51 protein-coding genes and 4 tRNA genes (2 of these 55 cut by a window edge) are annotated in these 57,671 nt (G+C 38.3%); 25 read left to right on the top strand and 30 right to left on the bottom strand.

Annotated elements, in window-relative coordinates:
* Positions 1–704, bottom strand: the 5' portion of a protein-coding gene (locus tag AC1M9A_RS00540) for an isochorismate synthase (protein ID WP_481589718.1). 526 nt of this gene lie to the left of the window's left edge; only the first 704 of its 1,230 coding nucleotides appear in the window; its start codon is at positions 702–704; the stop codon falls past the left edge of the window.
* A gap of 160 nt (positions 705–864) precedes the next feature.
* Here AC1M9A_RS00540 and AC1M9A_RS00535 point away from each other — a divergent pair, with 160 nt between their 5' ends.
* A complete protein-coding gene (locus tag AC1M9A_RS00535; protein ID WP_481589717.1) occupies positions 865–1,635 on the top strand; it encodes an SDR family oxidoreductase in 771 nt (256 codons plus the stop codon).
* Positions 1,636–1,672: 37 nt separating this feature from the next.
* Here the strand turns inward: AC1M9A_RS00535 and AC1M9A_RS00530 are convergent, their stop codons facing one another.
* Entirely contained in the window at positions 1,673–2,995 is a 1,323-nt protein-coding gene (locus tag AC1M9A_RS00530) for a condensation domain-containing protein (RefSeq protein ID WP_481609391.1), read from the bottom strand.
* Between the two features lie 232 nt (positions 2,996–3,227).
* Here AC1M9A_RS00530 and AC1M9A_RS00525 point away from each other — a divergent pair, with 232 nt between their 5' ends.
* The 5 genes from AC1M9A_RS00525 to AC1M9A_RS00505 are packed head-to-tail and all read left to right on the top strand — an operon-like array spanning position 3,228 to position 7,867.
* Positions 3,228–4,037: a siderophore-interacting protein gene (locus AC1M9A_RS00525; protein ID WP_481609390.1), complete on the top strand. Its 810-nt coding sequence runs from the start codon at positions 3,228–3,230 to the stop codon at positions 4,035–4,037.
* 37 nt (positions 4,038–4,074) lie between these two features.
* A complete protein-coding gene (locus tag AC1M9A_RS00520) occupies positions 4,075–5,025 on the top strand; it encodes an ABC transporter substrate-binding protein (protein ID WP_481609389.1) in 951 nt (316 codons plus the stop codon).
* Position 5,026: 1 nt separating this feature from the next.
* The gene (locus AC1M9A_RS00515; RefSeq protein ID WP_481609388.1) at positions 5,027–6,064 is read left to right on the top strand and encodes a FecCD family ABC transporter permease; all 1,038 of its coding nucleotides are present in this window, start codon (positions 5,027–5,029) and stop codon (positions 6,062–6,064) included.
* Between the two features lies 1 nt (position 6,065).
* Positions 6,066–7,082, top strand: a complete 1,017-nt coding sequence (locus tag AC1M9A_RS00510; protein ID WP_481609387.1) for a FecCD family ABC transporter permease — start codon at positions 6,066–6,068, stop codon at positions 7,080–7,082.
* Positions 7,079–7,867 carry an ABC transporter ATP-binding protein gene (locus AC1M9A_RS00505; RefSeq protein ID WP_481609386.1) on the top strand — a complete coding sequence of 263 codons (789 nt, stop codon included), beginning with the start codon at positions 7,079–7,081 and terminating at the stop codon, positions 7,865–7,867. The genes AC1M9A_RS00510 and AC1M9A_RS00505 overlap by 4 nt, the downstream gene beginning before the upstream one ends.
* 89 nt (positions 7,868–7,956) lie before the next feature.
* Here AC1M9A_RS00505 and AC1M9A_RS00500 read toward each other — a convergent pair whose 3' ends face one another.
* The 7 genes from AC1M9A_RS00500 to AC1M9A_RS00470 form a co-directional block, all read right to left on the bottom strand.
* Complete coding sequence (locus AC1M9A_RS00500; RefSeq protein WP_481607099.1) at positions 7,957–8,229, bottom strand: hypothetical protein; 273 nt, start codon at positions 8,227–8,229, stop codon at positions 7,957–7,959.
* Positions 8,230–8,331: 102 nt separating this feature from the next.
* On the bottom strand, positions 8,332–9,339 hold the full coding sequence (locus AC1M9A_RS00495; RefSeq protein WP_481609385.1) for a fimbrial protein: 1,008 nt from the start codon (positions 9,337–9,339) through the stop codon (positions 8,332–8,334).
* On the bottom strand, positions 9,336–11,849 hold the full coding sequence (locus AC1M9A_RS00490; RefSeq protein ID WP_481609672.1) for a fimbria/pilus outer membrane usher protein: 2,514 nt from the start codon (positions 11,847–11,849) through the stop codon (positions 9,336–9,338). Before AC1M9A_RS00490 ends, AC1M9A_RS00495 begins: the two co-directional genes overlap by 4 nt.
* A 98-nt stretch (positions 11,850–11,947) precedes the next feature.
* Positions 11,948–12,658 (bottom strand): fimbrial biogenesis chaperone, encoded by a 711-nt coding sequence (locus AC1M9A_RS00485; RefSeq protein ID WP_481609671.1) that lies wholly within the window; start codon positions 12,656–12,658, stop codon positions 11,948–11,950.
* Between the two features lie 100 nt (positions 12,659–12,758).
* Positions 12,759–13,292, bottom strand: a complete 534-nt coding sequence (locus AC1M9A_RS00480) for a fimbrial protein (RefSeq protein ID WP_035266450.1) — start codon at positions 13,290–13,292, stop codon at positions 12,759–12,761.
* 420 nt (positions 13,293–13,712) lie between these two features.
* A tRNA-Ser gene (locus tag AC1M9A_RS00475) sits at positions 13,713–13,802 on the bottom strand.
* Positions 13,803–13,899: 97 nt separating this feature from the next.
* Positions 13,900–15,933 (bottom strand): oxidoreductase, encoded by a 2,034-nt coding sequence (locus AC1M9A_RS00470; protein ID WP_481609384.1) that lies wholly within the window; start codon positions 15,931–15,933, stop codon positions 13,900–13,902.
* A 427-nt stretch (positions 15,934–16,360) separates the two neighbouring features.
* On the opposite strand from AC1M9A_RS00470, the gene argG reads away from it, so the two are divergent.
* From argG to AC1M9A_RS00440, 6 genes are all read left to right on the top strand, one after another.
* Positions 16,361–17,701: an argininosuccinate synthase gene (argG, locus tag AC1M9A_RS00465; RefSeq protein ID WP_092765981.1), complete on the top strand. Its 1,341-nt coding sequence runs from the start codon at positions 16,361–16,363 to the stop codon at positions 17,699–17,701.
* Between the two features lie 226 nt (positions 17,702–17,927).
* Positions 17,928–18,962 (top strand): dihydroorotase, encoded by a 1,035-nt coding sequence (gene pyrC / locus AC1M9A_RS00460; RefSeq protein ID WP_092766254.1) that lies wholly within the window; start codon positions 17,928–17,930, stop codon positions 18,960–18,962.
* Positions 18,947–19,603 (top strand): ribonuclease T, encoded by a 657-nt coding sequence (gene rnt / locus AC1M9A_RS00455; RefSeq protein WP_035266446.1) that lies wholly within the window; start codon positions 18,947–18,949, stop codon positions 19,601–19,603. Before pyrC ends, rnt begins: the two co-directional genes overlap by 16 nt.
* A 215-nt stretch (positions 19,604–19,818) precedes the next feature.
* Positions 19,819–22,326: a TonB-dependent receptor plug domain-containing protein gene (locus tag AC1M9A_RS00450; RefSeq protein ID WP_481609383.1), complete on the top strand. Its 2,508-nt coding sequence runs from the start codon at positions 19,819–19,821 to the stop codon at positions 22,324–22,326.
* A 152-nt stretch (positions 22,327–22,478) separates the two neighbouring features.
* The gene (locus AC1M9A_RS00445; protein WP_035266435.1) at positions 22,479–23,420 is read left to right on the top strand and encodes a hypothetical protein; all 942 of its coding nucleotides are present in this window, start codon (positions 22,479–22,481) and stop codon (positions 23,418–23,420) included.
* 33 nt (positions 23,421–23,453) lie between these two features.
* The gene (locus AC1M9A_RS00440; RefSeq protein ID WP_481609382.1) at positions 23,454–23,603 is read left to right on the top strand and encodes a hypothetical protein; all 150 of its coding nucleotides are present in this window, start codon (positions 23,454–23,456) and stop codon (positions 23,601–23,603) included.
* Between the two features lie 83 nt (positions 23,604–23,686).
* Here the strand turns inward: AC1M9A_RS00440 and serC are convergent, their stop codons facing one another.
* The 6 genes from serC to AC1M9A_RS00410 form a co-directional block, all read right to left on the bottom strand.
* A complete protein-coding gene (gene serC / locus AC1M9A_RS00435) occupies positions 23,687–24,769 on the bottom strand; it encodes a 3-phosphoserine/phosphohydroxythreonine transaminase (RefSeq protein ID WP_035266433.1) in 1,083 nt (360 codons plus the stop codon).
* 525 nt (positions 24,770–25,294) lie between these two features.
* Complete coding sequence (gene gyrA / locus AC1M9A_RS00430) at positions 25,295–28,270, bottom strand: DNA gyrase subunit A (protein WP_481609381.1); 2,976 nt, start codon at positions 28,268–28,270, stop codon at positions 25,295–25,297.
* A 317-nt stretch (positions 28,271–28,587) separates the two neighbouring features.
* Positions 28,588–29,247, bottom strand: a complete 660-nt coding sequence (locus AC1M9A_RS00425; protein ID WP_481609380.1) for a hypothetical protein — start codon at positions 29,245–29,247, stop codon at positions 28,588–28,590.
* Between the two features lie 178 nt (positions 29,248–29,425).
* Positions 29,426–30,358 carry an FAD-binding protein gene (locus AC1M9A_RS00420; RefSeq protein WP_481609379.1) on the bottom strand — a complete coding sequence of 311 codons (933 nt, stop codon included), beginning with the start codon at positions 30,356–30,358 and terminating at the stop codon, positions 29,426–29,428.
* 18 nt (positions 30,359–30,376) lie between these two features.
* Positions 30,377–31,129 (bottom strand): electron transfer flavoprotein subunit beta/FixA family protein, encoded by a 753-nt coding sequence (locus AC1M9A_RS00415; protein ID WP_035266425.1) that lies wholly within the window; start codon positions 31,127–31,129, stop codon positions 30,377–30,379.
* A gap of 452 nt (positions 31,130–31,581) precedes the next feature.
* Positions 31,582–32,190, bottom strand: coding sequence for a LysE family translocator (locus AC1M9A_RS00410; protein ID WP_035266421.1), 609 nt, complete (start codon positions 32,188–32,190; stop codon positions 31,582–31,584).
* Positions 32,191–32,302: 112 nt separating this feature from the next.
* Here AC1M9A_RS00410 and AC1M9A_RS00405 point away from each other — a divergent pair, with 112 nt between their 5' ends.
* On the top strand, positions 32,303–32,797 hold the full coding sequence (locus AC1M9A_RS00405) for an Lrp/AsnC family transcriptional regulator (RefSeq protein WP_092765973.1): 495 nt from the start codon (positions 32,303–32,305) through the stop codon (positions 32,795–32,797).
* A gap of 86 nt (positions 32,798–32,883) precedes the next feature.
* Here AC1M9A_RS00405 and mtlD read toward each other — a convergent pair whose 3' ends face one another.
* The gene (mtlD, locus tag AC1M9A_RS00400; protein ID WP_481607103.1) at positions 32,884–35,031 is read right to left on the bottom strand and encodes a bifunctional mannitol-1-phosphate dehydrogenase/phosphatase; all 2,148 of its coding nucleotides are present in this window, start codon (positions 35,029–35,031) and stop codon (positions 32,884–32,886) included.
* Between the two features lie 210 nt (positions 35,032–35,241).
* Positions 35,242–35,616 (bottom strand): hypothetical protein, encoded by a 375-nt coding sequence (locus AC1M9A_RS00395; RefSeq protein ID WP_481588525.1) that lies wholly within the window; start codon positions 35,614–35,616, stop codon positions 35,242–35,244.
* A gap of 336 nt (positions 35,617–35,952) precedes the next feature.
* Here AC1M9A_RS00395 and AC1M9A_RS00390 point away from each other — a divergent pair, with 336 nt between their 5' ends.
* Positions 35,953–37,623 carry an amidase gene (locus tag AC1M9A_RS00390; RefSeq protein WP_481596773.1) on the top strand — a complete coding sequence of 557 codons (1,671 nt, stop codon included), beginning with the start codon at positions 35,953–35,955 and terminating at the stop codon, positions 37,621–37,623.
* 60 nt (positions 37,624–37,683) lie between these two features.
* On the opposite strand, the gene AC1M9A_RS00385 is transcribed toward AC1M9A_RS00390, so the two are convergent.
* From AC1M9A_RS00385 to AC1M9A_RS00365, 5 genes are all read right to left on the bottom strand, one after another.
* Positions 37,684–38,601 carry a tyrosine recombinase XerC gene (locus tag AC1M9A_RS00385; protein WP_481609378.1) on the bottom strand — a complete coding sequence of 306 codons (918 nt, stop codon included), beginning with the start codon at positions 38,599–38,601 and terminating at the stop codon, positions 37,684–37,686.
* Positions 38,602–38,713: 112 nt separating this feature from the next.
* Positions 38,714–39,556 (bottom strand): diaminopimelate epimerase, encoded by an 843-nt coding sequence (dapF, locus tag AC1M9A_RS00380; protein ID WP_035267038.1) that lies wholly within the window; start codon positions 39,554–39,556, stop codon positions 38,714–38,716.
* An 11-nt stretch (positions 39,557–39,567) separates the two neighbouring features.
* Positions 39,568–40,812 carry a diaminopimelate decarboxylase gene (gene lysA, locus AC1M9A_RS00375; RefSeq protein WP_481591278.1) on the bottom strand — a complete coding sequence of 415 codons (1,245 nt, stop codon included), beginning with the start codon at positions 40,810–40,812 and terminating at the stop codon, positions 39,568–39,570.
* A gap of 47 nt (positions 40,813–40,859) precedes the next feature.
* Positions 40,860–41,054, bottom strand: coding sequence for an LPS translocon maturation chaperone LptM (gene lptM, locus AC1M9A_RS00370; RefSeq protein ID WP_092765967.1), 195 nt, complete (start codon positions 41,052–41,054; stop codon positions 40,860–40,862).
* A 150-nt stretch (positions 41,055–41,204) separates the two neighbouring features.
* Positions 41,205–42,602, bottom strand: a complete 1,398-nt coding sequence (locus tag AC1M9A_RS00365) for an amino acid permease (RefSeq protein WP_481609377.1) — start codon at positions 42,600–42,602, stop codon at positions 41,205–41,207.
* Positions 42,603–42,925: 323 nt separating this feature from the next.
* On the opposite strand from AC1M9A_RS00365, the gene AC1M9A_RS00360 reads away from it, so the two are divergent.
* Entirely contained in the window at positions 42,926–44,284 is a 1,359-nt protein-coding gene (locus AC1M9A_RS00360) for an alanine/glycine:cation symporter family protein (protein WP_481609376.1), read from the top strand.
* Positions 44,285–44,342: 58 nt separating this feature from the next.
* Here the strand turns inward: AC1M9A_RS00360 and AC1M9A_RS00355 are convergent, their stop codons facing one another.
* Positions 44,343–44,741: a hypothetical protein gene (locus AC1M9A_RS00355; RefSeq protein WP_481589700.1), complete on the bottom strand. Its 399-nt coding sequence runs from the start codon at positions 44,739–44,741 to the stop codon at positions 44,343–44,345.
* Between the two features lie 187 nt (positions 44,742–44,928).
* Between AC1M9A_RS00355 and radA the strand changes: the two genes are divergently transcribed.
* Together radA and AC1M9A_RS00345 are read left to right on the top strand one after the other, a co-directional pair.
* Positions 44,929–46,317: a DNA repair protein RadA gene (gene radA, locus AC1M9A_RS00350; RefSeq protein ID WP_035267023.1), complete on the top strand. Its 1,389-nt coding sequence runs from the start codon at positions 44,929–44,931 to the stop codon at positions 46,315–46,317.
* A 131-nt stretch (positions 46,318–46,448) separates the two neighbouring features.
* Entirely contained in the window at positions 46,449–47,453 is a 1,005-nt protein-coding gene (locus tag AC1M9A_RS00345; RefSeq protein ID WP_481609375.1) for a Tim44 domain-containing protein, read from the top strand.
* 234 nt (positions 47,454–47,687) lie between these two features.
* Here the strand turns inward: AC1M9A_RS00345 and AC1M9A_RS00340 are convergent, their stop codons facing one another.
* Positions 47,688–48,875, bottom strand: a complete 1,188-nt coding sequence (locus AC1M9A_RS00340) for a trypsin-like peptidase domain-containing protein (protein WP_180028696.1) — start codon at positions 48,873–48,875, stop codon at positions 47,688–47,690.
* 170 nt (positions 48,876–49,045) lie between these two features.
* Between AC1M9A_RS00340 and AC1M9A_RS00335 the strand changes: the two genes are divergently transcribed.
* The 7 genes from AC1M9A_RS00335 to AC1M9A_RS00305 all read left to right on the top strand — a co-directional run bounded on the left by AC1M9A_RS00335 (position 49,046) and on the right by AC1M9A_RS00305 (position 52,005).
* A complete protein-coding gene (locus AC1M9A_RS00335) occupies positions 49,046–49,804 on the top strand; it encodes a Nif3-like dinuclear metal center hexameric protein (RefSeq protein ID WP_481609374.1) in 759 nt (252 codons plus the stop codon).
* Between the two features lie 161 nt (positions 49,805–49,965).
* Positions 49,966–50,592, top strand: coding sequence for a superoxide dismutase (locus AC1M9A_RS00330; RefSeq protein ID WP_481609373.1), 627 nt, complete (start codon positions 49,966–49,968; stop codon positions 50,590–50,592).
* Positions 50,593–50,745: 153 nt separating this feature from the next.
* Positions 50,746–50,821 (top strand) — tRNA-Asn (locus AC1M9A_RS00325).
* A gap of 6 nt (positions 50,822–50,827) precedes the next feature.
* Positions 50,828–50,903 (top strand) — tRNA-Asn (locus AC1M9A_RS00320).
* A 96-nt stretch (positions 50,904–50,999) separates the two neighbouring features.
* Complete coding sequence (locus AC1M9A_RS00315) at positions 51,000–51,302, top strand: hypothetical protein (protein ID WP_481609372.1); 303 nt, start codon at positions 51,000–51,002, stop codon at positions 51,300–51,302.
* A 106-nt stretch (positions 51,303–51,408) separates the two neighbouring features.
* Positions 51,409–51,484: transfer RNA gene (locus AC1M9A_RS00310), tRNA-Asn, on the top strand.
* A gap of 41 nt (positions 51,485–51,525) precedes the next feature.
* A complete protein-coding gene (locus AC1M9A_RS00305) occupies positions 51,526–52,005 on the top strand; it encodes a DUF2726 domain-containing protein (RefSeq protein ID WP_092765958.1) in 480 nt (159 codons plus the stop codon).
* On the opposite strand, the gene AC1M9A_RS00300 is transcribed toward AC1M9A_RS00305, so the two are convergent.
* The 4 genes from AC1M9A_RS00300 to AC1M9A_RS00285 all read right to left on the bottom strand — a co-directional run bounded on the left by AC1M9A_RS00300 (position 52,002) and on the right by AC1M9A_RS00285 (position 55,057).
* On the bottom strand, positions 52,002–52,232 hold the full coding sequence (locus AC1M9A_RS00300; RefSeq protein WP_051586562.1) for a hypothetical protein: 231 nt from the start codon (positions 52,230–52,232) through the stop codon (positions 52,002–52,004). The two genes, AC1M9A_RS00305 and AC1M9A_RS00300, sit on opposite strands and share 4 nt — an antisense overlap.
* A gap of 112 nt (positions 52,233–52,344) precedes the next feature.
* Complete coding sequence (locus AC1M9A_RS00295; RefSeq protein ID WP_481589694.1) at positions 52,345–53,568, bottom strand: alpha/beta hydrolase family protein; 1,224 nt, start codon at positions 53,566–53,568, stop codon at positions 52,345–52,347.
* A 108-nt stretch (positions 53,569–53,676) separates the two neighbouring features.
* Positions 53,677–54,555 (bottom strand): 4-hydroxybenzoate octaprenyltransferase, encoded by an 879-nt coding sequence (ubiA, locus tag AC1M9A_RS00290; protein WP_481609371.1) that lies wholly within the window; start codon positions 54,553–54,555, stop codon positions 53,677–53,679.
* Positions 54,556–54,565: 10 nt separating this feature from the next.
* Positions 54,566–55,057: a chorismate--pyruvate lyase family protein gene (locus AC1M9A_RS00285; protein ID WP_035267005.1), complete on the bottom strand. Its 492-nt coding sequence runs from the start codon at positions 55,055–55,057 to the stop codon at positions 54,566–54,568.
* Positions 55,058–55,217: 160 nt separating this feature from the next.
* On the opposite strand from AC1M9A_RS00285, the gene AC1M9A_RS00280 reads away from it, so the two are divergent.
* Complete coding sequence (locus AC1M9A_RS00280) at positions 55,218–56,132, top strand: polysaccharide deacetylase family protein (protein WP_481609370.1); 915 nt, start codon at positions 55,218–55,220, stop codon at positions 56,130–56,132.
* Between the two features lie 29 nt (positions 56,133–56,161).
* On the opposite strand, the gene AC1M9A_RS00275 is transcribed toward AC1M9A_RS00280, so the two are convergent.
* Both AC1M9A_RS00275 and glnA read right to left on the bottom strand, forming a co-directional pair.
* Complete coding sequence (locus AC1M9A_RS00275; RefSeq protein WP_035267000.1) at positions 56,162–56,440, bottom strand: hypothetical protein; 279 nt, start codon at positions 56,438–56,440, stop codon at positions 56,162–56,164.
* A gap of 96 nt (positions 56,441–56,536) precedes the next feature.
* On the bottom strand, positions 56,537–57,671 hold the 3' portion of the coding sequence (glnA, locus tag AC1M9A_RS00270) for a type I glutamate--ammonia ligase (RefSeq protein ID WP_171076768.1). 281 nt of this gene lie beyond the right edge of the window; the window shows 1,135 of its 1,416 coding nt (coding positions 282–1,416); its start codon lies beyond the right edge, outside the window — the gene reads right to left on this strand; its stop codon occupies positions 56,537–56,539.

Here is a 57,671-nt window from a genome sequence, read left to right as displayed (position 1 = left end):
TGATCCAGTGTTGGATCTGAATGACGTGCTAATGTTCCTGCAACTGGATGGCTAAACAAATATTCATTTTGCTTCGCAACGAGAAGTTCTGGACTTGCCCCCATAAACCAACCAGATTGTTTTGGGTTTTGGGCCAATGCAAATGTGTAGCCATCAGGATTAGAGGCCAACAACTGGTAAAATAAATCAATAATATTAATTTTGTGTTGGGTTTTAAGATCAATTGCCCGAGCCAACACTGCTTTTTCTAGCGGTGATGACCTCATCAATTCAACCAATTTGACGACTCCAGCAATGTATTCCTCTTGTGCTGGGATGAGAGTCGCTTGCACTTGATCATCAAGAAAAGACTGAGCCGAATGATCAATGCGCTCATTTACAAATGTGTTTTTTGCTTCCGCAATCGAGATTTCTGGTAAATCTCGATGATCAAAAGGCAAGCTCCCGACCAAAATAAGATCTTTATTCGCTGTTAATTCGATTTTTTTTTGTAGTGTAGATTTTGCTTGTTCGAGCCACTGTGCTTGCTGCTGATTAAAATTTAAATGAGAAGCTCGATCAAATTCGATATGTTCAATTAACTTTTTACTTGAAATGGTCCCCGTTGGCGTTGCGAACACGAAGCCAGGTTGATCTTCCTCAATTAACTCTTCCTTTTTTATGCCTATCATATTTTGAAAAACTGACGGTTCTATTGGCAACATATTTGTTCTCACGATTATCTGTTCGCACTGCGTGCATCAAACTTTCAATATTCACAAAAGGACAACCTCTAGGAGTTGAACGCAACCAATATAATAATTATTATTCCCAATTGAAAATGATTATCGTTTCAATTTGTTAATAAAATTAAAGGATACTTAAATGGGTTTATATATCGTGACGGGTGCAGCCAGAGGAATTGGCGCTGAAATTTGTCGTCAACTATTGCAGAAGGATCATCAAGTCATTGCAATTGATCGGATCGATGACATCAATCAATGGGAACTTTTTAAATTAATTCCTGAAGCATCACTCAACCATCTAGACCACATCAGCTGTGACATTCGTAAGACCAATGAGATTATTCAGCACATTGAAAATTCTATACTTTTTAAAGGCACGATCACGGGTTTAGTGAATGCTGTAGGAGTCTTAGAAATGGGATCTTTATTAAATACATCTGTTGAACAATGGCATGAAAATTTGTCGATAAATTTCATTGGCCCTGCCGAACTTAGTCGTTGGGTCGCTCACCAAATGATTCCGCAAAGAGAAGGTGCGATTGTGAGCATCAGTTCAAATGCAGCCCTCATTCCAAGAATGAATATGGGTTTGTATGCAACGACCAAAGCTACAGTGAGTCACTATTTTAAAAATCTTGCGTTGGAACTCGCGCCTCACAATATTCGCTGCAACTTAGTTTTACCTGGCTCAACCCTTACACAAATGCAAAAACAACTATGGACTGAGGATCGCCCTCCAGCAGGCATTGTCAACGGAAATCTAGAACAATTCCGAAATGGTATTCCATTGCAAAAGATTGCTGAGGCTGAAGATATTGCCAATGCCGTGATGTTTTTACTTTCAGAGCAAGCAGGCCAAATCACAATGCACGAATTAGTGGTTGATGGTGGAGCAACTCTAGGCGTGTAACAGCCCTATTGCCTCATTCAAAGGATAAACTGCCAGACTATTCTGGCAGTGGTTTGTGAATTTGAAGTTGTTCAAAAACAAGTTCTGGTTGAGCTAACCAAGTTTTCATCATCTCCATAAAATCATACCAATAAGCTTTGAGACTCGGCACATCATAAAGTTCTTTGTGTCCGTCAACAGCGAGATACAAACGCTCAATACCATTAACAAACTTATTGGTAATCGCGGTATCAAAGTCTTCAATTGGGCCAGCGGATATGGTTGTTTTTGTTAACTTACACCCTTCGAAATGTTCAGGTAAAGGATAAGGAATCCAATTCACAATAGGTCCAAATAAGATATTTTCATAGGGATCAAAATCTTCTAATACAAATCGCATTTGCTCAAAATAGCTTTGCTGATGCGGTCGAATTTCGGCAAACCTTTTCGTTAATAATAAAATGATTTCTTTTAAGTTTTCTTGTCCAGTAATGCCCAACCTCAATGGCAGGATATTCATGACTAAGCACGGAATACGCATAGATGAAGTACCCAACCGAGACATAAAAGGTACCCCAAAGCATTGTTGAGGATCTTTAGACTGTTTTATTAAATAACTCATCATCACTGCCATGACGATAAGAGCACTGGGCAATTTTAATTCAGTTGCTAATGCATTTAATTGTAGCTGTGTAGGCCAATCAATTACCTCTTCATAACGTGGCCCTTGTGAAAATGGTTCTTTTAATTTTCGTTTAAGTCGTTTCTTAGGGGCTTTCTCATATGAAAAATTAGCCTTCCAAAAGTCTAAATCTTTTTCAGCTTTTTCAGAGTGAAGGTAGCGCTGTTCTTCTGCAATAAACTTTTCATAATGATCGAATCCTTTAATTTTTAATTCAGTACCATTTTTGAGAGATTGATAATAATCAATAAATCGACTAATCATCAGTCCGTAAGCGTAGCCATCTAATGCAACGTGATGCGCTTTAAAAAATAATCCATACTTTTGCTCACCTAAGTGTGCAAACACATAGTCATATAAATGACCCGATTCTAAATTAAATGCTGGTTCTACTTCTTTTTCAGCCCACGCTAAAATTTCCTCCTCATCAAGCTGAGATAAATCAACGAAGCTAGGTTTCCGTATCGTCACATCATCTACTCGATAGACGTATTCGCTCTGAACTAAAGCTCGCCAATGAAGCGATTTAGCTTCCTTTAATGTGAGATAAACTGCTTTTTGAAAAAGCTCTCGATCTAATGGTCCCTCAATAACCAACCACTCCGCCGTATGAAAAGGATAACTGCCATGATAATGATGTCCTTTCCACATACTGTGTTGTGCACGAGTTAATAGATCATGGGATTCATTGATTTGCATAAGACAACCGCATACATTTAATTTTCATTATAAAATCAAAGCTTTACAAAATATCCTAACCTTCATATTTTGTGATTACACTTTGGCACAAAAAGATTATTAAATATAATGATTATCATTTGCAAATTTAATTTGTTTGATTTAGATTAATAACCATTCAAATCTGTCGACTGACGCATGTATTACTGTATCGACGATCTTCACTCCATTGATAAGTACAGAAGATTAAATAATGACGACACAATCTCCTCCTCTAGCTCGACATATTTCTGTCCATTCAACAGAACAAATTTCCACTCATTTACAGCGTATTAGGTTTAAAAGTGAAGATTTCACAGGTTATGCAAAATGTGATGGTGGTGCGCACATCAAATTGTTTTTTCCTAACCCTGATCAACAAGCTCCTGACCTCCCGTTTCGAAATTCTTTAGGCAAAATTACGTGGCCAAATGGAAAGAAACCAATTACGCGGACATATACTGTTCGAGATTTCGATGAAGAACAGCAACTTTTAGTCATCGATTTTGTAAGACATGAAGATTTTGGTATAGCGGCTGATTGGGCAAAGCATGCGAGTCCAGGTGATCTGTTAGGTCTAGCCGGTCCAGGAGGACCAGCACGTTTTAAAATCGATGCAGAATATTGGATTTTTGTTGGAGATCTTTCAGCAATCCCGATGATCGCTGCCTCGCTTGAACAATTACCAAAAGACGCTCATGGTGAAGTTTGGATCGAAATCGAAGATGATTCAGACCAAATACATCTGAATAAACCTGAACACATTAAGCTTCATTGGTGCAAAGGCCCTCATGAATTGAATAATAACATCCGTCATTCTTTGCAAAACTTAGACTGGAAAAATAAAGATATTTCAGTATCACTGGCGGGTGAAAATTCAACGGTGGTTGAACTTCGTAAAATACTGAGACAAAACTTTCAGCTACCCAAAAGCAATTTATATGCTGTGCCTTATTGGAAGCAAGGTCACAACGAAGAGGCTTATCATGAGGAACGCCATCAAGTGATGGATGCCGTTGAATAAGTGAATAGAATTATTTTAATGAAATATGTAGAAAGATATGAAATATAAAACTGCAATTATATTGAGTGCTATCACTCTCTTCACAGCATGTTCTCAGTCGAATGAACCTTCTTCACGAGACAGTAAAGCGACGGTTGAATCTCAAATAAATACGACACGACAAATTGAAGATGCTTTAGGTCGTCAAGTTACGATTCCTGTTCAGCCACAACGTGTTGTGGTTTTAAGTGAACTTGATTTGGATAGTGCTATTGCGCTTGAAATAAAACCTATAGGCAGTAGTTATGTTCGAGGTCAAAGTAATTTTCCAGATTACCTCAAAAATGAAACACAACAGATCGCCTCCGTCGGTAACTTTGGACAACCGAGCATGGAACAAATTCTCACGTTACAACCTGACTTAATTATTGCTGGAAGCATGATTGATACACAAATGATTAATCAATTGCAGCAGATTGCACCCACTGCAGTCAGTTTTGCACGCGGAGAGCCATGGAAAGACAGTTTCAAAAAGGTAGCTCATTTATTAAACAAAGAACAACAAGCCCAAAAAGCTCTAGAAGCGTACGATCAATATGCGCAAGAAGCTCAACAGAAATTACATGCTCAACAAGGTCAATCAGTCAGTGTCATTCGTTGGACAGCCAATGGACCTGTGTATATGTTAAATGATTCATTTGCGAGCCAAGTTTTAAAAGATATTGGCTTAACACGACCTCAACATCAGCAACAACCAGGTGCAAGCCATACGCCCCCAATCAGTCGTGAACGTTTTGATCAAATTGATGCAGACTGGCTCATCATTGGCAGCCATCTAAACACAGATAAGCAGCTGGACGAACTAGAAAAATTACCAGAATTCCAACGTCTTAATGCTGTAAAAAACAAACATTATTTCGTGGTGGATGCATCTATGTGGACTGGCATAGGTGGACCACATGCTGCTCGACATGCCATTGATGATGTATTGAAGCATTTCCATAATTAACATGCTGAAGAATGCTACAACTGTACTTGATCGATTCCCGCTGATGGGAATCGTGCTTAGCTTAATTATTTTTTGTTGCGCTGTTTTGTCGATCGCGTACGGCGCTGGTCAGCCCTACTTTACAGACAGTTTGCAACTTATTCTTCAGGCACTAAGTCAATGGTCGTTAGAACCAATCACTCCCCTATTGGAAATTAGAATTCCACGCACTATTGCGGCGGTGAGTGTCGGATTAGCTTTAGCGATCTCAGGCGTCATCCTTCAGAACTTGCTTAAAAACCCTTTGGCTGATAGTGGATTAATCGGAATTAATAGTGGTGCATCTATTGCCATTGTTTTGGCCATTGTTCTTCAAATGGATACCTTCGGACTATTTTTTTGGGCGGTGATTGGGGCTTTAGTGAGTGCATTATTGGTCTTTGCCATCACCCCTCGTCAAATGACAGGTCAAAGCTCACTTACACGTTTAGTCTTAGCTGGACTGGCAATCACCAGTACATTCCAAGGTTTTATGGCTGCCATTCTTCTGAGTTTCCAAAATGGCTTAGACGACTATCGTTTTTGGGTTTTAGGTTCGCTCAATCGCGTTGATATTCAATATCTCAGTCTTGCACTGATTTTAATGGCGATCGGACTCATCATCGCTATATTGGTAATACGCCCTCTAGGTCTTAGCTTAGTTGGTGATCAACTGGCGAATAGCTTAGGCTTAAATACGAAACTACTTGATGCATTCTGCATTTTAGCTGTGGTTTTATTAACTGGAAGTGCCGTTGCATTAACAGGACCAATTGCCTTTTTAGGCTTGATTGCACCTTACTTTGCACGAGCTATTGGTGCTCAGAGTATTCAGAAACAGCTCATCTATAGTGGACTATTTGGCATGTTGTTGTTGCTGATGGCGGATATCATTGCACGTGCAGTCGTGCAACCTTTCGAAGCCCCTGTCAGTATTCTTTTAGCCTTATTAGGTGCACCTATTTTGATATGGATGGTGCGTCAAAATAACTTACAAAATATCATTCAGGCGGAGAAATAATATGTCTTCTCTGTTGAGTCGTTTAAAACAAAAATCAATGATAAAGGCTTGGATAATCATTCCGATTCTACTGATATCACTTAGTTTATTTAGCCTGATGTACGGTGAAATCACATTAAATTTGAATACGCTATGGAATGTATTTACAGGCAATGCGTCAGCTGCACATCAACTTCTCGTTGAAAAGATTAGATTACCACGACTTTTGGCAGCCTTATTGATTGGCGCTGCACTCGCCTTATCTGGTCTCATTCTTCAAATTATCACCAAAAATCCTCTTGCGAGCCCAGATGTTTTTGGTATCAGTGACAGTGCAGTGCTTGCTTTGGCATTCACCATTCTCCTCTCAAGTTCTAGTATGTTAGGTCAATGGTGGCAAGCATTAATGGGTGCGATCTTCTGTGTTTTTTTTATTTTAATTGCTTCAGGCGGTGTGGGAACACAAGGGTATCGTATTTTGGTCATCGGGGTCGGAATTGCAACACTCATGAAAGCCAGTTTTGACCTTATCCTTGCGACACTGCCAGTAATGCACACCAGTAATGTTTTAATTTTTAGTAGTGGTAGTTTGATTGGTCGAAGCTACAGCATCTTGCTACCAACTTCGATTTTTATCATGCTGCTTATCAGTATTATTGTGCTGTGGCGGCGACTATTTAGTGCAATGGTTCTCCCTGATTCTGTCATTGATAGTCTAGGAGAACCCTTATCTAAAATTAGACTGATGCTCATTATTATTGCTGCGTTTCTCGCTGGGACCGCTGTCAGTATTGCGGGCCCCATTGGATTCGTGGCTATTGCCGCACCAATCATCGCATTTAAATCATTTCCTCATCATTTATTTCCGATTTTCCCAACCATGTGTATTGGTGCATTAATGGTTTTAAGTGCCGATTTACTTGGAAAAAATTTGCTTGCCCCTGTCGAAATTCCCGCAGGCATTATTAGCGGCATGGTTGGTGGTCCACTGTTGTTGTGGTTGTTATATCGTCATTCTAGAAGTATGAGTCGTACATGAGTTTAATCATCAATCAATTAAGTGCTGGATATAATCACCATCAAGTTTTGAAGGGTATCAATGCTGAATTTCAGCAGGGTCAAGTCATCGTCCTCATTGGTCCAAATGGCTGTGGAAAATCGACCTTGTTAAAATGTATTGCTCAAATTCATCCATATGATCAAGGCCAAGTCATTTGGGAAAAAAATCAACTGAATTTACTCAGTAAAAAGTTGCTCGCTAAGCAACTCGCATTACTTCCACAGCATGTAACTGCACCCAACGGCATGACAGTTGAGCAGTTAGTAAGCTTCGGTCGTTTTCCACATCAAGGTTGGTTTAAACGACTCAACATCGAGGACCAAAAAGCGATTGATGACGCTTTGTCTGCGACCCATTTAAGCGAATTAAAAAATCAAAATTTAAGTAATCTATCAGGAGGTCAACGTCAACGTGCATGGATCGCAATGGTACTCGCACAACAAACTCCTTTAATTCTTTTAGATGAACCAATCAGTATGCTCGATATCGGTCATCAAGCCGATATTTTAAATTTAGTCCGCTCTCTAGCCTCACAAGGTAAAACCATAGTGATGGTTCTACATGAATTAGCCACTGCTGCACGCTGTGCCGATTTTCTAGTTGCCATGAAAGATGGTCAAATCATTGCACAAGGAAAATCAGAAGATGTTCTAACAAAGCAATTAGTCCATCAACTCTATAACTTAGATGCTGAAGTCAGACTGGTTGAAGATGATCAACTCAAAAAAAGGTTACTGGTCATCCCAAATAAGTTTGGTGATTAATCTTCAATACCAATTCAATCCATCTCCATGAATGACAACGTAGATTTCTTATGGAAGAGCATTATTCCATTGCAAGCTTTTGAGATTAATTAGTGGTAATAAACTGAAATCATTTTCTTATCTTGCCCATTTACATTGCTTACTTGAACCACATAATGATCTAAACTTAAACGATCATCTTGAGTCACTTGATGATCTTTTAACTGCTGAATGAGTTCATGTAATTCAATACAATATTTTTCTAAAGAACTTTCAGAACAGCTATAATTTTCAATGACTGAACCTTGAAATTCAATATTTTGAGCATGCACGACGTGCACCGAAATGACCATATTTAGAATAAGTATAAATAATGATCGCATTGCCTTTCCCCAATAAAGCATACGATCTTTAAATTTACATAAAAATAAAGTTAAAACAATATTATAAATTAAATATTTTTTATCAATGTGAACTACATATCACTATTGATATTGGATTGTGACCGTTGCCTGACCTCTCACACGACCAGGTTCTACTTGGTTTTCAACTTGGATATAGCGTGCTTTCAATGGCAAGTTATATTGAACCGTTTGATTCGAGCTCACGGTGCCAAGTTGTATTTGCTCACCTTGAGTAATAACTTTATTTTGATTTTGATAATTGGAAATTAATTGTGTATTTACACCTTTGGCTCTGACATTTGACGCTGCATCATTTACGATTGAATTATTTCCATTTGAAGTGTAATCAAAGCTTAGGCTAATTCGGTTTGTTTCTGTCACACTCGTCGGATTATCTCCACCATTACATATGATATTCATATCAAATGCCTGCTCACCCGCTGTAGATCCAACACCTTTAAAATCAGATTTATTTACTGTAGGTAAATTCACCGTTTTATTGATATTTCCTTGGATCTCACATGAACTTGAAGCAATCGTAATCGCATTACCATATACTGTGCTGGTTAAAAAAGCTTGCTGAGGATAGCCCTCTACATAATAAGTACTATAACGTCCCGGTGCTATTACACCTGAACCCGTATTCACTGCAGTTTTGATAATTTCGACAACAAAAAAACCATTATCTAAGTTATAAGTTGTATTAGCCGTTAACCTACGAGTGTATGGATAATAACCTGAAAAATTTTGATTATTTGCGGCTTCACGATAAAGCCTAATCCCAATACCTGGAATATTGGTTTCATAAACTGAATCCCCAGCGGGACTCAACTGACCATTTTGAATCAGTCTTGCATTAATATTTACAGGATTTCGATCACACCGAATACTTGAACCATTCGGTGAAATTGGAAACGTTTTTTTGGTTAAAACTCGGCCTACTGGATCAGATGGTCTGACTACGACTCTGCCAACAGCCATGCTAATATCAACTGTTCTAAAGTTAGCTTGAGGTGTACAAGCTGCTTGAACAGAAGTTATGGCAAAACCTGAGAGTACAACAGCACCTATTAAAATATTTGTTTTCATTGACATAGAGCCTCTGTCGTAATCATATTTTCAGACTGATGCGCAGTGACATCATATTGGATTTGGCAACGATCATCTGGCTCATCACCCCAAACGATGTTTAAAGTATCTTTGAGTGCTGCAGTTCTGACATAAACCAAACCACCTTGAGCAACTAAACCAATGCTTTCTTGATTAGAATTGAATACTTCTGCTGCAAATGGTAAAGACTGTCCATCTTTTAGCGCACTTTTGATATAAATTGCCTTCCCTGATTTAGTCGCAAAATTCACTTTCGTTATCGCGCCTGAATAAGGTGCAATTCTTTGACTTGTTTCCATTAACTCTACATCTGTCGACATCTCTTCAGGGTTCAAGCTAATGTCATTCAGACGATATGGTGTGACATAAGGAATAATCGCATAACCAGATTTATTAATTTCTAAACCTGTCGAATTATTTACTTTTGCACCTGAGGCTTCAGGGGCATACACCAAGACCATCGTTTGCCCCTGATCTGGTCCAAAATGTACGCCATCACGGTGTACAACTACATTGCCTCGGGCTGTGACTAACATTTGTTGATATTGATCCGCCAAACTATAAGACGCGCCAAGAGTTGAATAATTTGTTCGATATTGTACATTAGTGTTAAAACTTGGATTATTGCCATAATCAGCGGAAGTCGAAAATCCGTAATTGAATTTTTCGCCCACTGTACCACTCGCACCTACATTAATACGATCTTGCGTGGTAATTGAACTTAGATTTAAAGCGCTCTTTTTAAATGTTAGTGGCAAAGAAAGCGTCAGCATATACTCAGTATCGCTGCTACGCATATTCGTATTGTTATTTTCTAATTCTCGTTTAATGGCAGATAAACCATACGTCAGCAAATTATAAGTATTACTGTAGCCAACTTGATATTGTTTAGACTTTTGGTTGGTGTTCCAATAATCACTCCAAGAACCTGTAGCATAGAAATTGCCTAAATTATCTGGTAATCCTTGGTTTAACGTGATGGTAAACTCACTTCTCTGCTTACCTACATGACCTGAGCTTACACCCTTTTCATCCAAATCTTGGATTAAAAAGGCATCGCGTAGTTTCAAAAAGTTTTCAGTTGAATAACGATAAGCAGCCAAAGTTAAATTCGTATTCGTCGGGCTAATTAATTTGCTGTAACTCAAACGATAACTTTGTCCAGTTTGATCTTTTCTTCGATCAAACTTAGCATCAGATTGCGTGATATCAATTGCAATCGCACCAATTGGTGTCGCAAAAGCTGTACCGACTAAATATGCCTGATAATTTTCAGAAAATTGTAGCCCTGTATAGGCTGTAATATAGTTATTGATCCCATGTTGATATTTTGCCTGACCAACCCATGGATCTAAATCAATATCCTTATCTCTAAACTCACCTATCGTAAATGAATAACGATTCATACCAGGTCTTAGCATTTGTACAACTGATGCATAAGGTACAGAAAAGCGCTGAATTTGACCGTCAGATTCAATGACTGAAACTTCTAATTCACCACCAAAGCCAGTGGGATAAAGATCATTAATTTCAAAACTACCCGGTGCAACTGTAGTTTGATAAATAATTTGACCTTGTTGTTTAATTTCGATTTTAGCATTCGTACGAGCATTACCACGAATTCGGGGCGCATAACCCGTCATGCTATTGGGTAACATCCGTTCATCACTTGTGAAATCTAGACCGCGATAACCTACAGAATCAAATAATTCACCATTGGTAAAATAATCACCGAGTGTCAACATACCTCGATATTGGGGAAAGGCACGTAGTACATAAGTCGTGACTGCATCGTAACTACTTTTATTACGCCCCTGATCTTCGTGATCAGACCATTTCCATTGACCATTATGACGGAGTTGCCACCCACCTAAATTTGCACCAGTTGCCAAAGACATGAAGGCATTGTTAATCTCAGGATTGGTTTCAGAGTTATTTTTTGTTTTATATGCTGAGGCACTGTATGAAATAAATCCAGCATTAATCCCTCGATCCCAAGCACTTGGGTCGATATAGCCCTGAGCATTTTGTTGCATCGCAATTTGAGGGATAGAAATATCTAGTCTTAAACGAGCAGAATCAAACTCATAAAATGCATTTTTCACCCAATTTTCAATACGCTGACAAGATGTCGAAGTAGAATTAGACGGCTCAAAGTTTAAAATCTCTTTTTTGACACCAAACTGCATTAATGTTTTTGCATCAAAACACGTATAAGCATTTGTTGATTTATTATTTAATTCATTCTTGAATACAACTCGATGCTTACGATACCAGTTACCATTTACGTAAACATCAACATTATATTCACCTGGCAAAATAGGATTTCCAAACTTAAACCTATCTGTATTAATTGATTGTGCGTTTTCACCAATCAAAAAAGATGAGTCAAATTCCACACCATCCGCTGATGATTCGTTTGAAATCTCTTCACCATGTGCTGGCGTTAAATAAGTAAATCCGAACGTTATAGCCCCCAAAACAATCATAATTGTAGGAAGTTTTTTTTCATCATCTTGTTTTTGGTTACGGATCAGCATTTTTTTGCCTACCTATTAATATTTAATAGGAATATTGATTCATTAATTTAGGGATTTAATTTCAAATCTGTCTGAATACGCCCACCAAAATCATTAATCGTTGTAAAACTCAACTTACTATGAGTGATAGCTGACTTTAGATTTATATTTTCACTTGATTTGGGGCTCACCATGATCCCTTCTTTCATCAAATCCACCAATTTTCCATTAGTTTGTTGACTTAATATCGATGTGATTGTGACGTGATAAGCCGTTGGATTAATCACCTGGAGTTGATTACCCACTTGCTTCCATTGTAATTTTGCTGGAGCTTCTGCAACCTTATCTTTCAAATTTGTTGGTCGATAAAATAATTTAATTCTTGAGCGTATTGCCAATTGTAAGAAGTTATCTGGTTCCGTGCTTTGAGCATTGGCTTTAGGTTTAGGCGGAATATCTAAAACATTCAACCAAAACACAGTTTCTTGCTCACCACTTAATGATTTTGCATTTGGCAAAGCCGTGATTCGAAGCGATTGACTCTTGGTGGGATCAACACGCGAGATTGGCGGTGTAATAATGAAGGGAGCTTTAGATTGTTCAGGCTTACTCTTTGGATCACCCTCATCAATCCATGCTTGTACCAATGATGGTTTATCACCATTGTTACTGACCTGTAGTGTGATTTCTCTTGCATTTGCTGGGTATATTGCTCTTGTTCCATGAATAATGATTTCAGCATGAGCAAAACTTGTCGAAGCCAATAGCCCCAACGTCATTGTTATATTTTTAAATGAACCTAGCATGCAATTGATCTCTACTTAATACATTTGATTAGAGTCAAGTTAATCAACAACTTAACTCTATTTTAAAAACAAATTATTGATAAATAATCGTGTATTGAACTGAAGTAGTTACAGGACCTGCTGTAGAAGCACCAGTCGCATAGTATTCTGCATAGTAGTCAAGTGCAGCAGTTCCACCATCGACAACATCAACCCACTGAGAGTTAGTTTGCGCACCGTTCGCACCAGCCTGCTGAACTAAAATAGGTTGGTTGTTGCTTCCTAACAATTGAACTTGTACGTTTTTAGCACCATTAGCATCTTGGTTATTTAAACGACCAGTGTTGAAATCGACCGTTGCACCAGGTTCGAAATAAGTTGCGACTTTACCTTCTGAACAATCACTTAGATTGATCGTGAACGGTGTACGACCAGCGACTTCACCAGCTGTAGCGAGCGTTTGTTTTGAAACTGTAGGTAGAGTCACAGTAAAGTTTTTGCCTTGTGGCGTTACAATGTCACAAGTCTTATCTGTAACTAAACCGTTGATTGTAATTGTTCCATCAGCTGCATTTGCTTGTGCAATCGTAGCTAATAAAACTGCTGAAAATAATGCGATTTTTTTCATTAGTCTTACTCTAATTCGGGGAATGGTGGGATGTTTAAAAATGTCGATTGATATGCAAAAAATTGCAAAAGCATGGTATTACATTACAAAATAAGTGTAAATAAAGTCACATTTTGCCATTTTCATTAAAACCATTTCACATTTGTAAATTTATCTTTAACTCTTTATTTATTATTAATTAATTATTCATGTATTTTTTTGTAACTATGAATTTTAAAAAATTTAGTTTAATTACTCTATAAAATTAATAATTTTTAAAATATTTATATATATTAAAGCGATATTATGAAATTTTTGATTTAGACAAATTCTGTCATGATCCCGTCATAATTCTAAATATTTAATATGATGCAATGATGCAATGATGCACGATTATTTCGCTCATAAAAAAACCCTGACATTAGTCAGGGTTTTTGTATTTGGCGGAAGCGGTGAGATTCGAACTCACGGAGGACTCACACCCTCGTCGGTTTTCAAGACCGGTGCATTAAACCGCTCTGCCACGCTTCCATGTGCGCCATAATACGAAGCTTTTCATATCATGACAAGTAAAAATTACAATCAAACCATTCAAGTGAATATAGTTTCACCAAATGATTCAAATTTATTAAATTTTGGCTGCAATTTCAGCACCTTCACGAATCGCACGCTTAGCGTCAAGCTCAGCAGCAAGCTTTGCACCACCAATAATATGATATTTCGCTAAAGTTGTTTCAGCCTCTGATGGCATAATCTCTTTAACAGATTCTTGCCCTGCACAAACAATGATAGTATCGACTCGTAATAATTGATCATGCCCACCAACTTCGATCCACAGACCTTCATCACTCACTGATTTATATTGAACGCCACGCAACATTTTCACATGATGTTTTTTTAATTGGGCACGATGAACCCAACCAGAGGTTTTACCTAATCCTATACCCAAAGGCGTTGTCTTACGTTGCAATAAATATATTTCGCGAACTGGATGATCCACTTCAGCAGGTTGTAAACCACCTTCAGAAACATACTGAACATGTGGATCAACTCCCCACTCACGTTTCCATTCTGCCAAAGGTTGTGGCTGTGGCTGATGTTCAGGTTTTAATAAAAACTCTGACACATCAAATCCAATACCACCAGCACCAATTACTGCTACCTTTTGACCCACAGGCGCACCTCTTAATACTTCTGCATAAGATAAAACTTGTGGTGCATCACTTCCTTCGATCTTCAATGCACGTGGTACAACGCCTGTCGCAACAATCACTTCATCAAAGCCTTCACGCTCAAGCTGTTCACGATTAACTTTAGTATTTAAACGAAGTTCAACCCCAGTACGCTCAATTTGGACTTTAAAATAGCGAATGGTTTCATGAAATTCTTCTTTCCCAGGAACAACTTTCGCTAAGTTGAATTGTCCCCCTACATCATTAGTGGCTTCAAATAAAGTAACTAGATGACCACGACTGGCAGCAACAGTCGCTGCCGACATTCCAGCTACACCACCACCCACAACAGCTACTTTTTTTGGCTTCTTGGTTTTTAAATAAACCAGTTCAGTTTCATAGGCTGCACGTGGATTCACTAAACATGTGGCACGTTTATTTTTGAAAGTATGATCCAAACAAGCCTGATTACACGCAATACACGTATTGATTTCATCAACACGATTAGTTGCCGTTTTATTCACCCAGAAAGCATCCGCCAATAATGGACGAGCCATTTGAATCATGTCGGCTTTACCTTCAGCCAAAATAGCTTCGGCAGTTTCAGGCATATTGATTCGGTTGGATGCAATCACAGGCACAGACACATGTTTTTTCACCTCTGCGGTATAATCTACAAATGCCGCACGAGGAACAGAGGTTACAATTGTTGGAACACGAGCTTCATGCCAACCAATACCTGTATTCAATAATGTGATACCCGCTTCTTCTAGCGCTTTAGCAACCGTGATCACTTCATTCATTGTATTACCGTCATGAACTAAATCGAGCATAGATAAACGGAAACAAATGATAAATTTTTCGCCAACTTTCGCGCGAATTGCCTTAACAATTTCAACTGCAAAGCGCATACGGTTTTCTATTTCCCCGCCCCATTGGTCTGTACGCTGATTGACATGACGACTCATAAATTGGTTCAGCAAATAGCCTTCTGATCCCATGATTTCGACACCATCATAGCCAGCTTTTTTTGCGATACTTGCTGTAGCCGCATAATCTTGAATCGTATCCAGAATTTGTTTTTCTGACATCTGACGTGGTTTAAATGGTGAGATCGGCGATTTTATTGGGCTTGCAGAAACCACAAATGGTTGATAACCATAACGCCCTGAATGCAAAATTTGCATTAAAATTTTTGCACCATGTTTATGAACTGCATGTGTCACTAATCGGTGTGGGGCGACATCACCTAAGGTATTCATTGTGCCACCAGCTGGAAGCAGCCAGCCCTGACGGTTAGGGGAAATACCACCTGTAATGATGAGACCTACGCCCCCTTTAGCACGCTCACCAAAATATGCTGCTAATTTAGGATAATTATAAAAACGATCTTCTAGACCGGTATGCATCGATCCCATCACGACACGATTTTTTAGGGTAGTGAAACCAAGATCAAGAGGTTTTAATATATTTGCATAGCGAGTTGTCATGGCAATTCCTTATTTTATGGGCTTTGCAACTTGTTGCATAAAACTATACTTCTTTTTTCATAACTGTTTATGGCAATTTTTTTTCTTTTTCTATAATAAATTACCAACTATTGAATTAGATATTAATATTCAATCACTTACAAAAAATATTTTTCATTAAGTTCGCATTGAAAAATTGCAATAAAATAAATTGATGCATAAAAATCTTTACAAATACGCTGTGTTATTTTCAAGAGGAATCATGAATTAGATTAAGACTTGCTTATTACTTTTGAGTTTTGACGAAATATTGCTATTTATTCAAATATTTTTGCACCACGTATCTTTTTTTAAAAAAAATTACCAACGAAAAGTGCTATAATTGAAGAAATATATTTTTCAGGTTACCAATTTTCTAGGTGCCTATATTCTATCGTTAGGATGAACAATGTCTGATAATGCAACTATCTTACAGAATGTACCTGTAGGCAAAAAAGTTGGTATTGCCTTCTCTGGTGGTCTTGATACTTCTGCTGCTTTATTGTGGATGAAGCAAAAAGGTGCTGAACCTTATGCGTATACAGCAAACTTAGGTCAGCCAGATGAAGATGATTACGATGCTATTCCAAAGAAAGCTGAAGCTTATGGCGCTGTTAAAGCACGCTTAGTGGATTGCCGTTTACAACTTGCATTAGAAGGTATTGCAGCAATTCAATGTGGTGCATTCCATATTTCTACAGGTGGTGTACCTTACTTCAATACAACGCCACTTGGTCGTGCAGTCACAGGTACAATGCTTGTTACTGCGATGAAAGAAGATGACGTCAACATTTGGGGTGACGGATCTACTTATAAAGGTAACGACATTGAGCGTTTCTACCGTTATGGTCTATTAACGAACCCAGCACTTAAAATTTACAAACCTTGGTTAGACCAAACATTTATCGATGAGCTTGGTGGCCGTGCAGAAATGTCACAGTTCCTCATCGACAACGGTTTTGACTATAAAATGTCAAAAGAAAAAGCATACTCAACAGACTCAAACATGCTTGGTGCAACTCACGAAGCGAAAGATCTTGAGTATCTTGATGCTGGTATCAAAATCGTTGAACCGATTATGGGTGTTGCATTCTGGAAAGAAGACGTTGAAATTGCACCTGAAGAAGTTTCAATCACATTTGAAGAAGGCTTCCCTGTTGCTCTTAACGGTCAACGTATTGAAGATCCAGTTGAGTTAATTCTTGAAGCGAACCGTATCGGTGGTCGTCATGGTCTAGGTATGTCTGACCAAATCGAAAACCGTATCATCGAAGCGAAATCTCGTGGTATTTATGAAGCTCCAGGTATGGCACTTCTACACATTGCTTACGAACGTCTTGTGACTGGTATTCATAACGAAGATACCATTGAACAGTACCGCATCAACGGTTTACGTTTAGGTCGTTTACTTTACCAAGGTCGTTGGTTCGACTCACAAGCGCTTATGCTTCGTGAAACTGCGCAACGTTGGGTTGCTAAAGCAATCACAGGTACTGTGACTTTAGAACTTCGTCGTGGTAACGATTACACCATTATGAACACTGAATCTGAGAACCTTACATACGAAGCTGAACGCTTAACTATGGAAAAAGGTGATTCTGTATTCACGCCAATGGATCGTATTGGTCAATTAACCATGCGTAACCTAGACATTACAGATACACGCGCTAAGTTAGGAATCTATACTGGTGCAGGTTTACTTGCTGTCGGTACAGGTTCTGCTGTTCCACAACTTAAAGACAAAAACTAAGATTTAGTTTAGTCCCAAAAAACCGCGCTTTGAGCGCGGTTTTTTATTTGGACGTGAAAATCTATTATTGTTCCCTAGATGGATAATGACTCATTCATCTAACGTATGCCTCATTTCCATATTAATCAGCACAAATAGATGTAAAACCCCTTTTATCGGCTTTTGTCGTTATCAATTTCAAGCAATATCGATTATCATCTATGTTATTTTTTCAGTAAGACTTGCCTTGAATACGATCACTTTAATCCAGCCAGATGATTGGCACGCTCATTTAAGAGATGGTTTAGCACTTCAACGTACTGTTCCTGATTTGGCGAAGCAATTTCATCGCGCAATCTGTATGCCAAATACAGTTCCACCTGTAAAAACTGTGGAAGAGGCACATGCCTATCGTGAAAGAATCATGGCGCATGTTCCTGAAAATGTAAAATTCGATCCTCGTATGGTGCTTTACTTTACGGATCATACTTCTCCTGAAGAAGTACAAAAAATTAAAAAATCTCCATATGTAAATGCAATTAAGCTTTACCCTGCTGGAGCAACCACGAATTCTGATAATGGCGTTAGTGATATACGTAAAGTGTATAGCGTCATTGAGCAACTTGAAGAACATCAGGTTCCTCTCTTACTCCACGGCGAAGTAACACATCATCATGTTGATATTTTCGATCGTGAAAAACGTTTCTTAGATGAAGTTTTAGCACCGCTGCTTAAACAATTTCCAAAATTGAAATTAGTTTTAGAACATATCACCACAAGCGAAGCTGCACATTTTGTACTTGAGCAAGATCGCAACGTGGCAGCGACGATTACACCACAACATTTGTTATTCAATCGCAATGACATGTTGGTTGGTGGTGTTAAACCGCATTTCTATTGTTTGCCAATTTTAAAACGCCAGACACATCAGCAAACTTTGTTAGAAGTCGCAACAAGTGGCAACCCTAAATTTTTCTTAGGTACTGACAGCGCTCCGCATTCTAAAAATGCGAAAGAAAATGCCTGTGGATGTGCGGGATGCTATAGCGCTCCAACTGCAATTGAATTGTATGCTCAAGCATTCGATCAGGTCGGTAAAATTGAACGTCTTGAAGGTTTCGCTTCATTCTTTGGTGCGGATTTCTATGGTTTACCTCGTAATACTGAAACCATTACATTGATCAAAGAAGATCAAGTGATTCCTGAAAGCCTTGAATATTTAGATGGCGAACAGATCATTCCTCTTTATGCAGGTAAAACAATTCAATGGAGAAAAGTGTGACCACTGAAACATTACCTGTCATCGGTCAACGCTTCCGCGGGTTCCTACCCGTGGTTGTTGACGTGGAAACAGCTGGTTTTAATGCAGATACTGATGCATTGCTCGAAATAGCATGTATTCCAATCATTTACGACGAGTCTGGAAAGTTTGTACCTGGTCAAGCGCATCATGCACACATCAATCCATTTGAAGGTGCAAATTTAGATCGTCGCTCACTCGACTTCATTGGCATTGATCCTTTTAATCCAATGCGTGTAGCGATGGCAGAAGATGAAAAGTCTGCACTTAAACGTATGTTTAAAGCAATTAATGAGGTACGCAAACAACAACAATGCACACATGCTGTGCTAGTTGGACACAATGCTCATTTTGATCTTGGTTTTTTAAAAGCGGCAATTGCACGTACTGGAACTAAGAATCAAAATCCATTTCATAGTTTCTCGGTTTTTGATACGGTGACTTTGAGTGCTGTGATGTTCGGACAAACTGTTTTGGCTAAATCATGTATTCAAGCTGGCATCGAGTTTGATGGTAAAGAAGCCCACTCTGCTTTGTATGACACACAGAAAACAGCTGAATTATTCTGCTATATTTTAAATAAATTAGCGCCCCATTTACTTGAAACACTCGTTTCAGAGTAAAAATCTTTAAATACCCCAATATTTTAGAAATCTTGATCATCCTGTGGATTGATCTTAATTGAAAAGTATTGGGGCTTTTTGTTCCAATTTTTAACTATCGCTTTTTTATATTATGTTAATCGTAATATAGTATTGATAATTATTCTCATTAATATTGTGAAATAAGTATTATTAAATGATAATCGCTATCGTTTTTATTCTCTCAATGTTAAATCATGTCATTTGTACGCTCAAAATTAAATTTAGCCATTCTTACGATTCTCTCAACTACAGTTTGTGCAAATGAAACAGAAATAAATTCTACAGCTAATGATGATTCAATCAAACTCAATACAATTGTAACGAATGCAACTGAGCAACAAGAAGTTGGAAAAACCCTTTATACGAAGGATGACTTAGACAAGACACCCAATAGTTCTAAGAACATTACTGATTTTTTAAAAGTAAATCCTAATGTGCAATTTGGTAATAATTTTAAAAGTGGCTTACAACAAGGTGAACTTAGCCCAGCCGAAATTAGCATCAATGGCGGTTTACCCTATGAAAATAAATTTCTAATCAATGGGATGAGCATCAACAATAATATTAACCCTGTGGGTGCAACAACATCGAACTCAAATAATGAACTACTCGGCTCTAGTCAAGCTGTTGCAGTCAATGCAGACCTGATTTGTAATATTAAACTGCTTGATAGCAATGTGAGCGCTGAATATGGTGAATTTACTGGCGGTGTAGTGAGTGCAGAAACCTGCGCACCAAAAACTGAGATAGGCAAAATTCACGGTAATATTACCTATGATTATACATCTGATTCTTGGTCTAAAATCAACTTTCCTAATCCAGAAAGCCAACAGGAATTTGAAACCTCCAACAGTGAAAAAAATCAACCTTTCTTTACTAAACAAGGAGTCAGTGCAACACTGTATGGTAATCTCACAGACCAATTAGGTTTCAATGCTTTTGGCTCTTTTCGACATTCCTTAATTCCATTAAAAACGAATTTTATTGAGCCAGCAGAATTAGACCAAACACGTGCTGCGAGCAATTATGGTGTCGAACTCTTCTATACACCTTCAGATAAAACCTCATTAAAAATAGGAACTCAGCTATTTGAAAATAAAGGTGAGTACTTCAATGCTACATTTTTAAACTCAGAAAACACGCAAATATCTGATAGTCAAAGTATTTATATCAATTTAAAAAATAAATTAAATGCTGTTCGGTTAGAACAACAACTTAATTATCAAACACAAAAAAACTCGCGAAAGGCAGAGCAGGATGCGTATGTGTGGGCTCGATCTTCAACAAAGAATTGGAATCCTAATTTAAGTACGCAATCTTATGGAAACTATGGTTCATTATCACAAGAAGAAAAAAAACTCGAATACTCAATCAAAGCCCTATTTGAACCAATAAACTTTGCGAACTCATCACACCAATTCAAAATGGGTGCAGGTTATGGTCATTATGAAGCGTATTGGGAAAGACCTGAAGTTTCTAATAATTATTACACAACTACTATCTCTTCCAAAAATATTGAAAACTTAAACTGTTACGCTTCTGATGGTCGTCGTTATGATGCTTGTGACGAAGGCAATTCAATTGACGGGCAATATTTAACACAACGATTTAAATATGATGCAGGACAAATCAATGTACGCCAAGATCGTTGGCATGCATATCTCGAAGATTCAATTTATGTTAATCCATTTATTCAATCTAGTTTAGGCTTACGAGCTGATTATGATTCACTGACTCAAAACACCAATATTGCACCTCGTAGTTCATTTGTTTTGAAGCCATTTGGCAATGATCAATTATTTATCACGGCTGGTTGGAATCGCTATTATGGTTTAAACGCATTCGCCAACGAATTACAAGCTCAACGAGGTCGATTACAGACAAAATTTAAGAGAAATAGTCTTTCTGAAGATTGGGAACTCGACCCGACGTTTATGCCATCCTTCAAATCAAGGTCAGAGCTGGATACGCCGTTTTCAGATGAATCTGTATTTGCTTTTAACACCAATATTTGGAACATCAATACTGGTTTAAAATATGTTCAGCGAGAGAACAAAGACCAATTACGCCAGCAGCAAGGTAATAAGTCTTATAACAACTCAGGAAAATCTGAAGCTGAAATATTAACTTTCTCTTTAAAAAATATTAAACCACTTGTATTTAAAAATTCTGTGCATTATTTAAGCCTAAATGCCGATATGACAGATACAAATCGTAATTTTGATAGCTATGAAAGCAACTACTACACAGGTACATCACAAATTTATTATGATGGCAAACTGATTAATGCTGAAGATAAACCCACTGATAATTTCAATACTCCATGGACAGTTAGACTAGATTGGAATATTGGTTTTAATAATATTCCTTTAAATATTAATCATTATCTTAGCTATCGTGCAGGGACACCAGGTATGAAAAAAACCCTGAGTACCAGTAAAACTGAATTTGTCTATGAGCTCGATGGTATGAAATATGACACTTACACTGCATATAAAACGAAAAATGCTTTGAATTGGGATATGCGTACTACCTACACAATACCGAGTTCAAAGAATACGCAAACTATTTTTGGTTTAACCATTAATAATGTACTTAACCGTAAAAATGAGTATTTTTCTTCCAATACATCCTCAGTGACACCAACACCAAGTCCTGAAATCGGTCGTCAATTCATTGCAGATGTTACATTTAAGTTCTAACTCATGATTCCCATAGAGCACTTAGGTGCTCTTTTTCATTTATGCCACGTTAAACTTTTGGATTGCATAAAGAAAAAACAATTCAAGACTTGAAAAATATCAATTATCCTCGATATTACATAAAGTAATTCACTCAATCTTAGAATGAGCATATGAACAATCAAAACAAACCTGAAATTATTACGATAGAAGATCAAAGCTTTGGTAGCCATGTAGAACATTGGGCGCTGTTAACTGATGATCCGACTGTTCAGGTTCCTAAATGGTTGAGTGAAGCACTAAATGCACCTGTCATGCCGATGGGGATTTGTGCTGAAGAACAAGATATGGATCCGAATGTTTGGCTAATTCAAGGACCTAAACAACAACCTATCCAATTGGTTCAAGTTATTGCTGTAGAAGATAATAAACCTAAAGCAGTCAAAACAGCCTTCCCTACTTTTGATAGTCCTTATACGTTGAACGCGACGATTGAACGCATCATTACATGTAAGTCCAACACGCAAGCAGTGTTACAATTAAAAGTTAGTGATAATAGTGTGGTTTATGCTTTTGATAGCTTATACAGTGTTAACCAAATTCAATACCAAAAAAATCAATCTTATAAAGTCCAATTAAATGCGTGGGCTTATGAGCTAGAAAAAGTTGCTGATCAAGAACAAATTGTTGTGGATGATCCAGCTTCAATTAAACACCATCGTGCTTTAAATGAAATTTTGAGTGAACACAATGGTGTAGCGCCAGATAATTTACAGCAGCTGATTGATGCTTGGGAACCTAAATCAGATGCCGATAAAGAACCTGTAACGGTCGATTTTTCGAAAATGGTGGCTTACTTGTACGGTGAAACCATGGGTCAGGAAGATGAGGCCTGGTTCCAAGGAAAAGTGGTTGGCAAGACCCAAATGCAGTTCAACGATCAATTTTATCAACTTTATGATGTAACACTTATTTTAGAAGAAAACCAACCTGCTACACTTATTCGTATCGCGACTAAGGATGAGAATTATAAAAATTTCGAAATTGGTCAATATATTCGTGGAAATATATGGATTCAGGCGAATATTTATGCTAAAAATACATCAAATAAATAGGATTTAACTATAAAGTAATATTTAGGCTCCTAGATGAAAATTATACCGGAACAATCAACAGGCTTAATGGAACAAGCACCCCCTCGTATTCGTGTAGACAAGGGTGCTTACTGTTTCTTTTTCTTAGGTGTTTTCCTCGCTGCTTTTATTTTCCACTTTACCAATCTTATTCCAGCATTTTAATAAAGTAGCATTGATTACTTTCATCTGCGTTTTAGTGCATAAAAAAAGCCTGTCATATGACAGGCTTTTTTTACAGACTGATTTTAAGCGTTACGCTTCGCAAAATCATCCATAAATTTCACAAGAGCTTGTACACCTTCAAGTGGCACTGCATTGTAAATACTCGCACGCATACCACCTACTGAACGATGTCCTGCAAGATTTAATAAATTATTTTCCTCTGCTTCTTTCAGGAATTGCTTTTCAAGTTCAGGCTTCGCCAATGTAAATGGCACATTCATAATTGAACGATATTCTTTCGCAATTGGATTTGCATAGAAGTCACTTGAATCAATATAACCATACAATAATTCAGCTTTTTGCTGGTTCACTTGATGAATTGCCTCTACACCACCCTGTTCAAGCAACCATTCAAATACTAAGCCTGATAAATACCAAGCATAAGTAGAAGGTGTATTCACCATAGAATCGTTCTTCGCTTGCGCTGAATACTTCAAGATGCTCGGAATTTCTTCTTTTGCTTGATCTAATAAATCATCGCGAATGATTACCAATGTTAAACCAGCAGGACCGATATTTTTTTGCGCACCCGCGTAAATAAGACCGAACTTTGAAACATCAATTGGTGCCGACAAAATACTAGAAGATAAATCTGCAACCAGTGGTTTATCCGTAGTTGGGATATTTTTAAATTGAATACCACCAATCGTTTCGTTATCGGCATAATGAACATAGGCAGCATCAGCAGATAAATTCCATGTACTTTCATCAGAAATTGCAAGATTACCATCTGCATCTTTAATACCAGCTTCGATCACGTTAATTTCGCCATAACGTTTTGCTTCTTTTAAAGCTTTTTCAGACCAAATGCCAGTATGGATATAATCTGCTTTGTTATTTTTCCCTAATAGATTCAATGGAATCGCAGAGAATTGTAGAGAAGCACCACCCTGTAAGAAAAGCACTTTGTAATTCTCAGGAATATTCATCAACTTGCGTAAGTCTGCTTCTGCTTTTTCAGCGACAGCGACGTAGTCTGCACTACGATGACTCATTTCCATGATTGATAGGCCCTTACCCTGCCAATCAAGCATCTCAGCTTGAGCTTTTTCTAATACAGCAGTAGGTAATGCAGCAGGACCAGCACAGAAGTTGTACGCGCGCATGATTTTTCCTTTCAGAGTGAAACACAATAAAATGATGGCATTTAACCACAGATAACCATAGCTTGCAGTATATTCAACTTAAATAATTTCAATCTTGTTTTCACACTAAAGCTATTTTTTCAATAAGCTCTACATTTATCAGAGATTTATGTTTACTATATTTTGAGAGACACCGTAGTTAGTAAGTTTAAATCGCTCACTACAACAGCTCTCAATCTGACAAAATTTATTATGACTATTTCGTTGTATTGTCTTTCATTTCAAGCGAACACTTAAAACATCTCACCATTATAAAGCGCATCAGTATTTACAGCTGAATGTTTTGTTTATGAACAATATTCCTCAGATTCCCCTCTCTCCTTCATTCAGCTGAAATGAAAGGGTTCACTACATGCTGTTATAAACAGTGCTATTACAATCAGCAAGCTATAATTAAATTTGAGTTTCATTTTTAATTAAAATTCTTTTTTAGACTATTGTTAATTAAAAAAGGACGCTTCAGCGTCCTTTTTTAATTCCTACAAATTATTCATCTGTAGATTTTTCATCGCTATCAGTCGTATCAATTTCTTGAGTATCTACTGATTCATTAGATTCAATTGAAGCCTCTTCACCTTCAACTGATTCTATAAAATCATCTTCCTCAACAGCTTCAATCGCTTCAACACCAACCAATGTCTCGTTTTCACCTAAGCGGATTAAACGTACACCTTGTGCATTACGACCCGTCTGAGCAATTTCAGATGCACGAGTACGTACTAGCGTACCACCATCAGAAATCAGCATGACTTCTTTGCTGACATCGATCGCTACCGCACCAACTAGCTCACCATTACGATCAGATGTCTTGATCGCAATGACGCCTTTACCACCACGTTTCTTGGTCGGGAAGTCATCCACTGGCGTACGCTTACCGTAACCATTTGCTGAAGCACAAAGCACTTCACCTGTTTCCGGAACAACGACTAATGAAACAATACGGCTTAGGAAATTAGAATCCGTATCTTCATCTTCTGAATCTACATCATTATCTTCAATTTCTTCCGCTTGAGCCAATCCAATGGTGACACGCATACCACGTACACCTTTCGCAGATCGACCCATTGCACGTACATCAGTTTCTGCAAATCGAATCGCTTTACCTTCATTCGAGAACAACATAATTTGTTGTTCACCGTCAGTAATCGCAACACCGATTAAACGGTCATCTCCAGCTAACTCGATTGCACGTAAACCATTTGAACGTACATTAGAGAACTGCTCAAGTTCAACTCGCTTGATCGTACCGTATTCAGTTGCCATAAAGACATAGAAGTTTTTACGTAAGTTTTCTGCAAGCTCAGCAAATTCAACTACTACTTCATCATCAAGATCTGTAGTTGATAATTCAACTCCTAACTCTTTCAGATGTGTACGCAATTCGTCCGATAGATCGTCACCATCTGCTAGATCAGCAAATGATTTTTCTAATGCATCATAGTGTGCAGCAATGATTTCGTTTTGCTGTAATTGAGCTTGATGAGATTTAACAAACTGACGGAAATCGGCTAGACGTTCTTTAAATTTCTTCGGTGCATCAATCACTGGCAGAATAGCAGTAATTGTCTCATTTTCATCTAATGGCAATAAGTTCACCATAGGACGACCTTTTGCACCACGAGAAGCTTGAGGCACTTCAAAAACTTTTAAGCGATAGACTTTACCGACATTGGTAAAGCATAAAACTGTTGCATGGTTAGATGTCACAATCAAATGTTGAATGTAATCATCTTCTTTCATAGACGTTGCTGATTTACCACGCCCACCACGACGTTGCGCAGCATAATCAGAAAGTGGCTGTGTTTTCGCATAGCCTGATTGAGAAACGGTTAAAACAACTTGTTCTTCTGGAATTAAATCCTCACGAGAGAAATCTACACGAGATTCTACAATCGCAGTACGACGCTCATCACCATATTGCTGAAGAATAAGTGCAAGTTCTTCACGAATCACATTCATCAACAATTCAAAATCATTAAGAATTGCTGTCAACTCTGCAATTTGTGCCAAAATTTCAGAATATTCTGCATGCAGCTTATCTTGTTCTAAACCAGTTAAACGATGCAAACGTAATTCTAAAATTGCACCCACTTGAGTTGGTGAGAGACGATAAATATTGCCAGATAATCCAAACGGTTTATTAGGATCTTCGCCTTCAATTTCATCTGGGCGAACAGAAACTGAACCTGCTTTTTCTAATAAAGCAACTACGCCACCTGCAGACCATTCTCCTGCTTGCAAACGTTCACGTGCTTCTTGCGGATTCGCAGAGGTTTTAATGGTTTCAATGATGGCATCAATATTTGCTAAAGCAACCGTTAAACCTTCCAAGATATGACCACGTTCACGTGCCTTACGTAATTCGAACATCGTACGACGTGTTACAACTTCTTGACGATGGCGAATGAAAGCAGCAATGATGTCCTTTAAATTCATCAGCTTTGGCTGGCCATTATCCAAGCAAACCATATTAATACTGAATGAATTTTGAAGCTGAGTATTTTGGAATAAATTATTGACAATTACTTCAGCGTTCTCACCACGCTTTAAGTCAATTGCAATACGCATACCTTCTTTATCAGATTCATCGCGTAACTCTGAAATACCTTCGAGCTTCTTCTCTTTCACAAGTTCAGCAATACGTTCAATCGTTTTTGCTTTGTTCACTTGATATGGAATTTCAGTGAATACAATCGTCGTGCGACCTGTTTTTTGGTCTTCTTCTAAATGGTACTTACCACGAATAAATAAACGACCTTTACCAGTACGATAAGCATCAACAATACCTGATTTACCGTAAATGATACCGCCTGTAGGAAAGTCTGGACCCGAAATATGCTCCATCAATCCTTCAATACTGATATTCGGATTATTGGCATAGGCTAAGCACGCATTGACCACTTCAGTCATATTATGCGGCGCCATATTGGTTGCCATACCTACAGCAATACCCGTGACACCATTAATGAGTAAATTTGGCACACGAGTTGGCATAACTTGTGGAATACGCTCTGAACCGTCGTAGTTATCTTCCCACTCTACTGTATCTTTTTCTAAATCAGCTAACAGTTCATGCGTTAATTTACGCATACGCACTTCGGTATAACGCATCGCTGCTGCACTGTCACCATCGACAGAGCCAAAGTTACCCTGACCATCAACCAACTGATAACGTAAACTGAAATCTTGTGCCATACGAACGATTGTTTCGTATACAGCAGAGTCACCATGAGGATGGTATTTACCTATCACGTCACCGACTACACGTGCAGACTTTTTGTAAGCTTTGTTATAGTCATTGCCTAATTCGTGCATTGCGAAAAGCACACGACGATGAACAGGTTTTAAACCATCTCGTACATCGGGCAATGCACGTGACACAATCACGCTCATCGCATAATCGAGATATGAGCTTTTAAGTTCATCCTCAATGGCAATCGGTCTAATTTCCGATACGCTCATGCATACTCCTTATTCTACAAGCCAATTTTGGCTTGTATTTATATGTCGTAAAACTAGCAAAATCATTAACTCAAACGACTGAGTTAAAACTAAAATACAGCCCTAAATTATAGCATAAACACTTGTATTTTTGTGTCGAAATATTCAGCCTAACCTTGTTAATTATCTTCATTTTAGCGATCATTTTCTTGTTATTTCAAAACCAAAAATTAGCGCATCCAGACAGGATTTTTCAAAATCCAAAATTTTGAGAAATACATTAGTACAAAAAAAATGCGCCAATCAACTGGCGCATCTTCATAATTTTTTCTATATTTTTATTGTGCCTGGTTCAGTACTTTACGATAGCTCAGCACAGCCACAATCAATAGAACTGGCAATAACATCTCCACCCCTTCCTCAATGGTCATAATCATGATTTGAGTATGCAGCACCAACTGGATGCCGAATTCATCTTTCAGGGTTGAGGTCGTGCGATCCAGCACTTTGCTTAGTCCGCCACAGGCAATGGTGAGGAAAATAAAAAAATGTGCAATATTCAATGAATCTTTCATGCTTTGTATGGTTTGAACCAATTTTTTCACCAATACCAGAAAGACAAAGATAATGCCGAGCAATAAAATAAATCCGAGTAGCTTATCCATGAGCGGAATTTCAGCACTACGATAGAAATTAGTTTTGATAAAACTCATTTCAAACACCTGCTTATGAAAATCCATTTCCCGTAATCCCAACAATGTCGCTGCTATAGCCGTAAATACTCGGGTATGGGGTTTGATTTCAACATTAAGCAAACACAGCACTGCCAGCAAGTACCATAACCATGGACTCATGACTTCAAAAGCGCCTGACTCACTAAATAAATACTGAGTCACCTCAGGCGGTGCATTCAAGGCAGTATGAATACAAATACCAAGATAAAGCGCAATCAGCAGAAAACTAATGAACAGGATATGGGCGGCTTTGGAAAAGGGCATGATTAAAAACAGAAGAAAAAGCAAACTGGGATTTTATCACTTTTCATACAAATGAAATACTCTAGTTTCGATTGTCGAGTACTTTTAAAATTTTTGCATAAAAAAACGCCCTTACACAAAGCAGTAAAACATTGCTTTCACTGCTTGCACAAGAGCATTTTTAAACTGTGTTCAGGAATTAGATTTTAGAAACCAATTCTGGAACCACTGTATTTAAGTCACCTACTAACCAGTAGTCAGCTACTGCATTAATTGGAGCTTCTTCATCCTTATTGATCGCAACGATCACTTTAGAATCTTTCATACCTGCCAAGTGCTGAATCGCACCAGAGATACCTACAGCGATATAAAGGTCTGGCGCAACGATTTTACCCGTTTGACCAACTTGCATATCGTTTGGAACGAAACCAGCATCAACTGCTGCACGAGATGCACCTTGAGCTGCACCAAGCTTATCAGCTAATGGATCAAGTACTTTATGGTAGTTCTCACCAGAACCTACACCACGTCCACCAGATACAACAATGCGAGCTGCTGTTAATTCTGGACGTTCTGATTTTACGATTTCTTCAGATAAGAACTTAGAAATACCCGCATCACCAGTAGAAGTGGCAGCTTCAACCGCAGCAGAACCACCTTCAGCAGCAACTGCATCAAACGCTGTACCACGAACTGTACCAACAACAACTGATTCACCAGACTCTACAGTTGCAATCGCGTTACCAGCATAGATTGGACGCTTGAAAGTTTTAGGACCATCAACTGCAATAATGTCAGTAATCATACTTACATCAAGAAGTGCAGCAGCACGTGGAAGTACGTTTTTGCCCGTCGTTGTAGACGCCGCAAGAATGTGTGAATAACCTGTACCAATTGAAGCAACAAGCTTCGCTACATTTTCAGCCAATTGGTTTGCATATGCAGCATCATCAGCTAAAAGAACTTTGCTTACACCAGCAACTTTAGCAGCTTCATCAGCAACTGCTTGAGCGCCTGAACCAGCAACTAATACAGTGATATCACCACCGATTTTTTGAGCCGCAGCTACAACGTTTAAAGTTGCACCGTTAAGTGCTTTGTTGTCGTGCTCAGCGATTACTAAAATACTCATGATTTTTATCCTTCTGTATTAGATCACTTTCGCTTCATTTTTTAGTTTTTCAACAAGCTCATCAACAGACTTCACTTGAACACCAGCTTTACGTTCAGCAGGCGCTTCAACTTTAACAGTCTTAAGCTTAGTTGCAGGATTAACACCAAAATCTGCAGGAGATTTAGTATCAAGCGGTTTCTTACGTGCTTTCATGATGTTTGGTAGAGCAGCATAACGTGGCTCATTCAAACGTAAGTCAGTCGTAATGATCGCTGGAAGTGCTAGTTCAACAGTTTGTAAACCACCGTCGATTTCACGAGTCACTTGTACTTTATCGCCTTCAACTTTAACTTCTGAAGCAAATGTACCTTGACCAGCACCAAGTAATGCACCAAGCATCTGACCAACTTGGTTAGAGTCGTCATCAATTGCTTGTTTACCAAGAAGGATAAGTTGTGGCTGTTCAGCGTCTACAACGCCTTTAAGAATCTTCGCAACTTCTAAAGCACCAAGTTGGCTATCATCAGCTTCAACTAGGATACCGCGGTCTGCACCAAGCGCCATTGCAGAACGGATTTGTTCTTGCGCTTCTTTAGGACCAATAGAAACAACAACGATTTCTGAAACAGTTCCTTTTTCTTTTAAGCGAACCGCTTCTTCCACTGCGATTTCACAGAATGGGTTAATTGACATTTTAACGTTAGTAAGGTCAACCCCACTATTGTCCGGCTTTACGCGAACTTTAACGTTGGCATCAACCACACGTTTTACAGCAACAAGAGCCTTCATGTAATCCTCGGCTGTTTTAACAGAAGTAAATATTCAGAAAAGTTATAATAACTCTTCATTTAAAATTTTTAGGTGTCCTATCTTGCAATGTGTTTGGCATTTCGGTCAAGTCACAATTCACAAAACTGCTGTAAAAAAGCGTAATTTTCGTTGAACGGAGCGTTCACAAAATTATTTTGTTAATAAATTTGTCAGCTTTTCAATATTTTTTGTAAAAAATTAAACTTTGATTTTTAATATTTTTTTAATTTATTAACTACATCAGTTGAATTGATGCTGTAGACTCTTATTTTACGTTGAAAAGCGTTGGCGTGAGTCACCAAATTTGAGGTAAAAAATGTCATAACAGACAGCAAAAATTACAATAACAGCTATTCTTTTTGAGTATAATTTAACCAAAGTTAATTCTATTTGAATAGAAAGCGCAAACATTAGTTTGCGCTTTTTTAATGTTAATTCACAATGAGCCATGTTGCTGCCAATGAAAGCATCACTCCCGAACCACCATCAATCCATTTTTGACGTTTTTCATTTATCCCTGTTTTCTGTGTCAAAAATGCAAATACAAAACTCAATGATGAATAAATAATTAAGCATAATCCAATGAAGATTAGGGATAAGACAATCCCCTGTCCCATAATCGAAGAGGTATGCTGGTTAATAAATTGAGGCAAAATCGCAAAATAAATAAGCATACCTTTAGGATTAAGTAAGGATGTTATAAAACCGCGTCGAATCGGACTAATGACCTGACTTTGTTTAATTTCAATATTTTTGTGATTAAGCGCAGATCGAATCAAATTAAATGCCAAATAAAGCAAATAACAGATTCCTAACCATTTGATCGTTTCAAAAATAATAGGGAAAGAAATAATGATAGCCGCAATACCCACAACGACTAAAAAAGAATGGACGAAATAACCCAAACACACCCCTAAAGTCGCCATAACGCCTGCTTTCGCATTTTTACCCATTACCTGTGACAGAATAAATAACATATCCGGACCAGGCGTAAAAATAAGAGGGATAACTGTCAAAGCAAATAACCAATAGGTAGACATTTTCTTTCTTCCATCATTAATGAAAATGAAAAAAAAGTATCTTCGAATTTACATAAAATAGGATTTCAAATATTCTATTTATTCTTTAATTTTTAGAATTTAATTCCAATATATGAAAATAATATCTAAATCAATTTCAGTTAAATTAGATCGTATCGATAAAAGTATCATTCATGAACTTCAAACCAACGGTCGAATTCAAAATAATGATTTAGCCAAAGAGATTGGCTTATCACCATCCTCTTGTTTAAGACGCGTAAAAATTCTCGAAGATGCTGGAGTCATCCAGCAATACACAACCATTGTTGATCCTCAAAAAATCGGATTACAACTTATTCTATTTTCGCGTATTTGGTTGGTGGGACAAGACGCTGAAACCATCGATACTTTTATTGAAGCGATGAAAGAACTCCCTCAAGTCATGGAGTGCTATATTATTTTGGGCGAATGTGATGCGATGTTAAAAGTTGTCGTACCTGATTTGGAGAACTATCGTAAATTTCAGTCAGAACACTTAACCAAAAAAAATGGGATTACCAGTGTGAAAACGGATTTACCCAGTCAAATCATTAAACAAAGCTATCAACTGCCCCTGCAATCAATTTAATACCATTAAGCAATCGATCCGACTGACTTTTTAGATCGGACCGATTATCCATTTTGATCAAGTTAAAAAGTTAAATCTTCAATGCTTTAAGTTTTTTCAACCTCGATTTTTTCATTCAAAATTTTTTCTAAAAGTACATGCTGATCCACTGATTCACTCAATTTAGGATCACAAATTTTGAGTCTTCGTTTCAGCTCTTCCTGTAAATACAATTGATCCTCAAGCTCCAATTCAGTTTGACTAAGTTGCTGCGCAAAATATCGAATCACACCTTCAAGTCGTTGATTTTGCTTCAATATAACGTATGCATAACCCAATACAAGCCCTTTGAAAATTTCCTGATAAGGCTTACCACGTTGAAAATTGTATGCCAATGAAGATAGTACCCGCTCACCAAAACCTAACTTACGATATGGGTCTCGCGCCACTCGATCACATGGGTCTTTATAAGCCGTCTCACAAGAGTCGATAAAACTCTTTGCCAATAGTTCTAAATTTTCTTTTCGATGTGGTAGTAGATCCTTTAATCCAACTTTAACCTCATGGAGTACTGCCAACATAAATTTAGAAATTTGCTCATCAGACAGTGCAATCCCGATCGTTTCATATTGTCGAAAACTTGCAGCCCATGCTGTCATTGCATGAACACCATTCCACATGCGATTTTTGATTAACTGTATCTCTTCAATCTCTTCAACCAGAATCATTTGGCGCATTTTTGCCAATAAAGGACTGTTATTTTCCACATAAAGTGGCATATCTGTTTCGGCATGAAATAAGATCAATTCTAGATTTTGTAGAATATGCGCCGATTTGAATTTTTCGTATAGATCGTCAATATACTGAGTAGCCAATTGTTCTTGTTCAGCATTTAAACGCGTCCCTTCATCCACATCCGTCACGTCTAAATCATGCTCATGCTGCACATGTCTAAAAATATTGTATTTGATTTTTAACTGTCTAAATAGTTTTTGATCTGTAATTTTAGCTACCATTCGATTGACTACTGTATCGCAAAAATAGTGCTGCGACATGATGATATTGACTGTCTTCGCATCCGTAATTTCATGCAAAGCACTACAAATCTGTTGTTCAATTAATGATTTTGCGCCTACTTTGTTTAAAACAATTAAAACTGTTAGAGGATTCAACTGTTCTTCAAAATGGATATAACGCGCATACAACCCTTGAGCAATGGTTTTAGCCTCTTGCTCGATTGCCTTTTCAGGTAAACACAGTGCAATTAAACTTGATTCAATATACATGTGCTGCATCATTTCAATATTTGATGCATCTATGACGGTTATATTGTCTATTCGCTCGTCATGAGAGTGTTGCCCATAACGAATACTGTAACCACCAAAAGTATTCACACTATTTCTATAGAGTGAATTCCGCGTTGAAGCATAGATTTGTTTTGGTCGAGTATATCCATCCCAATGAGACAATACTTGGGCAATATAGCCACCACCTATTGCCCCAAAACCATGTATCCCCACGACATGCTGATTTAAAGTCTGAGGAAAAGAGTCAAATAGAGCAGGCATTTTTAATTTTGGTGTAAATTGATTCAAATCTTCCAGAAAATCATGCATGCTTTCGTAAAAGAAATTCGCTTTTTCGAGCATGGTTGAATTAGGTTCTTTGATATCTTGAAGTAATACCGTTAATCCACCCGCTTCAAACGCCGACATCACTCCATTTTCTGAGTCTTCAAACATTAAACATAAAGTTGGATCAATGTTCAGTTGCTCAGCAGCTTTTAAGAAAATTTCTGGGTGTGGTTTTCCATTATCAACCTCATCGCCGCATACGATAATGTCGAAAAACTTATATACATTGGCATTGATTAAATACTCTTCAGCTATTTCACGTCGACTCGAAGTTGCTACTGCCATTTTCAGATTGGACTTTCTTAAACGTTCAAGAACTTGCATGAGTCCAAATTTAATCGGCACTCCGTATTTTCTTACATGCTCAAGTTCTAGCTGATCTGCTCGCTTTCTGATTTCCGCATACGGTACTTCTTGACCATATTGCTGATTTGCCAGTTTTTCGGCACTACGAGCACTTAAACCCAAACAAGATAATAAATAGGCGTCTGTAAATTCGACACCAATGAGTTCTAATGATGCTTGCTTCAACGTTTGAAAACGAAGTCGCTCCGTATCAAACATTGTGCCATCCATATCAAAAATGGCGGCATGGATATTATTTTCATGAAATTTAATCATTTACCCCTCTCCAAAAAAATTCAAAATTATTAGACAAGTGTAAAGAATTTGACTGAATCGAATGAGCAGAATAAATATATGAAACAAAATTGAACGTTATTTAATCAATAATTTTATCTTTATGTATTGAGTTGTTGGAAACGGGTAAATTTAATTTTCTATAAAGTAACAGAGCTAAAATTATTAGCCCTGTTTTTTAAATGATTTTTTTCAAACTTGATTGAGCGCCGCCAAGTAATCACGATGGACGTGACTCAATTCAATAATAGGATATTGTTCTAGTTCAAAAATTTTCCAAACTTCAATAAAGTCTTCTTTCAAATCAACTCCTTGATCTGCAATAGGTCTTTCTTGCCATTGCTGATCAGAAATCCACAAATAAGTCTTAGATGCTATTGGATCAATCGCTTGGATTTTTCCTTCAGTATTAATACCCTGCACATAGGCATTGTTGGGGAGAGCGGCCTCAATCATCGGTAAATTGATTTCCACAAAATGTTTCACCTGACGTAAACCATAACCTGCAAAAATGTCTTTTTGTGCTGAAGAGAGTTGCTGATACTTTTGATCAATATTGTCAATCATGGCTTGACCTAATCATTCCTGCAAAATATTTTTTAATTTGTATACAACTTAAATCCATCTATTAAAGTTATACCTTAAAAATCGTATTAAAAAAATTCAATTCGAAAAATTTAAGCTAAAGTTCAAGGGAAAATTATTTTTAAAAGCGCAGCTTTCAAAAGCTCAATCCCAACAATACATTATTTTTCAAATAATTTTATTCGCATTAAATTAACGCATTTTATTTATATCAATGGTTATTAGCTATTTTCTGGAGCATAAAACTGTAAATTTCATTCATTTTTAGAGTGGCACATTCATTGCTTAACCAGTTTGAACTTAATCTGGGGAATGCACATGATCACATTTAAAAAAACTCTGCTTGTTGTCACGATAGCAACTTTCTTAACAGCCTGTGGTGACAATGAAAGTAGCACAAATAATTCTAACACGCCGCCTCCTGTCCCGTTTAATCCTGTAGAAGCAACCATTAGTGATTTGCATAACTCGATTTTAAGCAAAGGTTCATCTTGTGTTGATGTTGTGCAAGGATATTTAAATCGTATATCAGCTTACGATCGACAAGGTCCAGAGCTCAATAGCATTATTTCTTTAAACCCAAATGCACTTAAAGAAGCAGAAGTGCTCGACCAACAATTTGCAAAAAATTCGAAACTTTCAGGACCTCTTCACTGTGTCACTGTACTCGCTAAAGACAATATTGATGCTGTAGATATGGCGAACACAGCAGGTTCTGTAGCATTAAAAGATAATTTTCCACATGATGATGCCTATATCATAAAAAATATCAAAGAAAATGGCGGAATCATTTTAGGAAAAGCCAATCTTGATGAGTTCGCTTTCGGCTTTGGTGGAAAATCAACTCTAGGTGATCAAACTAAAAATGTGTATGACTTAAGTAAAGGCCCAGGTGGTTCATCATCAGGAACTGGCGCTGCCATATCTGCAAGTTTTGCAATGGTGGGAATAGGAACTGATACGGGAGGGTCAATTCGTGTGCCTTCATCAGTACAGGGTCTTGTCGGTTTACGACCATCTTTACGTCTTTTGAGCCAAGATGGAATTATTCCACTGGCACCAACTCAAGATACTGCTGGACCAATGTGTAGACAAGCTATTGACTGTGCAAAATTAATGGATGCAATGATCGGATTTGATAGCTCATTAAGTTCAAATCAACGTAGTGAATTTGCACGTACTTCTCCTCTTCTAAAATCAGAGTCTGCTTACCGCGAATTGATTAATCAACCGAATAGCTACGTTCCTCATGACACTGTAAGTCTTGTAGGAAAGCGTATTGGTATAGTACAAGCACTTTACCCTTCCGAAGGTTCAACCACTCAACAGAAAGAAGACTACAATCTCGTTAAAGAAGCAATGGATAACGCAATTACTAAACTTGAAGAGGCAGGAGCGACTGTAGAAATAGTTACAATAAGCGATCTAAATACAATTTTGACACGTTATTCGAGTCTTTCAAGTGCTGAATTTAAAATATCACTTACAGAATATCTAAAGACCACAAGAAGTATTTACCAATCGTATGAAGATTTACTCGCTAGTGAACTAATGATCCGTAACTTCAGCGGCTATAATTCTGATCCAACAAGTGCATCATATATTGAGAATTATGAGCGCAACACCACTGAAAGAAGTCCTTTCGTGCGCTTACGCATGAATAGCGCTTTAAATAATGTTGAACTAGATGGTACTCGTAAAGGCTTACAATACGACGCTTTAGCCTACCCTTCTATTACTGGGTTTGCTGGCAATTTAGGAAGTAGCCCGACCACAGGTACAAATAATCGCCTAAGTCCGTTTAGTGGTTTTCCTGCATTATCTATGCCTGCTAAATCAGTGAACTCAAGTCGCAGTAGTTATCCTATGAATGTTAACATCGAGTTTATTGCTCGTGAATTTGATGAGCCGACTTTATTTGAAATCGCAGTCGCATTCCAAAAAGTGAATCCCGCACGTATGATACCTATACACACACCAGCACTTTAAACAGATAACTTTATCATTCAGTACAGTATTAAGTATATTCAATATACTTAATACTGAGGATTAAGATTTTTGGGCTCTAGGATGAGCTTTATCATAGACTTGAGCCAAACGATCAAAATCTAACTGAGTATAAATTTGTGTCGTAGATAGATTACTATGACCTAGCATTTCTTGAACTGCTCGTAAATCACCACTGTTTGAAAGCAGATGACTAGCAAAACAGTGTCGCAATAAATGAGGGTGTAAATCCACATTTACGCCCGCTCTCTGTGCTTGCAATTTGACTCGATTTTCAATCTGTCGATTCGTCAATCGATTCCCTTTTTTAGTAATAAAAACTGGGGAATCTAACTCAATTTCCCCACACCAGATACGATGGACTTTAAGCCATTCGATTAAACTCGTTTTCGCTTTCAAACCAAAAGGAACAACCCGAGTTTTATTTCCCTTACCTGTAATTCGAAGTAATTGTCGTGTAAAATCGATATCTCGAATATTCAATCCTTGTACTTCAGCTAATCGTAAACCACTTGAATAAAGCAGCTCTAAAATAGCTTTATCTCTTAACCACAAGAGATGATCTTGAGAGGATTCAGGTGCCGGTTGATCCAAGATTTGCTGAATCGTTTCGACATCAACCATACCCGGCAAAGGCCTTGGCTGTCTTTTTAACTTAAAATCATGAATGGGATTATTCGATACATATTTCCCTTCCACAGCCCATTTCATGAATTGACGAATGGCTGTTAAATGACGTTGTAAGCTTGCACTGTTGAGTTGATGTTGTTCAACCTTATAAGCCATATATTCTCGTAAATCAGATGCTTCAACTTGATTTAATTCAATTTTCTTTTCATAACAAAAGTCAATAAAACCAGACACATCACGGAAATACGCCTCAAGCGTATGCTCAGATTGATTTTGAATCTTTCTCTCTTTCAACCACATTGACAGCAATTGCATTGCGCCATATTGCATTTGGCTTTCTCTCTATTGAATCGATGTCTAATCATCAATACTCGTGGGCATTCCAACAAATCATAAAGTAAAAAGCCCTGAATTTCAGGGCTTTTTAGTTAGGAAATAAGTTTTATTGAAAATAACGTAGATCCAAACGACCTTCATAAACCGTTGCAGTTGGACCAGTCATCCAAACCACATCTCCCTCTTTCCATTCAATCAGCAATTTACCGCCGGCAAGTTCGATTTCCACATTGCTAGACAATAAACCACGGCGCATACCTGAGACAGCAGCAGCACATGCACCTGTACCACAAGCTAATGTTTCTCCCACACCACGTTCAAAAACTCGTAATCGAGCATGTTTTTCATCAACGATCTGCATAAATCCAGCATTTACACGCTCAGGAAAACGTTCGTGAGATTCCACTTGAGGGCCTATTTTAGCAACATCAGCAGTTAACACGTCTGGCACAATGGTCACTGCATGCGGATTTCCCATATTGACCACATCGATGCTGATCGTCTCATTATCCGCTAAAGCTAAATCATATAAAGCAGCAGGCGCTTCTGCTAAAAATGGGATTTGGTTCGGTAAGAACTTCGGATACCCCATGTTCACACGAACCCATCCATTCGCACCCAACTCAGGCTCGACAATCCCCGCCTTTGTTTGAACTTTGAATTTAGTTTTATTGGTTAAATGACGATCATGAACAAATTTGGCAAAACAACGAACCCCATTACCACATTGCTCAACTTCAGAACCATCCGCATTAAAAATGCGATATTTGAAATCCACATTCGGATGATCTGGTGTTTCAACTATTAATAACTGATCAAAACCGATGCCAAAATTACGGTCAGCCAAACGGCGAATCATGACAGGATCTAGATAAGCACGTTGGCTGATTAAATCAACCACCATGAAGTCATTACCCAGACCATGCATTTTAGTAAATTCTAGCAACATCTATTGTCTCCTTAAGGCAATAAGGACTCACGTTCCCACAGAGACTCAATCGTTTCACGTTGACGAATTAAGTGTGCTTGATCACCGTCAACCATCACCTCTGCTGCACGACCTCGGCTGTTGTAATTTGAACTCATCACAAAACCATAGGCACCTGCACCTAAAACGGCCAAATGATCGTTCGCTTGAATCGCAAGTTCACGCTCTTTACCGAGGAAGTCACCTGTTTCACAGATCGCACCAACCACATCCCAAACTTTTTTCTCAGTTTTCGAATTTTGATTAACCTCTTGGATATCCATCCAAGCTTCGTACAAAGAAGGACGAATCAAGTCATTCATTGCTGCATCAACAATTGCAAAATTGCGATGATTGGTTGGTTTTAAAAGATCAACTTTCGTCACCAATACGCCAGCATTCGCCGAAATACTACGCCCTGGCTCCATATACACTTTAAGACCAAGTTTTTCTAATGCAGGACGTAAAGCATTTGCATATTCTTCAACTGTCGGTGGAACTTCATCTTTATAAGTCACACCAAGACCACCACCAATATCAATATGTTTGAGGTTGATCCCTAATTTTTTCAATGCTTCAATCATGTTCATGACACGATCAAGTGCATCAACAAAAGGTTGAGTTTCAGTCAATTGTGAACCAATATGACAATCAATTCCTACGATATCTAAGTGACTTAAACTTGCTGCATACTGATAAGTTTCATATACCGAATCAGAAGGAATACCAAATTTATTTTCTTTAAGACCAGTCGAGATATATGGATGTGTTTTGGCATCAACATCTGGATTTACCCGAAGTGAAATTGGAGCTTTTACATTAAGTTCTGCTGCAACTTTTTGAATACGGTCAAGCTCTGCATATGATTCCACATTAAAACAAGCAATACCCACTTCTAATGCTTGACGAATGTCAGCTTCAGACTTGCCCAAACCAGAGAAGACTATTTTAGAAGCGTCACCACCTGCGCGTAAAACACGTGCTAATTCACCACCAGTCACGATATCAAACCCGCAACCAAGTTTCGCCAACACATTTAGAACAGCGATATTTGAGTTTGACTTCACTGCAAAACAAATTTGGTGATCGATAAAATTAAAAGCACGATCCATATCCAAATAATGTTTTTCAAAAGTTGCTTTTGAATAAACATAAAGTGGTGTACCAAATTGCTGAGCAAGTTGATCCAATGAACATTGTTCTGCGTGCAAAACCCCTTGAATGCGAGGGAAACTCATGGATGTATCCTTTCTAAATTGCGCTGGAGAAAAAAAATAAATGAATATTAATCTTGAGTAGGTGCAGCATCTGCTTTAGGTTCAGCTTGATCCTGACTTGGGCGATCATTGTTTTTATAAATTAAATATTGTGCTCGCTTGTCATAGTTTGGATCACTGGGTAGTTGTAATGCACCAGTCTGACCACATCCAGCCAAGATTGAAACAACGGCTGCACTGATAACTCCGATCAAAATACGCATACCTACACCTATCAGTAAAATTTATAGAAGTATACCTTGATCATCTAATTCACCAAAGTATTTAACGCAACAGATTAATAACAGAAATAAAAAAACGCCAGTAATTACTGACGTTTCTTTTGACCTAAATTGCAAATCATTTATAAGTTTTTATTTTTTCTTATAAAAACCAAAATAACCAATGATCAGAATAACAAACCAAATCGGGCTCACCATCAATGCACGGCGAGTATCATCTTCTAAAGCCAATACTCCAATCATGCCAATAAAGAATATAGCAACAATCGCACATGTCACCAATCCACCTGGTAGTTTAAATTTCGATTTGGCATGAAGTTCTGGGCGTGTTTTGTAATACACCACATAACTCCAAATAATCATCAACCATACACAAATAAATAAAATGGTGGAAAGTGTTGTCGCTAAAGTAAATGCTTCCACCGTATTCGGTACGAAGTATTGCAGTGCTGCCCCTAGTAACAAACATACTGCTGAGAAATACAAGGCATTCGCTGGCACAGCTCGCTTATTCAGTCTTCCAAAAGCTTCAGGAGCTTGAGTCTCGCGCGACAAGCCAAACAGCATACGGCTGGTTGAGAATACGCCACTGTTCATCGATGACATCACTGAAGACAATACAACCAAATTCATAATAATAGCAGCGGCTGCAATACCTGCTTGACTAAACAAGTTTACAAATGGGGAAATATTCGGATCAATCTTATTCCATGGTGTAACCGACATCACCACCAGCAACGACAAAACATAGAAAATAATGATTCGAATAGGAATCGAGTTGACAGCTTTCGGCAAGTTCGTTTCAGGATCTTTAGTTTCAGCTGCGGTTGTACCCACCAGTTCTACACCCACAAAAGCAAAAATTGCGATTTGGAAGCCTGCCAAGAAACCGATTGCACCTGTTGGGAAGATCCCGCCGTTTGACCAAATATTGCTAAATGCTGCGATTTCACCTGATGTAGAAGTGAAACCTGTAAATATCATCCAAAAGCCAACGCCAATTAAAACCACAATTGCGATAATCTTGATTAAAGCAAACCAGAATTCTAATTCACCAAACAGTTTCACTGTAACAAGATTCAATCCCATAATAAATACGATTGCAGCGATGCTAATCATTACCCCTTCTTCAGGGCTAAAAGGCATCCCATTATTGAAGAACTGAAGGTAATAAATGATCGCCGATAAATCTGCAATACCGATGGTGATCCAACACAGCCAGTAGGTCCAGCCCACAAAGTAACCTGCCCATGGTCCAATTAAATCCGTGGCGAAATCTATAAACGACTTATATTTCAAATTTGAAAGCAACAATTCGCCTAGTGCTCGCATCACTAAAAAAACCATGAAACCGATGATCATGTAAATTACAAGAATTGAAGGACCAGCTAGGCTAATTGTTTTCCCAGAGCCCATGAACAAACCTGTTCCAATTGCGCCTCCAATTGCAATTAACTGCAAATGTCGATTGGATAGACTTCGTTGTAATTCACCATTTTGCTGAGGCGAATTTATATTTTGATCTGACATTTTCAAATTCACCAAATATATTAATCGGCACAACTTAACTGAAAAAAATCAGATTTCAAAAAGAAAATTAGCACGATCAATATTTTCTAATTAGTTTAAAGTATTAATTCATTTTTCTTATATATCACCAGAATGATCAATTATTCATCATATTTATTTATCTTATTTTGAGTAAAATATTGAAAATCTTGTTGTTATATGTAAAAAATATAAGTGCAAAAAAATAATCAAAAGGAATGATGTGTTTGATCGCGCAAAAGTATGGCATATCCCTTGCTTGATCATGCATGTAAAAAACAATCAGGAAAATAAGAAGGTAATTTATGCAAGAAATACAATCAATCATGGAAACACTCAGCGGCTTAGTCTGGGGACCTTATATGCTGGTGCTGATTGTTGGGACAGGTGTTTTCTTAACATTCCGTCTACTTTTTTGGCAATTCAGGATGCTTCCATTGGCATTTAAACAAGTGTTCGGGAAACACCCAGATAAAAAAGACTCGGGAGATATCTCACAATTTGCCTCACTCATGACCGCACTTTCAGCCACGATTGGTACAGGTAATATCGCAGGGGTAGCGACTGCTTGTGTACTGGGTGGTCCGGGTGCTGTATTCTGGATGTGGATGACTGCTTTTTTCGGTATGGCAACCAAATACGGTGAAGGTGTTTTGGCGGTCAAATACCGTGTAAAAAATGAAAAAGGAGAAATGTCTGGTGGTCCAATGTACTACATTGAACGAGGACTTGGCGCGAAATGGAAGTGGCTCGCAGTCCTCTTCGCATTATTTGGTACATTAGCATCCTTTGGTATTGGTAGCTCAGTTCAATCAAACACAGTGGCACTAGCAGTAGAAAATAGTTTGGGTATAAGCACGCTCACCACTGCCATCATTATTACAATTTTCTCTGCATTGGTGATTTTAGGCGGTATTAAGTCTATTTCCAAAGCATCCTCAGTTATTGTTCCAGTCATGGCTCTAGGCTATGTCATTGGCGGGCTAATTATTATTTTCAATAACCTTGAATTAGTTGTTCCTGCTTTAAAAATGATCTTTACCTATGCATTCACAGGTGAAGCAGCAGCAGGTGGAGCCATCGGTGCAGCGATTCGTTACGGTGTTGCCCGTGGTGTATTTTCAAACGAAGCTGGTATGGGCTCTGCTCCAATTGCAGCGGCAGCAGCTAAAACTGATCACCCTGCCCGTCAAGGCCTAGTTTCAATGACAGGTACATTCATTGATACGATTATTGTGTGCTCAATTACGGGTATTGTTCTTGTTATGGGTTTCATCATGGCAGGACAATCATTTGGTGATCAAACTGGGGCTGTTTTGACCATTAGTGTTTTTGACAAATTACTACCAGGATTTGGGGGCTGGGTTGTTACGTTCGGAATCATCTTTTTTGCTTATTCAACTATTTTAGGTTGGAGTTATTACGGTGAAAAATGTTGCACCTATTTACTGGGTGAAAAGTCAGTATTTATCTATCGTCTCATTTATATTGCTTCGGTATTTGTAGGCTGTGTCGTCACACTTGATTTAGTTTGGCTTTTCGCAGACACCTTCAATGGGTTAATGGCAGCACCAAACTTAATTGCCTTATTATTACTTTCTGGAGTCATTGCAAAAGAATCTAAAGACTTTATTGAACGTCGAAAATCTGGTGAGCTTTATTAAATAAATTAATAGAATTAAACCAATAAAAAAGCCTCATTGATGAGGCTTTTTTATCTTTTCACGAAAATTTCTGCTCATTCAAATTTTGTTTTTCCTCTTGATCCTTTGCAATTTCTTCCGCAACCTCTAAGCTCAATACAAAAAATAGAACATGTTCAATTATCATATTGCCTTGTTCATCTTCAAGATAATTTTTAACCAGCTGATACTGCTTATTTTGCTCATCAAAAGGAATATCTAGATATAGGTCACCCAGATAGCTATCAATTTCATCCTCACCTGACAAACCTAGACATGGCTCAAATTCAATTTCATGTTGTTCAAGCCATGTAATCACAAGATCTCGAATATTTTCTTCCTCATTCTGATCATCCGTGTAATTCTCAAAATGAATAAACAGCACATCACGCTGTATTTCACGTGCGATGGCATCAATATGTTGGGCGTACAAGCGCATATCAAATAACTCAGTCGATTCTTGATATGAGTATAAATTAATTCATGATCGCTTTAATTCAATATCTCGTTAAAGCACACGTCATGACTTGTCTTATTGTTTTTAAATTTGATCAATATTTTTTTGTTTTCGCGACCTTTACTCAGTATGCTCAGCATATAGAAAATCACAAAACCTATATCAAGTTATGGCTAAAGCAAAAAGTGTATATCGCTGTGAACAATGTGGCGCAGATCATCCTAAATGGGCAGGTCAATGCTCAGAATGCGGAGAATGGAACAGTTTAGTTGAAGTCACCATTGCCCCAGCGATTACGCATCGCGCAAATCCAAAAATTGCAGGCGGTTATGCTGGTCAAGCAGCATCAATCACTACTTTGAATCAAGTTTCAGTTTCTCACGAAACACGTTTAGCAACAGGGATTGGAGAATTTGATCGCGTTTTAGGCGGAGGGCTTGTTACTGGTTCAGTTGTACTGATCGGTGGTGACCCTGGTATTGGTAAATCAACTATTCTTTTGCAGACGGCAACCCATATGGCTGCCGCGAAAAGTTCCGCCCTATATGTCACTGGTGAGGAATCTTTATCTCAAGTTGCATTACGTGCCAATCGTTTGGATCTTCCAACTGATCAATTAAAAGTGATGGCTGAGACGTGCGTAGAGCGTATTTGCGAAGTATTAGCGCATGAACGACCTGCTGTCGCGATCTTAGACTCGATTCAAACTTTATACACTGAAACTTTACAGTCTGCGCCAGGCGGCGTTTCTCAAATTCGAGAATCTGCAGCCCTTCTGACACGTTTTGCGAAGAACAGCGGAACAGCTTTATTTATTGTGGGTCATGTGACCAAAGAAGGTGCTTTAGCTGGCCCTCGTGTTTTAGAACACATGGTCGATTGCGTACTTTATTTTGAAGGTCAATCTGATTCACGTTATCGAATGATTCGAGCTGTTAAAAATCGTTTTGGTGCAGTCAATGAACTCGGTGTTTTTGGGATGACTGATAAAGGGCTTAGAGAGGTTGCCAATCCCTCAGCCATCTTTCTTAGCCGATATGATGAAGCGATTCCTGGTTCTATCGTCATGATTAGTCGAGAAGGCACACGTCCACTCTTAGTTGAAGTGCAAGCCCTAGTAGATGACGCGCATGGTCAACCTCGCCGTGTTGCATTGGGTCTTGAGCAAAACCGTTTGAATATGCTACTCGCCGTCATGCACCGTCATGGTGGTGTTCAAACTTCTGGTCAAGACGTATATGTGAATGTTGTTGGTGGCTTAAAAATTACTGAAACAGGTTCAGATCTCGCCGTCTTATTGGCCTGTGCTTCAAGTTTGAGAGCAAAAGCACTCCCTCAGCAATTGGCTGTATTTGGCGAAGTGGGATTATCGGGAGAGATTCGCCCCGTACCTAACGGGCAGGAACGGTTGAAGGAAGCAATTAAGCACGGGTTTAAATATATTATAGTCCCTAGAGCGAATGCACCACAAAAGGATATTCCTGGTGTTCGCATTATCGCCGTTGCCCGTCTACATGAAGCTTTAACTGAAGCGATGAGCTTAGCGGATGAACATTAATTCAGCTGATCAATTTATTTAACTATACACTGTGTATGAATACTGAAAAAAATTGAGGTTTAAGTTGAAATTTAAGCCAAAAGACTGCATAAATACAGTGTGAAATTAACTTTTTAAAATAGGAATTTTAGATGGAAGTTCGACAGCGTAGTTTAGTTGCGGGTATTTTAATGGCGACACTCATGGTAGCGCCTTTTGCAGAAGCAAAACGTGCTGGTGGTGGTAAAAGCCATGGTATGAGCCGTTCTGCTGCTCCAACCCAATCATATCAGCAACCACGTCAAGCTACTCCTGCCCAACAACCTGCTGCTCCAGCGACTGCGCCTCAAAAGTCTGGTCCTGGTGTGGGTGGTATGGTCGCTGCTGGTGTTGCTGGTGCTGCAATTGGTGCAGTCGCAGCAAATGCTTTAGCAGATGATGATACTGTTCCAGCAAGTCAAGCAGAAGTTGCTGCACAACCTGAGGAAGAAGGTGGTATCCCAAGTTGGGTATGGTTGTTGATTATTGCTGCTGCTGCGTTCTTCATCTTCCGTAAATTCGGAGCAAAAAAAAAATTAGCGGCTAACAACCCTTATGCACCAAACAGTTCAGGTCCACAATCTGCACCGTTTGGTCAAACTGCTGCACCTCGCCCTTCAGTGTCTAATGACAATACCAATATTTTTGGTCAATCTGTGGGCGGTGGCACAGCTGCATCTCAAGCGCCATTTGGTCAAGCACCACAAGCTCCTTTTGGTGCAGCAACAATGTCTAGTGGAAGTCAGCTACCTGACGGAACTGAACCAGCTGCTTTCTTACGCATTGCACGCCAACGCTTCAACCATATTCAATCGATGAATACGGCAAGTAATATTGCTGAGATTCAACGTTATTTGACGCCTGATCTTTATCAATCGATGTATAACGATATTATGGGTAACCAAGATCAAGACGTAGCTGAGTTTTCAAATCTGAATGCTATGGTTGTTGATTCTGCGACTGAAAATGGTCAATACATTGTCAGCGTTCGTTTCACGGGTACGGTAAGTGAAGACTTAAATAGCCTTCCACAACCGTTTGCTGAAGTTTGGCATTTCGTTAAACCAGCAGGTTCTAATCAAGATTGGTTGGTTGCGGGTATTCAACAGGAAAGCTAATTTTATTATCAAAAAAGCCAGTGAACCACTGGCTTTTTTTGTTTCGCACACTGTTTAATCCTTCTTGAGTGAATTCAATTTTGCATGTGTTAAAACCCTATCTCACCGTCACTTAGGAATGCATGACCGTATTTAATTATTAAATAGCAGATTTATTCAGATTCATTCAAAGGTATGAAACAATATAGAATCTAAGAATTATAAAAAAGCCCCATATTACTGGGGCTTGTTAATTTAACGACGAGGTAATGGAATATACTGGCTATTACGATCGCTGGTTTCAGCTGGTCGTTCACCAATAACCACTTCAGTATTGATGCTCTTACCTTCACGTAAAATCTCAATTTTTGCAGAGGTATTCGGTGATTGCATTGCAACATAATTAATCAATTGTGATGGATTATTGATCTCCTGATCATTTACTTTCATGATCCGATCACCGACTTTAATCTTAGCTTTATCTGCAGGACCAGACTCATAGACGCTGCTCACAATTACACCCTTCTCACGAGGTTGTAATACATCGGGTTGCGTCGGATTCGCCAAACCAATACCTAGCCACCCTCGAATTACTCTGCCTTCTTTTAATATTGAATTTAGAACTTGCTGGCAGACTTTAGCAGGAATAGCAAAACCAATTCCTAAAGAACCACCAGATTGCGAGAAAATTGCAGTATTAATCCCAATCAAATTACCTGCAACATCAATGAGTGCTCCCCCAGAATTACCTGGATTAATAGCAGCATCGGTTTGAATAAAATCTTCATAGAAATTTATACCCAATCCCGAACGTTCTGTCGCAGATATGATCCCTTGCGTAACTGTTTGTCCCACGCCAAATGGATTACCAATTGCGAGTACAACATCTCCAACTTCATTTCCACTCAGTTTGAAAGGAAGCACTGGCAGTTTGTCCATTTCGATTTTAATGACTGCTAAATCCGTATCAGGATCTGTTCCAATTACTTTGGCTTCTGCTCGACGACCATCATACAAAGCCACAACAATCTGGTCAGCCTGTGCAATCACATGATTATTAGTCAGAATATAACCATCAGGTCGAACAATCACCCCCGAACCCAAACTATTTTCATTTGGTTCTTGTCCAAAACGTTCAGGTAATTGACCACCAAAAAATTCTCTAAAAACAGGATCATTTAAAATCGGATGATCCACTTTTTTTACAGTTTGTGTTGTAAAAATATTAACGACTGCAGGTGCTGCGACCTTTACCGCAGCATTGTATGACACTACTCCCCCAGAACGTGTCGTATCCACCAAAGGTTCTACTTTTTCAGCTGGCATTTTATATCCATCAGCTGCTATTTGAGGCTTTGGTTGATTTAGTTTTTGCCATGTGACAAAACTAATAATGACAATAATGAGTAACACCCATGGTAACCATGTAAAGGACCGGCGCACTTTAATATCCTCTGAGAATTTTAATTTATTGATGACAAAAGTATTTTATGACTGCATATTGTAATCAAAAAAAATTTATATACCTAAAATTGTGAAAATAGTTTTGTTCGGCTTTAGTTAAGATTAAAAATATGCTTTGATCTTTATATTTTCACAGACTTAAGAACATTATGGCAAAGCTAAACGACATTATCCAATGGTGTGATCAGACCCTAAAGGCCAATGAATTTAAAGATTACGCTCCCAATGGTCTGCAAATCGAAGGTAAAACAGAAGTAAAGCGAATTGTTTGTGCTGTATCGGCTTCTCAATCAGCCATTGATGCTGCAATCGAGCTGCAAGCTGATGTTTTATTGGTTCACCATGGCTATTTTTGGAAAGGTGAGCCATCTCCGATTACAGGAATGCGTGGCAAGCGAATTAAATCACTCATTCAACGTGATATTTCACTATTAGCTTATCATTTACCTCTCGATAGCCACCCTAGCTTGGGAAATAATGCTGCGATAGCGGATTTACTTCATCTTGATCAAATTGAAGCACTTGATCCGAGTGAACGTCATCCCATTGGAAATATCGGCTATTTAAAAAATGCAATGACACCAGATGAGTTCAAAGCTTTTGTGTCACAACAACTTAATTATGATGCGATACATTTGATGGCTGATAAACCAAGTATTCAAAAAGTTGGATTTTGTACTGGCGGTGCTCAAGACTTTATCACTAAAGCTGCCGAACAAAATTGCGATGCTTATATTTCAGGTGAAGTTAGTGAGCGTACCTTTTATCAAGCTTTAGAATTAGATGTGCATTATTACGCATGTGGACATCATGCGACTGAACGTTATGGTGTTCAACGACTAGGTCAAGCAATTTGTGAACAATTTGGTCTTGAATATCATTACGTTGAACTCAATAATCCTATTTAAATTGATTTAACCACGCGTTTTAAATTGGAGTGAGCTTATACGTATTAATTCACGCTTTATTCTGTATTCTTATTTATAAGTAATGCGCAAAATATGGTGAGAATCTATTACAATAAGTGCACTTCGATGTAAAACCCAGCACAATGCAAGGAACTTAAAACATGACAACGATTACTTTACCAGCTCTTCCGTACGGTTACGAAGATCTTGCTCCACACATCAGCAAAGAAACTTTAGAATACCACCACGACAAACACCACAATACTTATGTTGTTAATTTAAACAACCTTATTGCAGGTACTGATCTTGAAGGTAAAACGCTTGAAGAAATCATCAAAGCTTCTGCTGGTGATACTTCTAAAGCGGGTATCTTCAACAACGCAGCACAAGTTTGGAACCACACATTCTACTGGAACTGTATGGCTAAAAACGGTGGTGGTAAAGCGACTGGTGCTTTAGCTGCTAAAATTGACGAAGCTTTCGGTTCTTACGAAAAATTTGCTGAAGAATTTGCTGCTGCTGCTACAACTCAATTCGGTTCAGGTTGGGCTTGGTTAGTTGCTGATGAAGTAAATGGTAAACTTTCTATCATGAAAACTTCAAATGCTGATACTCCACTTGCTCATGGTAAAGTAGCTATATTAACGATCGATGTTTGGGAACATGCTTACTACATCGACTTCCGTAACGCTCGTCCTAAGTATATTTCTACTTTCTTAGAAAGCTTAGTGAACTGGGATTACGCTAACGCGAAATATGCTGGTCAAGAAGCTGGCGTAGAAAAATAAGATTTAACCGTCTTATTACGTTTAAAAAACCATCCTTTTAGGATGGTTTTTTTGTTATTTACATCAATTTGAGTATTAATAAATCAAACTATTCATTTCTTTACAATAATTGGTTGACGACTAGTAATTTCAACCCTAAAATGCGCATCAGATTCTCCAATAGCTCAGTCGGTAGAGCGACGGACTGTTAATCCGCAGGTCCCTGGTTCGAGCCCAGGTTGGAGAGCCAATCTAATCTCCCATAGCTCAGTCGGTAGAGCGACGGACTGTTAATCCGCAGGTCCCTGGTTCGAGCCCAGGTGGGAGAGCCAAGATTCTAAAAACCCAAGCATAATGACTTGGGTTTTTTTATGCCTAAATTTTTGATTTGCTATAGAATTATTCTAATTTTCTAAAAAAGTCTAAAAATGAATACACCTTGGCTTAAATCACTGATTTTCTGGTCTCTACTTGTTGGCAGTCTCATCTTTATATTTCAATGCACTCAGAAATCTGAACATAATAAAGTAGCCCCTGCACTTATGTATGAACGTTTGTATCACTGCACTTCAGAACTATCCCCTGAACACGCACTCCTGATCAAAAAAATTCAAAACGAGGTAAATGTGGAATCATCACAACAAACCATGATGGAACTTATGAGTTTATGTCGTAAAGCGAATCCACTGAAAAGCAAAGCAGAGTATGTCCATTTATTAAAAAAGCTATAGATCGTTTCACTTAGATTAAATTTAAATCAGTTGATTCATATTTCTAATATTTTTCAATGTTAAGGCTTGACCTCTCTTCATTTGACTCATAGAATGCGTACCAGATTCTCCAATAGCTCAGTCGGTAGAGCGACGGACTGTTAATCCGCAGGTCCCTGGTTCGAGCCCAGGTTGGAGAGCCAAGATTCTAAAAACCCACTCAATCGAGTGGGTTTTTTCTTATATGTGCTTTTATTTACGAATTCCTGTGCTTCAATCCAGTCAAATTACTTTCTTAATTATTGGTGTTATTGCAACCCTTGCCCTGCTCACCATTATCTTTCAACAATTATTTAAAAAGCCACAACGCTTTTACCCCAAACGCATTATTACCGCATTTGAAAGTAAAATGTTTTTTAGATTAAAAGAGAGTTTTCCGCAATACCATGTGCTTGCTCAAGTCGCTTTTAGCGCTTTAATCACAAACCCCAGTCTAAAGATTCGAGCTAAATTTAATCGAAAAGTGACTGACTTTGTCTTACTGGATGATCAGCTTAAAGTTATTGCCATTATCGAACTCGATGATCCAAGTCATCTTGGTAAGGAACAAGAAGATGCTGAACGCGATCAAATGTTTTATGAAGCAGGATATCGAGTATTTCGCTATAACGATATCCCAAGTGTTCAAAGCCTCAAAAAAGATATTCTTGCTAAAAATAATTAGTTTAAAGGCTCTGCTACAGACGAAGCATTCTGCTCAAGCTGCTCTTGTTTTTCTCTAGCTTCAATTCGCGCGGCTTGTTCTGCACGTAACCGATCGTACTCTGCTTTGTTCTTTGCATCACTCTTTACTGCAAAAAAAGCGATCGCAATGATAAGCAACGGGATAAGGGGACCAAGACTTGCCAATAAAATAAATTTAGTGGTGAATTTCTTTTTTGATGAAGTCATCAACAAAACCTGTGTTATTGAGTCCGAGGCAATATAACAGAATAAAGTCATAGAAAAAACTTTAGCTTTAAGTGTCAACTAGGATGCAACACCCTAGCTGACATAGTCACGTTTAGCGCACCGGTAAATACGATTTAATAAAATCAACAACCTCATCATTTTTCTCAACAATCGCTTGTGTATGCGATGCTCCTGCCACAATATCTAATACAATTGGAGGTTGAGTCCCCAATCCATTTAACTGATTTACTAATTGTTGTGTTACTTGATATGGGACAGCGGTGTCATTTTCACCTTGAACCACATAAACCGGTTTCATGAGTTTTTGAGTTCCAGGCTGATTATTACTTAAAAAACTACTCACCACTGGATCATTTTCAAAGCCAACCTTTAACCCAGGATAGTCCATTACTTTTTGTGTTGAATTTGATTCCAAATAAGTCTTAATGTCTTTTCTAAACTCATCAATTAATGGCATCAAGCATAGGCCATTTTCACCAGTCGACCCCTCAGCTTTCTCTGCCACAGCTTGAGACCTAGATTGGAATATCGTTGCTAATGAAAATCTAGGTTCATATGCTTTAATCCCTACACCTGTATAAGCAGCATAAGCTAATAGCTCTGAATAAATAGCGATTGCCAAATCTCTATTTTGACTTTCTATCGCTGAAATGGCATTTGGTGCGACTTGGGTAATAATGTAACCCAAACTGGATGCTGGAGCAGTCGCTACAGCCCCTTTGTAATACGGATCATTATTGGCATATTGTGCAATTCCTAATGATGCATGACCACCTTGGGATTGGCCGACAGACATCCAAGATTTATTTAATCGTGATGGATATGCTTGGTGAACTGACTTTATTGCATGAATCGCAGATTGTGCAGCACTAGATAGATGAAGATAAGGATGAATCCCTTTAACCCCCAAACCTTCATAATCAGGGGCTACAATGACATAACCTTCTTTAAGAAGATTGTTCGCTAAAATTTCAAAATTCGAATTGAGTACATTATTGCTTGGTGCACATTCGTCTCCAACACCAGTTGTTCCATGTGCCCATACCACTACTGGCCATCCTGCTGCTGGCTGAGCAGTCTTAGGAAACATGACCATTGCTGTAGCCTTAGTTTTCTGACCCAGAACATTCGGCATTAAATAAGTCATAATTTGGATTTTGGAAGCTTGCTCTAGACTATCTTTTTGATAAGCTTTCTCAGCAACAAACACTTTTTCTTGAAAAATATTTTTATCATCATCACTATTACAAGCCGTTAAGAGTAATGCTGCCGTACAGCACATTGCGATAACCGTTTTTTTAATTGTACTCTTCATAATTCTTTCCATTCATTATTATCACTCTCCATGAGTACTTTTAATTAAACATAAAAAAAAGCATCCGACTAGGATGCTTAATTAATTTATTTTTATTTAATGTTAAGATTAAATTAATGCAATAAAAATCCCCATAAAGATCATCACCCCTACCCATCGGTTATGTCTAAATGCCCAGAAGCACCATTGCGGATCTTTATCACGTGTTTTGGTCCATTGATAGATGAAATCACCTACCACGAGCACTAATGCGATTAATCCAAAAGGGACAAGTATGTGTTCAAGCCATAGTGCAGTACCAATTAAAATAACACTCATCGCCTGCAATAAACTGATAATTTTAATATCATTTTTTCCAAACAAAATAGCCGTCGACTTAACCCCAATCTTTAAATCATATTCGCGATCCGTAATTGCATATTGAGTATCATAAGCCACAGTCCAAGCCAAATTACCGAAATAAAGTAGCCAACACGTCCAATCCAAAGGCTTAGCCATTGCAGTAAATGACATCGGTATACCCCATGAGAATGCCATCCCCAGTACCACTTGAGGTAAATGCGTATAGCGCTTCATAAATGGATAGATGAAAGCAAGTACCAGCCCAATTAAAGCACAATAAAAAGTTTCAATAGGCAGGAAAAACAATGTACAAGCACTTGCAGCAACCAGTGCGATAAACACCCAAACTGCTTCTTTTGCCGAAATCACACCTGTGGCTAATGGACGATTTTTAGTTCTTTCTACGTGTGCATCCACTTTACGATCAGCAAAATCATTAATGGCACATCCCGCTGCACGCATAAATATAGTGCCACATACGATGGCAAGCAGTGTCACTACATCAGGTATTCCACCAGCTGCAATCCACAGCGCCCATAAGGTGGGCCACAGGACTAACTCAGTACCAATTGGCTTATCGAAACGACATAAATAGTAATAAGCGCTTAAACGCTCGCGCCAGGTGATTGCTTGTGCGGTTGCCATAAAGTCTAGCTCAATGAGTTTTTATAAAACGTTCAAATGCTGGTAAAAATGTTTCTTGGACAATAAATTTACAGCCATGCCAAGTATAACAGCTCTGTCTGGTCCATCCATCCTCAAGTAAGATCACGCGACGTTGGCATTGCGGTTCTGTGCGTTGGAACAGGAATCGACCTATAGGCTGATTTCCAATATGTTGAAAGAGACGTGCTTTTTTTTGAAGGCTGGTAATTGGGAAAATAGATTTCGCTTTTACCCACGGTTCACACTCAGAACCAAATAAATGAGTCTCTCTAACCCAAGAAGTATGCTGATGTGATACACCCATCCAGCTGGCATCATGAAAATTTAAACGTTGAAATCGTTCTTGGATTCGTTGAACTTTGAATGTTCCATCAGCTAAATCTGTCAGTTGTTGGGTAAGTGAGCCTGAGGCGTACAACCATTTTTTTAACTCAGGACACATTAATTTTTCCTGATGATTAAATTGACGGCTTTCAAGCATATTTCAGACTACCATTATTTTATACTCTCAAGTGTACCCAAGCTTTAGAACTAATGCACCAAACCTATGGTTTAGTTTAAGGCATCACACTCACACATTTCATACTGCACCCCCCAAAAAAAATGCTATAAACATTCATTCGTAAACAACTTCATTAAACATGCTTAAATTTAGCTTGTACTTATTTATATCACTGTTATTTCTTTCCCAAGCTCATGCTCGTCAATTAGCACTGAGTTTTGATGATAGATTAAATCCAACTATCGATCCTACTGCTCCACACATTAATCAACAAATACTAGCGCATTTAAAATCCAAAAATATTCAATCGATCATTTTCACAAGTTACATCAAAATCGGTGACAATGCGGGTAAAGACTTAATACGTCAATGGGATAAACACGGACATATTGTCGGCAATCACAGTGCTTTTCATGAAAATTTAAATAAACCTGAAATTTTGGCGAAAGACTACATCAAAAGCATTAGAATTAATGAATTAGTTTTTCGTGATTTAAAAAACTTTAGGAGAATCTTTAGGTACCCTTATCTCAAAGAAGGCAATAATATTGCGAAAAGAGATCAAGTCCAACACTGGTTAAAGCAAAATCACTACCAACATGGTGGTGTTAGTATTGATGCAAGTGACTGGTTTTATAATCAAAAATATCTAGCGTATCTAAAAGCAGGTAAAACGTCACACATTAAAAGATTGAAGCAGGCTTATATTGATCATCTTCTTGATCGAGCAGAATATTATGATTCACTCGCATTACAAACTCTTCAACGCTCTCCTCAGCATGTATTGTTACTCCACACGAATGCGATTAATGGACAGTTTCTAGGCGAGATCGTTTTAGCCTTAGAAAGCAAAGGGTGGACAATAATCAATGCAGCAGATGCTTATGCTGATTCGCTATATCAGAATTTCAGCCCTAATATCCCCGCTGGGGAGAGTATTATATGGTCTATCGCCAAAAGCCAAAATATTGAAAGTTTAAGATATCCTGCTGAGGATGCACCTTATGAGCGTGAAAACTTACTCAAATATGACTTGGATGATCACAAGGAATAAATCTTAGTTTTAGGCGCAGCTACACACATTCAAGCATTGTCAGATTTTGCAATCACTTCAAATTTGCCTTGTGGCGTTTTTACTAAAATAAAACCTTCGGCACTGATATAAAATTCATGTGGATAATCAAATTGTAAAGCCAAATCAGGATTTCTTAGTTCAAGAAATTGTGCCTGCTTATAGCCTTCGATGGTTCTGCCAACTTCCAAATAGGTCACTTCAGAAAAATTGAGCTTGAATCCTTTTTCGTGATCACTTGGATCATTCCAAGGAAAAAATCCCGTGTGCTTTTTACGTGGCTTTGCCATGAAATATTTCTCATATTTGACTACATTTATTTTAACTCAAAACACAAAAAAACCCGCGCATTGCGCGGGTTTTTTACAGCGAAATTCGTGAACGAATTACAGGCTGTAGTACATATCAAATTCAACTGGGTGAGTTGTCGTATTAAGACGACGAACTTCTTCAGTTTTAAGCTCAATGTAAGCATCAAGCATTTCTTTAGTGAATACGCCACCTTTAAGAAGGTAATCGTGATCGGCTTGAAGAGCTTCTAAAGCCATATCCAAGCTGTGTGCAACTGTAGGAATTTTTGCTTCTTCTTCAGGAGGTAGATCATACAAATTCTTGTCTGAAGCTTCACCTGGATGAATCTTGTTTTGAATACCGTCGATACCCGCCATTAACAATGCAGCGAAACCTAAGTAAGGGTTCATCATTGGATCTGGGAAACGTGCTTCAATACGTTTACCTTTCGGGCTAGAAACGTATGGAATACGGATAGAAGCCGAACGGTTACGCGCTGAATAAGCAAGCATAATTGGCGCTTCATAATGTGGCACTAAACGCTTATACGAGTTTGTAGAAGGGTTAGTAATCGCATTTAATGAGCGTGCGTGCTTGATGATACCGCCAATGAAATACAATGCCATTTCTGAAAGGCCTGCATATTCATCACCAGCAAACAAGTTCTTGCCGTCTTTAGAAATTGACATATGAACGTGCATACCAGAACCGTTATCACCAACCATTGGTTTAGGCATAAACGTTGCAGTTTTAGCATATTGATGAGCAACGTTCCAAACAGCATATTTAAACTGTTGTACTTCGTCAGCTTTACGAACCATAGTGTTGAAGCTCACACCAATTTCTAATTGGCAAGATGCAACTTCATGGTGATGTACTTCTACACGACCTGGCCCCATGATGTCTTCAATTTTCGCACACATTTCTGCACGCATATCGTGGTGAGAATCAACTGGAGGCACTGGGAAGTAACCACCTTTAACGCGTGGACGGTGGCCTGAGTTACCTGATTCGTAAGAATTACCTGTAGACCAAGCAGCTTCTTCAGCGATTAATGTATGGCGAGCACCAGACATATCGATGTCCCATTTAACTTCGTCAAATACGAAGAATTCTGGTTCTGGACCAAAGAAAGCAGTATCACCAATACCAGTAGATTTTAAATATTCTTCTGCACGGCGAGCAATTGAACGTGGGTCACGGTCATAACCTTGACCAGTAGATGGCTCA

The organism is Acinetobacter sp. ANC_7634 (assembly GCF_056779875.1).
The sequence above is the reverse complement of the archived record's forward strand: the minus strand, read 5'-3'. Positions and strand labels throughout refer to the sequence as shown.

Coding starts and splice junctions, on each gene's coding strand:
- AC1M9A_RS00520 (WP_481609389.1), top strand. CDS start 4,075: ATGAAATATAAAACTGCAATTATATTGAGTGCTATCACTCTCTTCACA.
- AC1M9A_RS00355 (WP_481589700.1), bottom strand. CDS start 44,741: ATGCGCTTGTACGCCCAACATATTGATGCCATCGCACGTGAAATACAG.
- gyrA (WP_481609381.1), bottom strand. CDS start 28,270: ATGAGCGTATCGGAAATTAGACCGATTGCCATTGAGGATGAACTTAAA.
- lptM (WP_092765967.1), bottom strand. CDS start 41,054: ATGCGTATTTTGATCGGAGTTATCAGTGCAGCCGTTGTTTCAATCTTG.
- AC1M9A_RS00490 (WP_481609672.1), bottom strand. CDS start 11,849: ATGATTGTTTTGGGGGCTATAACGTTCGGATTTACTTATTTAACGCCA.
- AC1M9A_RS00515 (WP_481609388.1), top strand. CDS start 5,027: ATGCTGAAGAATGCTACAACTGTACTTGATCGATTCCCGCTGATGGGA.
- AC1M9A_RS00345 (WP_481609375.1), top strand. CDS start 46,449: ATGGAAGTTCGACAGCGTAGTTTAGTTGCGGGTATTTTAATGGCGACA.
- AC1M9A_RS00530 (WP_481609391.1), bottom strand. CDS start 2,995: ATGCAAATCAATGAATCCCATGATCTATTAACTCGTGCACAACACAGT.
- AC1M9A_RS00300 (WP_051586562.1), bottom strand. CDS start 52,232: ATGACTTCATCAAAAAAGAAATTCACCACTAAATTTATTTTATTGGCA.
- ubiA (WP_481609371.1), bottom strand. CDS start 54,555: ATGGCAACCGCACAAGCAATCACCTGGCGCGAGCGTTTAAGCGCTTAT.
- lysA (WP_481591278.1), bottom strand. CDS start 40,812: ATGAGTTTCCCTCGCATTCAAGGGGTTTTGCACGCAGAACAATGTTCA.
- AC1M9A_RS00365 (WP_481609377.1), bottom strand. CDS start 42,602: ATGTCAGATCAAAATATAAATTCGCCTCAGCAAAATGGTGAATTACAA.
- AC1M9A_RS00535 (WP_481589717.1), top strand. CDS start 865: ATGGGTTTATATATCGTGACGGGTGCAGCCAGAGGAATTGGCGCTGAA.
- AC1M9A_RS00280 (WP_481609370.1), top strand. CDS start 55,218: ATGCTTAAATTTAGCTTGTACTTATTTATATCACTGTTATTTCTTTCC.
- AC1M9A_RS00420 (WP_481609379.1), bottom strand. CDS start 30,358: ATGAGTATTTTAGTAATCGCTGAGCACGACAACAAAGCACTTAACGGT.
- rnt (WP_035266446.1), top strand. CDS start 18,947: ATGGAGAAAAGTGTGACCACTGAAACATTACCTGTCATCGGTCAACGC.
- AC1M9A_RS00335 (WP_481609374.1), top strand. CDS start 49,046: ATGGCAAAGCTAAACGACATTATCCAATGGTGTGATCAGACCCTAAAG.
- serC (WP_035266433.1), bottom strand. CDS start 24,769: ATGCGCGCGTACAACTTCTGTGCTGGTCCTGCTGCATTACCTACTGCT.
- AC1M9A_RS00450 (WP_481609383.1), top strand. CDS start 19,819: ATGTCATTTGTACGCTCAAAATTAAATTTAGCCATTCTTACGATTCTC.
- AC1M9A_RS00315 (WP_481609372.1), top strand. CDS start 51,000: ATGAATACACCTTGGCTTAAATCACTGATTTTCTGGTCTCTACTTGTT.
- AC1M9A_RS00525 (WP_481609390.1), top strand. CDS start 3,228: ATGACGACACAATCTCCTCCTCTAGCTCGACATATTTCTGTCCATTCA.
- AC1M9A_RS00505 (WP_481609386.1), top strand. CDS start 7,079: ATGAGTTTAATCATCAATCAATTAAGTGCTGGATATAATCACCATCAA.
- AC1M9A_RS00485 (WP_481609671.1), bottom strand. CDS start 12,658: ATGACGTTGGGGCTATTGGCTTCGACAAGTTTTGCTCATGCTGAAATC.
- AC1M9A_RS00385 (WP_481609378.1), bottom strand. CDS start 38,601: ATGCAATATGGCGCAATGCAATTGCTGTCAATGTGGTTGAAAGAGAGA.
- AC1M9A_RS00395 (WP_481588525.1), bottom strand. CDS start 35,616: ATGATTGACAATATTGATCAAAAGTATCAGCAACTCTCTTCAGCACAA.
- AC1M9A_RS00510 (WP_481609387.1), top strand. CDS start 6,066: ATGTCTTCTCTGTTGAGTCGTTTAAAACAAAAATCAATGATAAAGGCT.
- mtlD (WP_481607103.1), bottom strand. CDS start 35,031: ATGATTAAATTTCATGAAAATAATATCCATGCCGCCATTTTTGATATG.
- radA (WP_035267023.1), top strand. CDS start 44,929: ATGGCTAAAGCAAAAAGTGTATATCGCTGTGAACAATGTGGCGCAGAT.
- AC1M9A_RS00360 (WP_481609376.1), top strand. CDS start 42,926: ATGCAAGAAATACAATCAATCATGGAAACACTCAGCGGCTTAGTCTGG.
- AC1M9A_RS00415 (WP_035266425.1), bottom strand. CDS start 31,129: ATGAAGGCTCTTGTTGCTGTAAAACGTGTGGTTGATGCCAACGTTAAA.
- AC1M9A_RS00295 (WP_481589694.1), bottom strand. CDS start 53,568: ATGAAGAGTACAATTAAAAAAACGGTTATCGCAATGTGCTGTACGGCA.
- AC1M9A_RS00440 (WP_481609382.1), top strand. CDS start 23,454: ATGAAAATTATACCGGAACAATCAACAGGCTTAATGGAACAAGCACCC.
- dapF (WP_035267038.1), bottom strand. CDS start 39,556: ATGTTGCTAGAATTTACTAAAATGCATGGTCTGGGTAATGACTTCATG.
- AC1M9A_RS00470 (WP_481609384.1), bottom strand. CDS start 15,933: ATGACAACTCGCTATGCAAATATATTAAAACCTCTTGATCTTGGTTTC.
- AC1M9A_RS00405 (WP_092765973.1), top strand. CDS start 32,303: ATGAAAATAATATCTAAATCAATTTCAGTTAAATTAGATCGTATCGAT.
- AC1M9A_RS00285 (WP_035267005.1), bottom strand. CDS start 55,057: ATGCTTGAAAGCCGTCAATTTAATCATCAGGAAAAATTAATGTGTCCT.
- AC1M9A_RS00410 (WP_035266421.1), bottom strand. CDS start 32,190: ATGTCTACCTATTGGTTATTTGCTTTGACAGTTATCCCTCTTATTTTT.
- AC1M9A_RS00425 (WP_481609380.1), bottom strand. CDS start 29,247: ATGCCCTTTTCCAAAGCCGCCCATATCCTGTTCATTAGTTTTCTGCTG.
- argG (WP_092765981.1), top strand. CDS start 16,361: ATGTCTGATAATGCAACTATCTTACAGAATGTACCTGTAGGCAAAAAA.
- AC1M9A_RS00495 (WP_481609385.1), bottom strand. CDS start 9,339: ATGAAAACAAATATTTTAATAGGTGCTGTTGTACTCTCAGGTTTTGCC.
- AC1M9A_RS00390 (WP_481596773.1), top strand. CDS start 35,953: ATGATCACATTTAAAAAAACTCTGCTTGTTGTCACGATAGCAACTTTC.
- AC1M9A_RS00445 (WP_035266435.1), top strand. CDS start 22,479: ATGAACAATCAAAACAAACCTGAAATTATTACGATAGAAGATCAAAGC.
- AC1M9A_RS00480 (WP_035266450.1), bottom strand. CDS start 13,292: ATGAAAAAAATCGCATTATTTTCAGCAGTTTTATTAGCTACGATTGCA.
- AC1M9A_RS00500 (WP_481607099.1), bottom strand. CDS start 8,229: ATGCGATCATTATTTATACTTATTCTAAATATGGTCATTTCGGTGCAC.
- AC1M9A_RS00305 (WP_092765958.1), top strand. CDS start 51,526: ATGTGCTTTTATTTACGAATTCCTGTGCTTCAATCCAGTCAAATTACT.
- AC1M9A_RS00275 (WP_035267000.1), bottom strand. CDS start 56,440: ATGGCAAAGCCACGTAAAAAGCACACGGGATTTTTTCCTTGGAATGAT.
- AC1M9A_RS00330 (WP_481609373.1), top strand. CDS start 49,966: ATGACAACGATTACTTTACCAGCTCTTCCGTACGGTTACGAAGATCTT.